The sequence below is a fragment of the Actinoplanes rectilineatus genome (assembly GCF_000962825.1).
Lineage (GTDB): Bacteria > Actinomycetota > Actinomycetes > Mycobacteriales > Micromonosporaceae > Actinoplanes > Actinoplanes rectilineatus.
This window is the reverse complement of sequence record NZ_JZKF01000004.1, coordinates 56,579-114,249: the sequence shown is the minus strand read 5'-3', so window position 1 is coordinate 114,249 and position 57,671 is coordinate 56,579. Positions and strand designations below refer to the sequence as shown.

The following is a 57,671-nucleotide window of genomic DNA, read 5'->3' as shown; positions in this document are numbered from 1 at the left end:
GGAAATCCACCCTGCTGAACCTGATCGCCGGCAGCCAGCACCCCAGCGGCGGCACCGTCACCCTCGACAATCGGCCGGTCACCCAGCTGACCGCGGCCGCGCGCGCCCGCCACGGCATCAGCCGGACCTTTCAGCACCCCGCCGTCATCGGCGAGCTCACCGCAGCCGGCAACCTCGCCCTCGCCGCTCGCACCATCGGCCGCCGTGCACGCGCCGCCGAGCGCCGTCGCCGCGTGCAGACGGCGCTGACCAGCGTGCACCTCGACGCCCACGCGGGCACACCCGCGCGCGCGTTGTCCTACGGCCAGCAACGCCGCCTCGAGCTGGCCATGGCCCTCACGGCACGACCGCGGCTTCTGCTGCTCGACGAACCCTCCGCCGGACTGGACCCCAGCGAGATCGCTCAGCTCACCACGACGTTGCGGGGCCTGCCGCCCGAGATCACCGTGCTGCTGGTCGACCACCACCTACCGCTGGTCTTCGACGTCGCCACCACCATCACCGTGCTCGCCGCCGGCCAGCATCTGGTCACCGGCACCGCCGACGAGATCCGCGCCGACACCCGCGTCGCCGGCGCCTACTTCGCCACCCCCACGGCAAGCACACCGCGCACCCCACGCACCGGCGGCCAAGCCGTGCTATCGGTCAACCAGCTACGCGCCGGCTACCGCGGCGCCCCCGTCCTCACCGGCGTCGACCTCGAGGTAGCCGGGGGCACGGTCCACGCGCTGCTCGGCCGCAACGGCGCCGGTAAGACCACGCTGCTCAACGTGCTCGCCGGCCTGCACCCCGCCCTGCCGGGCAGCACCATCGCACCGGCGCCCGGCCAGCGACAGGCAGGCAGCGACACCCTTGCGCTCGTACCGCAGGGCCGTCGGCTGTGGCCCACCCTCACCGTGGCCGAACACCTGAACCTCGCCGCCGCTACCGGGGCACGCCGCACCGGCCACGGGCACCGTTTCACCCACGACGACATTTGGAGCCTGCTGCCCGCACTGGACGGCAAGCAACACCGCTACCCCGGGCAGATGTCGGGCGGGGAACAACAGATGCTCGCGATGGCGCGGGCACTGCTGCTGCAACCACGGTTACTGCTCCTCGACGAACCCACCGAGGGCCTGGCCCCGCGGATCGTCGACCACCTCGCGCAGATCATCGCCCGCATCGCCGACGACGGGGTCGCCGTACTGCTGGCCGAGCAGAACCAGCAGTTCACCCGCACCGTCGCCGACCGCATCAGCGTCCTGGACGCCGGCCGCATCGCGTTCTCCACCCACGACATGACCGACCCGGACACCCACACCCGCCTCGCCGACTACCTCGGCGTCAGCACCGCAGGGACCACAGCATGAACCCCGTCGATCCGCGCCCCACGCGCAACGGGCTCGAGCCGCCGCTCAACGACACCCGCGCCGACCGATGGCTCAACTCCACCGACCGCACCGGGCCGACGGCGGCCTTGGCTCGTCCCACCGTGGACAATATGCGCCGCGAGTGGCAACACCACGTCGAGCAGCTGCGGCGGCGGACGTGGACCATCGCAGCTGTTGCCGCCATCCTGGTCGCGGTCGCCGTTACCGCCAATGTTGTCCACGGTCGCTTCGCCACCCGCTGCGCGCCATCCATATCGGCTGCGCCGGTGGTGGTGACGCCATGAGCCGCTCTCGCAGCTCCCACTCGACGTCCGCCAGCACTGCCGCGGCGAGGATCCCGGGTGCGGGCACGGCACACAACAGCCGCTGGCCAGTCACCACCGCGACCGACCGGCCGTACACCTCGGCCGCAACCGCCGGCGCACCCGAGCCCGATCCGGACGCGGCGCAGTGGGCCAGCTTCGTCACCGAGCTGCTCGCCATCGGCTTCGACGCCGCAGATCTGGTGAGCATCGCCGCCGACGCGGCAGCCAACCGCGACTATCCACACGACGTCAGGGACCTGATCTCACGACGGGCGTGCCAACTCGCCCAGCATGCCTGCACCCCGACCGCCGCCGCAGCGCTGTCCGCGATGCGTACCCGCGCCGTCGTGCTGGACGACGCCGGCCACCATCAGCAGGCCGCCGATCTCTGGGGTCAGCTCATCACCCGGCACCACACCGCAGGCCAGGCAGGCCCGGCCCTGCAAGCCCGCGTGGCCCACGCCACCTGCCTGCACCGTCAAGGCCGCTGCATCGAAGCCCTCGACCAGATCACCCTCGCCTGGCAGACCGCCACCGACACAACTGACGACGACGCACCGACGGTGGCCACGGTCCTGCAGCTGTACCGGCTGATGCTCGACGCCTGTCACCCCCGCCCCGGAACCGCGCAGGTCAACCCGCCCCAGCTCGCTGGGCAGCCGGACATGCTCGCGGTCCTCACCCCGATCGCCGACGCCGGCGAACATCAGCAGATCTGCGCCTACCAAGCGCCCGCCCGCAGCCGAGCCCGCCAATGACCCCCGACGAGCAGCAGGCCCTGGCCGAATCGATCCCGCTGGCCCGCCAACTGCTGGCCAGCGGAGACCGCGAGGGCGCCGTCGCCCTGCTGGACCTGCATCTGAGCAAATTGCATCCGGAGCTGGCGCCCGACGACCGGGTTTTGCTGGAAGCCGCCGCGCTGCACAGCGCCCTAACCGGCGACCTGCGCTGGCTGCACTACAGCATCCGCGCCGGCCGCAACATGCCGCGGCCACGACCACGGCCGCTGTCGCCACGTCACGGCGAACCCGGCATTACCGGCCATTCACGCGACCTGGTACCCGAGCCGGACCGGCGCCGTCCGCCCGACAACGCTGCCGTCGCGGATACGAACTCGCCGATGCAGGTGCTGAGCGACGCGCAGTCTTTGCACGTCCGGGGCCGCTGCGGCGAAGCCATCCGCACCGCCACCCAAGCGGTGAATCTCTGGCGAAGCCAGTTCCACAGCGCCGAAGAGGCGAACGGCGGGGCGACTCTGCTGATGTGGCTGGTCGCCATGCTGTGTGCCTGCCGCCGCGACGACGACGCTGAGGCCCGCCTGCTCGCCGATGAACTACTCCTTCCCGAACCGGGCACCGCTGAACGCGGCGAGTTCGCCGTCTACGGCATCCGCGTCCTCACCCGGGCCTGCACGACGCACGACGACATCTGCGCGCGGGGGCAGCTTCCGCCGTCGCTTGCCGAGCTCGGCGCTCCCGTTTCTTCTTTTGCCGCTGCACGCCCCTGGCACGAACGCTGCGATCGCTGGTGGCGGCTGCTTCTTACCGGTGCGTCATGACCAGCATCGCTCACCGTCTTCCGCTCCGTCACCAACCTCGAGGCAGCTCATGACCTACCACGAACCTCATATAGACACCACTACGGCGCACCCAGCACGCCGCTACAACTACTGGCTTGGTGGCAAAGACAACTTCGCCGTCGACCGCGCCTCTGCCGACAAGATCGAGGCCCAGTACCCCGCCATCCGCACCGCCGCATTCGAGAACCGCGGCTTTCTCAAGCGGACTGTGCGCCACCTGGCCGGCGACGCCGGGATCCGCCAGTTCCTGGACATCGGCACCGGCCTGCCGACCGCGGACAACACTCATGAAATCGCTCAAGCCGTGGCCGAGCAGTCACGGGTCGTCTACGTCGACAACGATCCCATTGTCCTGACGCATGCGCGAGCGCTGCTGACCAGCAGCCCAGCCGGAGCCACCGCCTACATCGACGGTGACCTACGCGACCCTCAACACATCATCGGCCTGGCCCGGGAGCTGTTGGACTTCACCCAGCCCATCGCGGTCATGCTCGTCGCGGTGCTGCACTTCATCACCGATGACGAGCAGGCGTACGCCGTCGTACGGGAGTTGCTCGGACAGTTGGCGCCCGGCAGCTACCTGGCAGCATCGCACGCCACCGGTGACTTCCTCGACGACGTCATCCGCGAGCAGCTGTCGCAGTACGACTTCATCCTGCGCGACCGGGACCGCTTCGCCGGGTTCTTCACCGGCCTGGAGCTTGTCGAACCGGGAATCAGCCCGATCACTCTGTGGCGGCCCGAAAGCGACACCGTCGTCGAGCCCGAGCTGGCGTCGATATACGGGGCGCTCGCCCGCGTTCCCGGCCCGATACCCGCACGGCATGACCGGTGAGCGCCATGCCGGACCCCTCAACCCCCGCCCACGGGCCGCAGGCCAACCAGCCGGCTCCCGAACCGAACACCGAGCCTGCGCAGCAGACGCCACCGGCCGCGAGCCCTGCGCCAGGCCCCGGCGACACGCCCGACGATGGCGCCTCAGCGTCGCTGCCACCGCAACTGGCAGGACGGGACCCCGCAACCACGCCCGACGACGAACTTCTCATCGACACTGTCCTGCAGTGGATCGCCGACACCCCGCATGCCGGGCCGACAGTGGCGCGATGGGCGCAGTACGCCACTGCGGCCAGCGCCCGGCTGCACCCGAACGGGCACCAGCAACGACAACGCGCCATCCTGGCCGACGCTGCGGTGCGCATCGGCATCCTGCCGTTGGACGGCATCCCCTCCCGGGCGGCATCAGGCGTCGCGGTATGCATTACCGCTGGCGGCCGCGCTCACGCTGACGCCGAATGCATGCTCGACCACCTGTACGCCTACCTTGCGCTGCACACCCACGGGCTGTGTCCGCTGGCGCATCAAGGGCTACGGCAAATCCCGGTGCCCGCTGAGCATGACGACTGGCCGCGGCCGGCTCTGCTGACCACGGTGATCGTCGCCGCCGCCATGGCCGGCGCCTGCGCCCGTGAGGACCTCGCCGACTATCTGCTCGACGCGCACGCCGCCCAGCTGGAACCCCCTGGCTCCCCCGGGCGTGCTCTGTTCGCCACTCTTGCCCTCGACCTCACCGACCAGCTCCGCGAGCCGCACCGCGGCGTATGCACCCAGCCCGGGCGCCGGGCACTGGACCGGCACCGGTTCTCGGCCATGCTGCACGGCGAACCACCCGCCCGCCACCGCAGCCCCGCACCACCCGATGCCCCAGCGCCTGCTGCGAACGTCAGCATCTCGGTAATGAGGAGCGAGGTGCACCTCGACGGTGTCTTGTACGGGCTCCGCGCCCATACCCAAGCCCTGCACACCCGCCGGCGGCTGCACGCCACACCCATCAGCAGCAGCGTGTTCCTGATCTGCGATACCTGCCGGCTTGCGCTGCGCCTGGGCAGCTCCGTCGTGTACGCCGCCCAGCCCAGCACGCTGACGGTCCCGATCATCGCCGCCGGCCTGCCCGCCTGGCAGCACCGCGACATCAGCCGGGCAACGTGGCGGCTGCTCAGCGAACACCCCAACCACGACCTGTGCGTCCTGACCGGCGTGTCACCCGTCTGGCGTAAGTACGCGGCCACGCCCACCGACCTGATCGCCTCACCCGACATCGGCCCACCACCGGACATCGCCCTCGCCGACTACGTCACCGGCTGGCCCGGGCCACCGACGCCCATCGTCTTCGCCGGCGCCACCCCCGCTCCGCGGCAGAAACCCATCTCCGGCGGCGAACTGAACCTGGTGTGTTTGTCCTGCCGCCTCGCTCTGAGCCTGGGCCGCAGCACCGGCCAGCCCGGCGCCGCGGTGACCATCAGCGGTCGTCCAGCGGTTGACGAAGCTGCCGCCACGACCGCCGTGTTCCGGATGCTCACCGAGCACACGGGCCACAACCTGGTCGTTTTCAACGACAACGGGCACTGGGACCACTACGTCGAATCCGGGGAGTGGGGTTTCACCATCGAGCCCGGCGATGACATCTGCCCGCCGCACATCGGCGATATCACCCATCGGCAGTACATCGAGGGGTGGCCCGGAGCCCCCACCCGCCGGCATTACCGCGGCGCTGACCCGCTCGATCCGCCACCACGCAGCGGGCCCTCGGGCTCACCGGCATGACGCCACCGGCACCCCGGTCACAAGACCTGCCACCACCATCTCACCTGGCCCCCGTGGGGCTCCCACCAGCTGAGGAACCATGACACAGCCTGAACCACCCGCAGCACCCGTCCGCCCAGGCGCCCTCACGGCAGATGCCGGCCCGGCACCGGCCGGTGCCCTGCATTCACGCAGCCCCTGGTGGGTGAGCACCGGCGTCCTGATCGCCGTCGGCGCTGTCACCGCGGCCGGTGCTTTGCTGCCCGAACGCGCCATCGACACGGTGCCCCACCTCCGCGGATGGGCCGGCAACGCCGCCCCCAGGCCCAGCTTTTCCCTCCCCACACCCACGGCCAGTACAACTGCAGGCGCTGCGGCGGCGACCGTACCGGCCACGCGACTGCTGCAGATGGCCGACGATCTGAGCGCAACACCCTGGGAGGCTGACCGCGGCCGCTTCGACTACGTTGAGGTCCGCCGCTGGGAAGTCGAACCGACCACCGCAACCACGCCGCAGGCGAGCCGGCCCCCGACCTCCATACGGCACCTCGCCGCCTGGACCGACAACCATGGCAGCGGCCGGTCCTACGCGCTCGACGAAACCCACGGGTGCACGACCGAACGCGACGAAAGGTGGATCCAGCCCGAGGCGGCCCCCTGGGACGGTCCTCTGTCCAGCGACCCCGGCGCAGTACGCCGGCAACTACTCGGCCCACCCCCGAACGACGGCATCGACCTGTTCGGCCAGATCTCGGAGCTGTTCGCCGCCCGGGTCGTGCCGTTACCGACCCGCCGCGGCGTGCTGCGCCTGCTCACCGCCCACCCTCACACCGTCGTTCGTGAAGGCACCTTCGACCCCAGCGGGCGCATCGGGATCACGGTCACCACCGCGGTGACGACTCCGGCACCACCGCCATACGCCTCGTATAGCCGCACGCTGGTCTTCGACCCGGCCACCGGGGACCTGCTCGCCGCAGGCTCCACCGACCCAGACGCCGGCGTAGCTCAGCCGGCCGTCGCACCCTGGCAACGCCCCGGCTTCCGCACCTACACCCAGTACCTGGACCGCCGCCGGACCAACGATCGGTCGACTCCGCGGCCACGTTGCTCCGAGCACATCGAAGAACTACGTCCCGCAGGCAGCTCGAGGATGGCCACGCAGAACCGGAAAGTGACACACGCGGTCGTCTCGGTCCTGGCCGAGAGCACCTCGTATCCCCGAGTTCGCCGATGAGCCCCCGGTTCGGCGCCGACCAGATTTCGTTTCACCTCGGCAAGCAGGCCGTGACCGCACGGTGTGCCCTGCACCCGGACTTCGCCGAGTCCTACCCGTACGGCGACGACCACCTGGTGCCGGCCACCTGGTTCGTCCGCGTTCTGTCCGATCACCTCAACGACCACCCCACCGCCATCCCCGACACCCCGGCGGTCGAACAACCTGCTCCCGACCAAGCTGCGGTTCTGAGCACGGCATCGGCGTTACCGCTTGACGCATTCGGCCGTGAGGTCGCCGCCCGCTGCCGTTGGGCGACGGACATCAACGACGACGATCCTCGCAGCGACTGGCCGATCGCGGTGCGCCTCGCTGTGGCGCTGGTGCTCGGCAACACCGACTACTTAGGCGACATGGGACCCGGGCCCGGCTACACCGCCGACCAGGCAGCGGTGCTGCTCGTGCGCAGCATGACGCACCCTCCGGCGAACCTGCGCGCCTGGATCGAAGCCATCCGCCACGAGATCAAAGCCCCGCGGCCCGACAGCGGACACACGCCGTGGCTGCCGCCCCAACAACTGCGGACCGATCCGTGATCTGACCGGCGACCCTGGCGCGCAGAACGCGATCTGCCACCGCCACCCCCGTCGCCTCGGGCGACTCCAGCTCCCGCTGCCGAAGACGACGGCGGGCACTACCGGCCTGCACCCGTAGGCCGGCCTACCCCTCACCTGAAGAAGGACGCGGCTTTGACGTCACGTACCTGGCTCGGCGGCCTCACCGCCATAGCCATGACCACCGCCTCCCTGCTGACCGTGGCACCGCGGCCGGCATCCGCGGCACTCCCGCCGCAGACCGCCGCGCCGGCTCGGGCGGCAGTCTCAGCGACACCGCCCGACGACGGCGAGGTCTCCCCGTTCATCATCGGTGGCAGCGACGCCACCGAGCCCTACCTCTTTGCGGCCAGGGTATCGACCACATTCCCCGGCATCGGCACCGCGAAGTGCACCGGCACCTTCGTCCGCACCGCGCGCGGACGCATCGGGGTGGTCAGCAACGCCCACTGCTTCGAGCTCCCGGGCGACAACCAGCCCGCCCCGTTCACCAACGTGCAGGTCCAAGCCGGCTCCACCCACCTCGATCAGCTGGTCACCACCAACGCCACCGGGTTGCAACTGCACCCGGAGTGGGACTGGATGACCGGCGCGGACCGGGTCGCCGACGTCGCCGTCATCACCGTGAAGATCCCCGACGGCCTGGCCATCCGGACGGTCCCGATCGCCGACTGGGCCCGCGCCAACCAGAAGGTCCGGCTGCTCGGCTGGGGCAAGACCACCTACGACGCCACCCAACCTCCGCCAGTCCTGCAGCAGCTCGACACCCGCCTCACCCGATCCTCGACGTGTGCGGTAGCCGGGATCACCGCCGGGGAGCTCTGCGTCGCCGCGGCCGCCAATGGCGGCTCGCCCTGCTTCGGTGACTCCGGCGGTCCCGCCCTGAGCGCCCGAGCGGGCGCCTGGGCGCTGCTCGGCAGCGCCAGCCGCGGCACAGACGAATCCACCTGCACCGGCGCAATGGTCTACACCGACGCCACCTACTACGCCAGGTGGATCGAAGGCGCCATCGACGGCAAGCACAAGCCACACCGGCAACGCCCCGTCCCTGCGAGCACGATCAAGCGGCACTGGGCCCTCGCCGGCTGACGCCTACGTGAGAGGGGGCGCGGTGTGCCGGGCTGCCTGCCGCACTGGCACACCGCGCCCGACCGGCAACCAACGACTCATCCCACGGGCGAAGCACCGCACCAGGGTCAGCTGACCGCCGGCACTGGACGCCAGTTCGGCGGCCCGCACTCCTCGGCATGCTCGAGACGGGTTGCCGCCGGACAGGCCATCCCCGGGTCACACCTCTACCCGTGGACGAACGGCGAGTTACTTCCGCCTGGCTACTGCTGTCCCCTGGTAGCTGTGCTCCCGACGGCGACCCGGCCATCTGGGTTTGCGTCGGCGCCCTCACCAGGCGACCTCAACGACCACGAGGAAGGCACTTTCGATGTATTCCCTCCCCAGTCCGGGGACCGATGGCTCGCCGTCGTTGTCCACGCCGGCTACCGCGCCGCGACAAGCCGGCTGCCGGGTGCTGGTCACCGCTGTACCGATCCCCGGCCACGTCATGCCGTTGCTGCCGCTGGCGCACGCGATCGCCGCGGCCGGCGGCCAGGTCACCGTGGCCGTACCGGCGTCGATAGCGCACCTCGTGGGCAAGCTCGCGGTCCTGCCAACCGGGCCCGACATTGACATCCTGCTGACGGAGAACGCCCGGCGCACCGGCGGAGCCGACCTGGGCGACATCTCCGCGCTCGCTCAGTTGTTCACTTCCACCCGCATTGAAACGACGTTCGACGAGGCGTTGCGGCACGCCCACCGCATCCGTCCCGACCTGATCGTCGCGGACGAGTACGACACCATCGGCCCGATGCTGGCCGCCGCGCTGGCCGTGCCATGGATACAGCACGCGATCGGCCTGCCCGTATCGCCGCCCGCGCTGGCGCCGGCCATGCAAGACCTGCTCGTCCCCCAGTACGTGCGGCGCGGGATCGCCAGAATCGAACGTCTGGCGCTGGTCGACCCGTGGCCGCAAGCTCTGCAAGAACCAGGCCATGTACTGCCACCTGACCGGCTGACCATCCGCGCGCAGCCGTATGCCGCACCCATGAACGCCGGCCAGCCCCTGCTGCCCGCACCCGGATCCCATCCGCGCGTGCTGGTCACCCTCGGAACCGTCCTGCTCGACGGCGAATTACTCGATGCCCTCGTCGATGCCGTGGCCGCGCTCGACAACGTCGAAGTCCTCGCGTTGGTGCCACCGGGCGTCACGCACCCGCTCACCGACCCGCGCGGCCACGTGCGGTTTCTGGGCTTCACCCCGATGGCGGACCTTCTGGCCGCGGGAGTTTCGGTCATCGTGGCCGCAGGCGGCGCCGGGACCGTGCTGGCCGCCTTGAGTCACGGCATTCCGATGGTGCTGCTTCCTCGGGGAGCGGAGAAGCCGCAGAACGCCGAGCGGGTCGTCGAAGCCGGCGCCGGCATCGCCATCACCGACCCAGCACAGGCCGGCACCGCCGTACGTGAGCTGATCGCCAACCCGTCGTACCGAGCTGCGGCCGCACAGATCGGCGAGCAGATCAGCCGTGCGCCCGACGCGGGCCAGGTCTGGGCTGCGCTGCGCGAACGGCTCCGCACCTGACTCAAACAAGCCCCGACCGCCCCGCTCTCCGGCATGTGTGGTTCCGCCCAGCGATGCCTTTCACGCCCGCGGCAACTCTCTCCCGCCCCGTCCGGTCATGTCACGAAAGGACCACCGTCGTGCCCATCCTGCTGCCCGCCGTCACCTACAACTACGAAGCCGGCGGCTACGACAGGACAACTCGCCGTCACCACTTCACCGGCCTGCAGAACACTCTTCAACGCGCCCCAAAACCCCCGGCCTTGATCCTGTTCTGCGAGGCCAAGCAGTATCAAGCATCAGGAAACATCGGTCTCTACCAGGCCGCCGAAGCCATCACCGACGTCTTCGGCATCCCTTACGGCGCCCTGCTCGGCCGCGGTGACCGCGGACCGATCCCACCCGCGATCTTCTACGACACCAGCCGCCTCATCCCACGGTCTTTCATCGACCGCAGCGACCCCGACCCGTTCACCGACCAGGTCAACATCTGCCGGTTCGCCGTCCTCGACAGCCGCGACGAGGTCGGCCGCCGCCGGGAGCTGATCGCCGCCGTCGACCACTTCCCGGGCGAATCCCCGGACGCACGCGTCACAGCCGCCAGCCGCCTTCACCGGTGGGCGAAAGACCCGACCCCCGTCATCCTCGGCGGCGACCTCAACGAACAGCCCTCCGGTGATCACTACCCACGCTGGGAGCCCGACCGGTGCACCCCGCTGGTCCGCCGCCGCAAGGCCCGCCAGATCGCCGGACAATGGGTCCACTCCACCGACGCCCTCGACAGCCTCGTCGGCTACTGGAACCCCCACCGCACGGTGCGCGAGGACGGCATCGGCTTCCACCTGATCTCCGAGCTCGCCTGGCAGACCAACGGCCGGACCGCCTCCATCGAGGCAACCGTCGTCGACAAACCCGGCGAAGTCCGTCTCACGATCGACCACCTCCTCGCCAACGACGCGATGCGCCCGCACGTCGCCGCCGAAACCTTCCGTACCTTGCCCGCCGCTGCCGGCGAAGACGAAGCGTCGGATCACATCGCCGTCTACGTCGAACTTAGCCTCTGAACCAATACAGCCCCACAACGCCCATCTGCTGCGACCACCCCACCCCGAAAGGACCGACGCATGTCCACCGAGGTAGAGCAGGCCCGTCCTGCCCGACGGCACCGCTTCACCTACACCGATCAATTCCGCTCTCTGCCCCATAGCGACCGTGAGAAAGAATTGACGCTTCTGAAGAAGCTTTACGAGCAAGACCGGCTGACGATCCGGCAGCTCGCAGCCCTGCTCGAGGCCTCCTACGGCTTCATACAGAAGCGCCTTGCCGACGCCGGCGCAACAACCAGCATCACGAGAAGGAAAAGACCACCCGTGTCGGACGGCGCCGCCGCCACCATCGCCGCCTTGCCCACTCGCCAGGCGCCTTCATGACCCGGGTTATCGGCGTTGATGCCTACGCCCTCGGCTGGGTCGCCGTCGAACTGCACGATGGCGTCTTCACCTGGGCCCTGCTAGCGGCCACGCTCTACGACGGGGATTCACGTTCGCATCCGCCGATCCGGCCGCCGCTCTGAGCGTGGACACGCTGATCTGCCGATGAGAGTGCACTTGGTGGAGGTTATTTCTCAATCCTGAGAAAGGAATATCTTAATATGCTGTTTTTGGATTTTTTTACTGTCCAGGTCCAATAGTGGCAGCTTTACCGCGATTCCCCCTGCCGAGCCTCCTGATCGGAATGCGACCGTCTCATACCTCCATGAAGAGCTAAAGCTCTCCGGCATTTCATCAAGTAAGGCTACGAGCTGCGTCACCAAGGCGGGAATAGTAAAGGTGCTGCCGGTGGCGGCAATGCCGTCTATCGCCACCCGCAGCAACGGAGGGTTCACGGGTGTCACATTATCCAATTTACTCCACACTGCCGCCGTGCCGAAGCTCGTTCTACCGGCAAGGACGTCGTGCACGTCGGCGCCCTCAATTGTCCTGCTAAAAATTTCCGAGATTATGGCGTCTTGGTCGCCGGGGGGCAGGGTGCGGAACTTCTCCAGTTGCGACAGCCCTTCACGCATCCGCCCCTCCAGCCTTGTCACCATTCGAGCACCCTGTGGCGGGATTGGCGCTTTGGCTTGAACATGCATTACTGAGTTCGTACTCGGATCGTAAATGATTAGGTCGAACTCGCCGGCAACTTTTGAGCGTTTCCAGACTTTGTTGCGAGCGATTAGCATTCCCTCAATGCGAGAGAATTCAGCCTCGATGTCATCCAACAAGAGCGCCTCAAGGTCTGCGCTGATCTTTTCGTCGAAGCCCTGGGAATCGTTCTTGAAATAAGCGTAGAGAAAATTGCGCTGGGAAGCCATGTGCAGTAGAACATGTGGACTAAAAATCACAAGGCGACTCGCATTTTCTCCCTTGAGATAATGAAATGGAGGGAAGAACCCGTCGCTTGCCAGCGTGGCCTCACTGTCCAGCGTGAAAAACTCTAGAAGCTTTACCGCCGCCTGCTCGGAAACTCCACTTATTGCAATAAGTAGGCCTTCGAGAAAATTGGCATTGACTAACGGGGAAGTCCACTCAAGCATTTCACCTAGCCACTTTTCCCTATTCCTTGGGCGGCCAGTGTTCGTCGCTCTCCGTGCAGCCTCCGCGGCGGCAGTCAGCCAGCTAAGTGCAACGGCAGCCATGGCTCGGAGGAAGTTTTTTAGATCAGGCAGAGAAACTCCGATAGCGTCCTGCAGGGAGGCGTCATAGAAATATGGCTTTTCGGTCGAGAGGATGCTCTCGTAATAGAGCTTTGTTAAGGGCACGACCTTGCCGTAGGCTTGGTCTTTGTTTGCGAGGATCTTTCCATGGATTCGCTCGAAGCCTGAACCCAGTGGCCCCTTAAACCATAAGGGCAAGGCTAGCTCGGAAAGTAATACGTCACGTTCTTCCGCTTTTTTGAAATCTTCACTTGGGTGCAATAGGGTGAATTGCCGTGCACTGGGTTGTTCCGCCAAGTACCAGCCCTTGTGGAGCTCCGGAAAAAGCTCACATGCGTGACCGTAGAGTAGGAGCTGAGCGACGTCTAAAGTCGCGTTCGCTGAATCGAGTGCCAAGATAGCATTTCGCGCGTTTGTCCCGATTTGTTCGTCGGGGCATCGCACCACGAGACTTAGAACATGAGCCAATCTATTGATCAGTGCCTCACCCGTACTACGTCGTGGTGGCGTTGTTCCGTCAAAGGAACCCTCCATGAATTCATGGAGGACTGTGTAGATTAACGTGAGAACGGATCTGCGCTGGCCATGGAAGAGAGGTAGTGCGGCTACATACGAGTCGAGTTCTGGCTCGTGACGGAGGAGTTCGTCGCGTGCGGACGTCATGTCAAGATTGTCGCATGTCCCTAGTCGCGCAGCAGTCTACTGCTGAGAGACTTCCGTAATGTCAAGACATCCAACTGCCGCAGACAAGGTGCGCTGTCTCAGGTCCGAGGGCAGCAGGCCAGTGTCGCGGACGCCGCTCGACAGTGTCGGCAGGGTCGAGTGCTGGAGCCGGTGGCGCAGTGGCGGGACTGAACGCGTTGTCGGGGTGCGAGATGGTCATGGACGGTAGTCCTCTCGCCTCGCCGTCGCATGTGCGGCCGCTCCGCGGTTGCGCTCGCTTCTCGCCCACGATGAGTCAGTTGTGTAGACCCGCCACCGCTGAGCGTCGTCGGCGCTTTTCGATGCTGGCGGCATCACAAATTCCCGCCCCGCGCCTAGAAAATATCGGCCTCGTCGTCGTGTTCGATATCTAATACACCGAACACCTTTCGCGGGGTTTGTGTCTCCCTGACGAGCCAGTCGTAGGTGCGCACGTCGATCTGATCCTTCTCCCATAACTGAGAACGCATCACGTCGGTCTCTGCACTCAACTGGCCGCGGCCGATGATGACGAGCCCTCTAGCCTGAGGTCGGATACCGAATAAACCAAGTCCTTGTGAGCGCCGAGGCTTGCGGGCATGGTCAAGGTTCTCTTGTAGCCACTCGCGCCAATCCCGAATCTGTTTAAGACCCTTCCGTAGCTGCTTCGACGGCTGCCCATCAGCGATCGTCAAAGGCGCCCGGGGGCTTTCCAGCTCAACAAGCGTCCACCGCAGCCCCAATGAGGTCATTCCCGCGACGAGGAAGTCCGCACGGTACTGGATCCCGAACCACGTCTCAGGCATGACGTAGCCGCCGTGGTGCGACGTCACCAGGTGGCTGAGAATCTGCGGGTGCCGCTCCAAGACCGCCTGGAGCGGCTTCTCGTCGACTGCACCTTCAAGCTCTTCGGACAGCGCCGCGGCGTCGGCGAGAGTCGGCTCGCCGCGCACATAGCACTCGATTAGCTCCCGGAGGTCAGCCGCGCTGATTCTTCGTCCCGGCTCCCGACGTGACGCCGCCGCTTGCGCCGCCTGGTAACGCGCCTTGTCATACGCCGGCCCAGGTGCCGATGCGCGGGCACGCATACGTACCGCATGAGGACGACCTCGATAGCCCCAACCGCCCTTGAAGTTCAGTTGGCCGTCCATGCTGATCGACGAGATCTCCGCTGGAACGTCGCCGACAATCTCGGCGACCTCAACGATGTCGCCGGGGCAAGGCCGCATCTGCTGCAGAGCCCGCGCGGCGCGCAGGGCGTGGAACACCTTGACCCATGCATCGATCATTTCCTGGTCGTCGAGAGGCGTCAGGATGCGACGGCGAAGTGACATGGCGAGGCTCTCGACGTAGTCCACCTGGCCGCGAGTCGGCTGCCGGGGCGAGTCGAGGTGCAGGACGTCACGGAGCCGGCGACGCAGCAGTACCGCTGCCACAGGCCGAGGAAGCCGATCAGCAAGGGGATACCCGACATGCAGGGCGAGGACACGCTGTTCCTCGCTTGCAGGTCCGGCGTAGGCACGTAGCCCCTCGACGACCTCTTTCCACCGTGCATGCGATGCCATCGATGCTCCTGAGTGAAAGGGGCCAGCCCTCACCGTACAAGCACCCGGGAACCAGCTCACCCTCGTCAGTCCGGTTCGACCGGATGGAGGCGATTGGCCAGGACATCCGCTAGCACGCCGACGGCCGATCGCCGAAGAGACGACCTTGCGGAGAGAGTGTGAGAGCGGTCAGTGTTGGACTTTGGCGCCGGGCCGCTGACGCGGCTGCCTCAGGATCCCGGCTGCCATCTCCTGACTGCCGCATGCAGGGTCTCAAGCATGCCGGTGGTGCGCGCGTTCCACGCGTTGACGACATCGAACGTGAACTGCCCGAGAGCTGCCATCCGCGTCTCACCTCCAGCCATGGCCGTCCGGGCCAACGCCAGCAGCGGCCGGCCCACCGGCGTCTGTAGGTATCCGAGCGTGGTGATGTGCCGACGCAGACGCATCCCGTCCGCGAGGGGTGATGCACCGCGCGAGGTGTCGCCTGGGACGTGGCCGAGCCATTCGACGATCGGGGTAATCAGGTCTTGCAGCATCCCGTCGCCGATGGTCAGGTCATCCTCGGCGCATCGCGCAGCTACGGTGGTGCCGGCGAGCCACGCCGCGAAGTAGGTGGCGCCGCAGAAAGCGGCCGCCGCGTCGTCCGACCTGTCGTAGCTGTACCCGGGGTGCTCCGCGATGTGCGCGCGGCCGAGGTCGAGACAACCGTGCACGAGGCGCTGTACCACCGGCTCGGAGTCGTCTGCCAGACCGGTCACGGCCGAGCCGATTATCTGGGCCAGGTACCGGTCGTGGTGCGCCGCAGGCACCAGGTCGCGGGCCAGGCGGACGACCGTGGCGGGACGCGCCCGGCCGATGACGACCGGTACCAATTTCAACTCGTCGATCATGCAAGTTCCTTTCGAGTGGGTCGAGCGACGCGTACCTGCGCCCGTGCCTGCGACCGCCGGCTCCGCTCTGGGCGGAAGGAACAGGCTCGCCCGTTGCCGCGCCGCATTGGTACGGAGGTCGGGGAGGTGCCCGGGTGCCGTTCCCACGTCAGAGCTCGCCGGCTCGGGATTGCCGCAGGCATCACCGGGCACCTCCCGGACGTCCGCGTCTCAGCTGGCCGCCCGGCCGGGCGCAAACATGATCCGTTCGTCGTACACGGTGCCGGCGGCCAGGCAGTGGTGCAGGCCGGACAGCAGCCGCCCGGCGAGGCGCCGCAGCGCCCCGGCGTAGGAGTCACCGGCCGCGCGGCGCCGGTCGTAGAACGCGCGGGCACCCAGCGAGTGGGTGAGTGCGCTGAACGCCCATCGATGGCACGCCATCTTCAAACGGCGGTTGCAGATCCGGCGGTGGGTGACCTGTCGTACCGTTCCACTAGCCCACGTCAACGGGGCAAGCCCCGCGTAGGCGCGCAGCCCTTTCGCAGTGGCGAACCGGTGCGCGTCGTCGCCAAGCTCGGCGAGCAGCCGTGCTCCAGTCAGCAGCCCGCAGCCCGGGAAAGACAGGTACGTGACCGCATGCGGATGCGCCTCGAAAGCGCCGGTCAGGGTGGCGGTGAGTTCGTCGGCACGCCTGCAGGCGTCATCGAAGGCCGCGAGCAGCGTGCGTACCTCGACCGCGGTCGCCGCCTCGATCGCCGCGGGTAGCTGCAGCACCGGCGCGGCGAACAACTCGTGCAGCCGGTAGGCCTCATGCTCGAGCAACCGCAGCCGGGCCCCGGTCAAGATCTTCTCCCACCGATAGACGCTGATGCGCTGCGCGGCGGCCGCGGTCGGCCCAGCTGCCAGGACCGCGCGGGCCTCCGCGCGCCGCAACCCGTGATCGCGGCCGTCCCACGCGCGCGCCGCAACCGGATGCACCTGAACCAACAGCGCCCGCAAGCGGGCCTGCAACTGCTCACGCAGCCGCTGCGCCCGATACTGAGCCAACGCGAGCACCGTTAGCGCCGCCGCGTCCGGGCTCACTGCCGGCAGCTCCCGCAGCAGGCCCCACCGATCACGCAACATCACGGCCAGCAGCTCTGCGTCCGAGCTGTCGGACTTCTTCGCCGCCCGCGACGTACGCCGCCGCTGACCGGCCACCTCGCTCGGCGGAATCTGGAACACCGGCTGGCCCCTGGCACGCAGCGCGTGCACCAGCAGCCCCTGATTGGTTTCGATCGCCACCGGCACCTGCCGCCGACCGTGGGTGTGACTGGCCCGCAACCCGTCCAACACGCGGAACAGCTGCCGCACCCCGTCCGGGGTGGCGCTGATCCGGGCACGGGCCAAGACCTCGCCGCGCCGATCGACGACCGCGACGTCGTTAAGCTGATCCGCCCAGTCGATGCCGCAAAAGAACCGCGGTGAGCTTTGCACTCCGGTATTCCCTTCGCCGATCGGGGTTGTCGGCCAGCGCCACAGCACACCGCAACCCGCACCAGCGCACCGCCGACACGGGTCGGGGAACACAGCACCCGCATTCACGCGGGTATCGCCGGATCGGGAGCGACATCCCGGACTGATGCCGGGACCACGAGCCGCCAATGACCAGATGGTCATTGGCGTCCAGGTGTCTGACGCTGGATCAACCCCGCTCAGGCGGGGACCAAGATGGAACGACCACCACCGTACGACACAGCCTAAAATCACACCACCCCACGGGTATGGTCATCCATACCGAGGCTCGACGACTGGTTCAATTCTTGCGCGCAGCGTGACGGATCTCCTGAGGAACTATCTGCGCCAACCCGCCAGTCAAGCACGCTTCCCGCGTCGATCGGCACTAAGCCCGATCTTCGATTGGGCTCGCTGAGCGGCTCGGCGAGCTGTCCTTGAACGGACGCGTCGCCGCCCCGCCAGAACCTGCCACGCCCCATCTCCCGGCGTTGCGAACCCACTGCGCTGCCGTAGTGCGTTCAACGTAGGCAACCGCGGGCAAGACAGCCAAGTTGGTTCCGAGAGGTCGTGCGGTCGGCACCCCTACGCCTCCGACGGCCCTGTAGATCGCGGCCTTGGCCGAGCGCATCGCGCGAAAGCCGCCGGCGGTGGGCGCCCCCCGGGTCTGGGGACGGAGCACGGTCCCGGCCATTCAGGACCCTGTCAAGCCACACCCCGGCGAACACCCCGCAAGGTTCCCCTCGACGTAACCACGCGGTGCCGAGCAGCGGACGCGCGTGATGGCTGGCGCGGGGTGCCGGGGCGGGCTGGACACGGCCGATGCCTGGCCGGGCCTGGTCGTGCCGTCCCCTCCCGGGCGGCACACACTGCGCCGCCCGGACCATCGCCTTCCATGGAGGTTGCCATGAGCGCCGACGATCACACCTCGAGCGGTCCTGCCGGAGCGCCCGTCGACTCTCGCCGCACGTTACCCGTCGATGCGACGTCGGCTGTGATCATTAGCCGTCATCAGATCGAGTGCTGGGCCGGGCGTGCTCTGACCAACGGCGAGATGGAATGCCTCACTCGGCGCATCGCGGCCTCGCCGATTCCGCAGATCATCGCTCAGATCGTCAGCCAGTTCGGCACCGAACCGACGAACGAAGCCAAGACCTTCAGCCGGCGTCGCTTCATCAATCACAGCAACGACGTCGGCGACTGGTGCCCTTGGTCACTCACCGCTATTGCCGTTACGGCTAGCAGTGACGACCGGTGCCCCGCAGGGTGCGCGAACAGCGCGATCGAAGCCGACAACCCCGATGACGAGGACCCGCCCAACATCACAGACTGCCAGTTGTGTGGCGCGCCTGGAGGCTACCCGTACTGCCAGGGCAACTTCGGTGGCCGCATCTCTTGTGCCGAGGCGGTAGCGCTCGACGACTCCGCCCAGTCGGAACGCTGAATCCGCTGGCGGGCACTGTACCCGGTTTGCGAAGCGCTGAGTTGAACATCGTTCCTGCTTCATACCTTCAACGGCCTGGAATAGGCCGTCAGCTTCGGGCGCGGCATGGCTTCCCTTGCGGTTACCGCATCGCCGCTTCCGCCGAATCCACACGGCGGCTTCGGACACCGATTCTTTAATTCCTTGCCTCGATGCTCGCGAACCTTAACTCACATTCTGAAAGCAACGGTGAACTGATGAAACACTTTCCGAACGTCGTTAAAAGGCACGCGTTCTATATTGACGAAACCATGAAGACCGAACACGGATTCATCCCTTCAATTGTCACTGAGGACGAACCCGGCCACACCCCCATGCGGGGCAACGGGCCGCACGCGTCACCCTGGTACTGGGGCCACGATTTGGCTGCCGCTCGCCGGATCGCGGCAAAGGCTAACGCCGAACTTGGCCTAGATGAAAGCGATGTGCGCGAGATCGTCACGTCGTCATTCCGAGCGTCCGAGATGATCGCAGAAGCCGGGCAAATTATTCGCTCGATTGCCGCTACCGCCGTTTCCTACGAGGTGGCCAGCGGCGACGAGTCGAGCGCCGGCTGGTTCTTGCATCGGGTGACCTTGGCCGACGGCAGCGTCATCGACCAGGGCGACCCGACCCTGGCGATCCTCGACAACGCTGTCGCGCCCTGCCTGTCCCGAATCGCTTGGGGGGCATGGGGCGACCGAGACGCTGACAGCGTGCTGCGCATCGACGCGCGCACCGGTCGCTGGCTGCGGGAACCATGAGCGCTGCGCAGCCGTCGGCCACCGCCCCTGACGATCGCCAGCAACCAGATCGTGTGTCGTCCCCGACCGCCGGAGCCGCGACGTGCGACCAACTGACTCTCTGGCCGGTCGACACATCGGCTTCTCGCGACCGGCGATCGACTCGCGCCGCTCGACTCCTCACGCAGAGCAACCGCCGACTCAAGGACATCGGCGTGTGGACGTGGACGCTGCCTGCGTGGGCCGGGCGGCTTCCGGACGGGCGCACTTACAACACGTGTCCGTCGGCGGGCATCTGTCGACAGGTCTGCTACGCCCTTCACGGTGCCTACCTGTGGCCTGTCGTCCGCGGCCGCCACGAGGCGAACCTGCGCTTTGTGCTCGATGACCTCCCGGGCTGGCAGCGGGCGATGACCGCTGAATTGCAGACGTCGCGGTTTGCAGGCCGGTGGGTCAGGATTCATGACTCGGGCGACTTCTTCTCCGACGATTACCTGCGCGCTTGGACCGACGTTTGTCGGGCTTGCCCGCGAGTCAATTTCTATTGCTATACCAAGGAAGTCGACCGGTTCCGGCGTCTGGTGGAGCCGGATCCGCCCGCCAATCTTCATTGGGTGTACTCCTACGGCGGCGTTCAGGACCACTCGCTGAATCCGGGGGTAGACCGGGTTGCCGACGTTTTCCCCGACGAGGACGCGATCGACCGGGCCGGCTGGTCTTCCCAGCGCGCCTCCGATCTTCTTGCTGTAATGGGCCCGCCGCTGGTGGGGATGGCGGCCAATCGCATTCCGGTGTTTCTGAAGCGGATCGCCGGCCGCAGATTCAGCACGTGGCAGGCCACGGATAACGAAGCCCGTGCCGCACGGCGCACCGCATCCAGCAGGCACCCACGAACGCCGTCATGACGGCAGAGCGCGCGGGTCCGGTAGGCCTGCTGGAGACGGACGGCGGTGCTGGCCGGGCACGGTGGCACGACCCGGGGCGGCCACAAGCCGGTCCGAGAACATCTTGGCCTCCGGCCAAAGATCTTCTCGTTCCCTGATGGCTTGCCGCCCGCCTCTCCGGGCCGGCCCCGGCCGGCAAGGCCAGCACGCGCTCGCCGCCTCGGCGTGGACGGCTGCCGACCGTCCGGGCCGCCACGTCTGACCCCATCACGTTCTGCTGCGGCGGCGCGAGCGGGCGGTCGAATCCGCCTCCCGCGGGGTGATCACCGATGCCCGGAACTAGTCGGGCGGCAGGGCCATCACCTCCTGGCCCCTGTGTCTCTTCCCGACCCATGCGCGGCCCGAGGGTTGCTCTACGTGGGCGGGCCTACCGTGAGGGGCAGTCTCATGCGTAAGACCCTGGTTGCCAGCATTGCCGCAGCTGCGCTGGGCGCGGTCTTCGGCCGACTCGGCGCGACGCCGACCATCCGCGTCCTGCATCGAGAGAATGCCGCACTGGCCGAGCAGGTCCGAAGCGACCGGCTCACCGGCGTACTGAGCCGGGCCGGCCTCGAGCAGGCGTACAGCGCGACCAATGACCGCGAGCGTTTCGTGATCGTCGTAGACCTCGACACCTTCAAGTCCGTGAACGACGAACACGGTCATCCCGCCGGTGACCAGGTGTTAAGTGCGCTCGGCGCGCGCCTGAACGACCTCGCGTCACGGCACCACGGATGGGCGGGAAGGCTCGGTGGCGACGAGTTCGCTGTGATCCTGGCCGACTGCACCGCGGCGGAGGCATTGCAGGCCGCGACGTACGCGGTGGCCGCCATCGTCACCACCAGCCGCACCGGGTCGGTGCAGGTCCGTGGCAGCGCAGGCGTCGCCCACGCGGCGGCCACCACACCGTGGTCCAGCGCATTGACCGACGCCGACATCGCGCTCTACCACGCGAAGCAACACGGCACGGTCACGCTGTTCAAGCCCGGCATGACCTACCCCCAGCGGCCAGCGCCGCGCCGGCGGGCCCGCGACGTACGCACGACGAGCTAGCCGCCGCTTCCTGGCAGGGCCGCAGGACCGTCCTGGTGACGTGCCGACAGCTCAGCCCTACTGCGCAGGCTTCTGGCCCGCAGGGTCGCACCGCGAGGCCACGCCAGCCGATGCCCTGCACGAACCAGCTCTCTTGTGCCACCTCGCAGCACCACCCCGGATGGAGGTCTCCTGATGATGTTCCACGTCACCGTCTACCACAACGCCGCTGACCAATTCATCTCCTTCCGCCATGAACGCCAGCTCCTTGCGGCCTTCGCCTTCTCTCGGGCCCTGCCGCAGAACACCACGGCCGAACAGCTCGCGGAGTGGACGTTTTGCCTGCTCAACATCGATCCGGACACGCTGGTGGACAGCTGCCCGACGCTCGACACCGCCTCTGCCTTCGAGCTCGCTTGCCGCTACCGGCGTCAGGAGCTGCGGTCTCTGTCGGTAGGTGACGTGGTCCGGGTCAGCACAGCTACCGCGGTGTGCTGGCTGGTGTGCGATGGCCTCGGCTGGAGCGCCATTGCGGCGCCGTCGAACGTGCACGCCGTTGCTGACGGCGAGATCAGCACCACCTGTGACAGCGACTAGTAGCGCAACGAATCACAGCCGCAGAGCCGGAGCACCTCTCGACATTCCGTCGCAACACCCCAGCTGCTGAACACGAAATCGACGCCTGCGGCCTCTTTTGGCCGCAGGACATCCGTATGCGTTGAAGAAGGGAACAACTCCATGAGAAATAGCGAAGCCCCCGCGATACCGGAATCCTCAGACGAGGCGGAGCTCATCGCCCGTACCGCCCTGACCATGCTCACCGAGCCCGGCCATCCGACGGTCTGGTCCATGGTCCAGCAGCAGGGCGCACCGACGGTCCTGGACCTCCTGCTCACCGGAGACACCCCGGACGCAGCCCTGCGCGCGGTGGTGAAGGCCCGCGCGGCCCGAAGTGACGTGCGCCGTTCGGCCCAGATCGCGTGGCGCCGTACGCAACGGCTCAGCGCGCGGCTGGTAGTGCCCAGCGACAGCGAGTGGCCGGCACAGGTGAACGACCTGGCCGTAGTCGAACCGGGATCCACCGGCCCGGTCGCTCAGAACACCGCACCGCCGCTATGTCTCTGGGTTCGCGGTGACCGGTCACTGAGCGAAGCGTTCGCGCGGTCCGTCGCAATCGTAGGAGCGCGAGCGGCAAGCCCGTACGGGGTGCAGGTCAGCACCGACTTCGCCTACGAGCTCGCGACCCGGGGGCGGAGCATCGTTTCTGGCGGCGCATTCGGCGTGGATGCGGCCGCGCATCAGGGCGCCTTGGCCGCCGGTGGCCTAACCGTCGCCGTGCTGGCCTGCGGGATCGACCGCCCTTACCCCGCCGGCAACTCCGCACTGTTCGACCGGATCATCGCTGACGGTCTGCTGGTCAGCGAATGGCCACCCGGTGCCGAACCGCTCAGACACCGCTTCAGCATCCGGAACCGCCTCATCGCTGCTGCCGGTGGCACGGTGGTCGTCGAAGCTGCACCGCGCAGCGGAGCCATACAAACGATCAGCCGGGCACTGGAGCTGGGCCGTCCCGCGATGGCCGTTCCCGGTCCCGTGACCTCGGTCATGTCGACAGGCTGTCACGGCATCCTGCGGGCCAACGCTGCTGCCCGCCTCGTGACGTCGGCCAGCGAGGTCATCACGGAGCTGAACCAGGCCGGCCACTGAGCTAACACTCGCAAGCGGCATCGGCACGCCGGGCCAGCCCGAATGTCCAGCCATGCCTCGGGGGTGTCCGGCTCGGCTCCGGCAGCCGGTGGTCGTCGCTGCCCGCAAGCGCTTGTACCAGCCCCGTCCCGGGCCGGCCAGGGCGCTGCACCCGGCCGACCCGCCATCGCGGTCCCAGCCCAATGCGAGGTGGCTGCTGGCGGGCGGGCCGGTCTGGACCCTGGCCTGCCTCGGGCCGTCAGGGCTGGTCCGCGCACGGGGTCAGCGCGACCCCCAGGTGCCCGCTTTGAACCGGTGTACCGCGATCGATGGCTTCTCCAATCGCGGTACACCGGTGAGCCACTTGCCGCAGGTGAAGGGGGTCGCGGTACCTGCCGAGCCCTTCAGGAGTGTGATTGCTGTGCTCGACCCTGCACCGTCAATCGTTCACGGCCCAGCCGACCTACTCACCACCATCCCGTACGTACTGGGATATCACCCCCAGCAGAGCATCGTCGTCGTGCTCATCGCCGACGACGGGCGCCTCGCCTGTGGGCTTAGTGTCGGCCGGCACGCGCCGGACGCGATGATCGTCGCCGAGAGCAGCACCGCCGCGTCCCGCGCGGACGCGAGCCGCGCCTTCGTCGTGGGCTATGGACCGTTGTCAGACCGCGAGCGGCTCACCAAGATCGCGGACTCGCTGCACATGGCGGTCACCGTCCAGGCGTGTCTGCTGGTCGACGACGGCAGGTATTACTGCCTCAACGATGGGTGTCCCTGCACACCCGAGCAGGGCGCCGTCCTCGATCCGGCCGGCAGTGTCATTGCCGCGGAGATGACGCTTCGCGGCCGGGTGGCACTGCCATCGCGGGAGGATTTCGGCTCCTTTATCGAGCCGGACCCCGATGCGCAGGAACGCACCGCGGCCGCCCTGAGCCATGTACCGGGACTACTGCCGGATCCGGTGGCCGTCGTGCACACCAGCCTGGACATCGCGTCCACCGGCGGTCGACTCAGCGATGAGCAGGTGGCGTATCTGGCGGTGGCCCTCCAGAACAACGACGGTCGCAGTGCGGCATGGCTGGCGACCACGGGTGAGACCTGGCAGCACGACCTGTGGCTCGACCTGGTCCGCCGCGTGCCCGAGCACTGCGTGGCGGCGCTAGCGAACCTGGTCGCTTGGAATGCCTGGCGCCGCAGTGAGCCAGCGCTGGCCTGGGCGGCGCTGGCCAGGGCTATGCACGCGCGGCCGGACAACACCATGTCGCAGCTGATCGGCTTCGTGCTCACCGCCGGCATCAGTCCGGCGACGCTGCCCTGGCCACTGCCCGACGGCACCGATCTCGAGGACCTTCTCCGCTAGCGGCCTATTGGCGGTGTCTCAGCGCTCACGGCGCTGAGACACCGGCCCCCTGGCGCGGCCGCCGACACCTCCATCAGCGGACGCCACCGCTGCGTGCTCGAGCTCCGATCTTCGCAATGTGCCCCGCCTCTGGGCGGGCCTTGGCCGCGCCTCAGGCACCACGGCCGAAGCCCGGCTTCTAACTCATTCAAGGAGATTGCTTCGTGGACAACTTCGCACCCGCTACCGTCGCAAATCATCGCTCGACCACCGATGTTCCACAGTCGGTGGACACGCTGGCGTACCCGATCTCGCCGGAATACGTGAAGTCCTGGACACCCGCGCGAGCTCTGTGCGAGCTGATCGCCAACGCCCTCGACGAGGACCCCGCCGCCCGTATCTGGTGGGCGGACGGTGTTCTGACCATCAGCGATGAAGGCCCCGGCATCCCCGAAGAGGGACTCGTACTCGGCTACTCGACGAAAACCGACGCTCAGATCGGCCAGTTCGGCGAGGGCAAGAAACTCGCCTGCCTCGTCCTGGCCCGTAGCCCTGAGGTCGGCCAGGTGCGCTGCGACACCGTCGGCTACGGGTTCACCCCGGCCGTCGAACGCCGCCGACTGCTCGACGGCATCGTGCCGTCACGATCCGCCGACGGCACCGAAGTCCTCGTCTACCGCCTGCACCGCAGTGACCGCACTCGCGGCACGATGTTCACCGTCGCCTGCCCCCAGGACCTCGCCCTCGAGGCTACGAGCCGGTTCAGGCCGCTGAGCGAACCCGACTACCAGCGACCGTCCGGCTACGGCTCGTGCGTACTCGACGGAGCGCCGGGCCGGGTGTGGATCGGCGGTGTGTTGGTCTCGACCGTGCCGGGCTTGCTCGCCTCCTACGACCTGCCCCTGGACGCCAAGGGCCTGCAGAACCGCGACCGCACGGTCATCGAAGCCGGCGCCCTGCGCGACGCGGTCCGCGCCATCCTGGCCGAAAGCGAGGATCACCTGGTCATCGACCGATTCGCCCAGCATGTGCTGGGCGGTGGGAAGCTGCGCGAGCCGGAGCAATACTTCGCCGACATCCGTTTGCCTCTCGCCCGGGCCGCGTGGCGGACGTGGGCGCGCGCCCATCTGCCTGCCCAGTGCTTTTTCACCACCTCGGGCAACGAGGAGGCCAAGCTCGACCTGGTCGACAAGGGCTACACCGAACTCAACGCCTCGGGTCTGCCCCACGAACAGCTGCGGGCGTTCATGGACCGTCTCGGCGTCGAGATCGCCCGGACCCGGCGCGTACGCCACTACGAACGCACCCGGGACACCACGACATGGGTTTCTCTGCGTCAGCTCACCGCCGCCGAACGCACAGTGCTGAACGAGACGCAGCAGCTCGTCCGCCGGGCCATCGGGGCGTTCGCGTTGGATCGGGTCAGGGTGTACTCCGACAGTGAGGAGTCGCCATGCTCCGACGGCTTCTACCACCCGCGCACCGGCGACGTCGCCATCCACCGTGCCGCGCTGGCCGGCCGGCACCGGGCCCGGCTCGTCCTGCTGCACGAGGCGGCACACCGTGTAGCGCACCGCGGCGGCGGCCGGTGGCTGCCCGTCGGTGACTATCAGGACCGCACCCGGGGCTTCGAGGAAATGCTCAGCGACCTCGCCGCGGTGCTGCTGGACTACCTCGCCGCCGGTGCCGCGCTTCCCGAGCTGCCTAACGCGCCGACAGCGACGTCCCGTGCCCTGCGCCTCGCTCCTGCCGATGATCCAGCGGTGCCGGCCGTGCGCCGCGAGCTGGCCCACCTGCTGCTCGACCAGCTGCCCAACGCCCTGACCGCCGGCAGCTTCGCCGATGAGAAGGACCTGGTCGCCTCCACCGGAGTCCACCCGGACTATTGGCGCACGCTGACGCATCCGAAAGTCGTTGGACACCGCCAGCAACGCGGCGGCCGTGCCTGGGACTACGACAAAGTCGCCCTGCTTGCGCAAGCAGCCGGTGTTCATCCGCCGGTCGTGTGGCTCGGCTACCACCTGTGCGAAGGGCCGATCTACGGCCGCGCCCGCCGCCGCGAGCTCCCGATCCCGACCGACGATGTCCGCGGCTGCTCGTGCGGGATGGCTGACTACGGCGCGCCCGGTCACGATGGCGACCCCCTCGCGGGGCAACCGCACCTCGCGGGCCATCAGCGCACCCCCTGGACCAAGAAGATGCGTGAGGCCACGCTACGCGCCTGCGCCGACCTGCAAGCGATCGGCGGCGCCTACGCCGAGCAGATCCCCGGACTACACGCGCTGATCGACGGGCGGACAACCGCGGTCATCGGTGACGACTGCTGGCACGCCCCCGCGCGGACGCTGCTGGCGTTGGAACGCCAGCGCCTGCTGCCCCACGACGTCACACCGGCGTAGCGGTACGAGGTCCACGCACGCGGCTCTTCCTGGTTGCTATGCGTACAGCACCAGTCGTGGCGACACATCACCGCGGCGAGGGGCCAGAACTTCCAACTCATCATCCACAGCAGCGAAAGGAAGAACATGCTGATCAGGCTGGAAGGCGTCCAGGCCCAAGACGATGTCACGGTCCTCGACGCAGCGGAAACATTCGCTATCTCCAAGGATACCGACGAACCCGATCCCGATGGCACGTACTCGATCATCACGACCAACGGCGAGGACGGGATCCAGGTTGCCGGCACCGAAGAGCAACTGCACGGCTGGTTGAACCGCGCTCGCGGACAGCTGAGGCTCAAGACTGGCGGTCCGCGCATCATGAGCATGCTCGACCTGTCCACGGGCCACCTGCCCTACCACGTCTGCGCTCGGTTAGACGACTACGACGGCGTCACCGCCTACAACACCGGCTGCGGCTGGCTGCTAGTCGTGCCCAGCGACCTCGCCGAGCACCGCTACGGGCACCCCGACACCGTGCCGGAGGCGGTGTGGCAGCTCTGGGAGTACGCGCACCGCTTCGGCGCCGAGTATCTCCTGCTCGATCCTGACGCTGACCTCGATGATGCTCTGCCCTCGTGGGACTGGTGACCGGCATGACATCTCCCATCAGCGCTCAGGACTCCCACGGCCACGTCGCCGACGTCGACACCGCGTTGGACTGTTTCGCCGACGCCGGGCTCCTGCGTCAGTGGCGCACCGACGATCCAGCAGGCAGTTACATCGTGACGACCGGCAACGGGGAGATCCGGTTACGCGACTCTGGTCAGGCGCGTGCGTTCATCGCCGGGCTGCGCGCGGTGTTCCACAGCACACAACGCACTACGTTTTTCGATCTGGTAGCGGCAGCCGACGCCATGCAGACCGAGGCGGAACGGTTGTGCGACGAAGCGAACAGATCCGGATTGGAGAACGACGAGTTTTCTGTCCGGGAGGCCGCCGACGAGCTACGCGCGCGGGCCTTGGGTGTCGCTGAGGTCATCCTCGGGGCGCTACAGACGCGGACCGGCGGCGGTGCTGCGGCAGGTGCCGGCGTCTGGGGCGCGGACGACTGTGCGGGAAGGGACTAGGCACGGTCCCGCCCGTGCGCGCCGTCGTCAAGCCACCGGCGAACCATCGCGACAGCGTGGCTCCTGGTCCGAAGCTGCACCGACGTCGCCCATCTGCGGCGCCGGGGCTGGACACCGGCACCCCGCCGGGCGGGCCGGCTCGTGCCGTCCCTCCCGGCAGCCACCGCAACGCGTGGTCGCCGGGACCGCACTCACTACGGAGGCCCTCGTTGTCCGCTATCGAAGACAACGCCCGCGACGTACCCGCGGGCCAGCAGCTCTCGCTCGACCACGTCCCGCCGGGGATCCGACACGCCCTGGCGGGGATGCCCCACAGCGTTTGCTCAGCGCAGTGGTCGGCATGACGGCGCTGACCGTGGCGACGTTGACGCTTGACGCAGGCGGCCCTCGGGAGGCGATCGTCCAGGTGAGCGCGCTGACCGGCGGCCGCACTCTGGTCGCGGTCGGCCCGGACGGCGCCTCGTATCCTGAGCTGCGCGACCGTGTGTACGCGGGTATCACCAACAGTGGCCTGAGCTGGCCAGACCGCAACATCATCATCTCCTTCGCTCCGCTGGGGCTGTGGCCGGTGCATCCCAGTTCTGACCTGGCGGTCGCTGCGGCGGTTCTCGCCGCCGCTGGTCACATTCAGTTCACCGCGCTGAGCGAGGCAATGTTCTTCGGCGAAGTCGGGCTCGACGGAGCAGTACGCCCAGTCCCCGAAACGCTCGCCCTGGTCGCCGCAGCAGCCGAGCGGGAATACCGCACGGTCGTGGTACCGGCAGCCAACGCCCGACAGGCGATGCTGGTACCCGGTGTGCGCGTGATCGGCGTCAACACCCTGTCCGAACTGCTTACCTGGGCCACTGTCGGCACCGAACCGGCTCCACCCGGCCCGGGCCAAGACCACGCGATGGGCACTGCTGGTCAGGCCGAGCCGGACCTGCCGCCGCTCCCGGCGTGGATGCAACCGACACGGTTCGCCCTCGAGGTCGCCGCCGCGGGGCGGCATCACCTCGGGGTCACCGCCGCACCGGAGCTCCCGGTCAGGCTGATCGGCCAGTACCTGCGTTCGCTCGTGCCGGACCTCGACGACCGACATGCCGTTGAGGTCAGCGCGCTGCACGCCGCCGCCGGTTACCCGGTCGACGCACTGATCCGGCGCCCGCCGTTGCAGGTTTCAGGGCCGAAGACGTCGGTGACGAGCATGCTCGGCGGAAAGCGACCAGGCTTGGTCAGTTTGGCGCACCGTGGCGTCCTGCTGCTGCACAACGCCCCCGACTTCGCACCAGAGGTCCTGCATGCGCTGCGTCAACCGCTCGACCGCCGCATCGTGCAGCTCGCTCGCGCACGAGGCACCACCACCGTTGCTGCCGACGTTCAGCTGATCGTGACCTCCAGACCGTGTCCCTGCCCGGCCACCCACAGCACGAGCAGCGGGTGCAGCACACCGGAACGCCGCCGGTACCGCAATCAGCTACGGGCGATCTCCGACCGGCTGGACATTGTCGCCATCATCGAGGCGACAGCCGGTGAAGCCACCGCAGGTGAGTCAACCGCCACGCTCACGGCGCGGGTTGTTGCGGCCCGGGCGGCCGCCGCCGCTCGGTGGGCGCCGGAGGGCTTTTCCACCAATGCCGAAATTACGAAGGACGTCTTGAGGCGACCTTCGTTCCGTATCCCGGCGTCGGCCACAGAGCCTTTGCGGCGGTTGCTCGATGCCGGCCAGCTGAGCGTGCAGGCTTACGGCCGGGTACTGCGGCTTGCGTGGACCGTGAGCGACTTGCGCGGTGCCCGCAGCCCCGACCGGGATGCCGTCGACTCCGCCATCGAGCTCTACAACCCGCGGCGATACACCAGCTGATCCTTCGGACTCCTCCGCACCGAGGAAACCGACTAACCCACATCTCTATCTGCCAAATCAGGGCGCCCATCCATGTGGTGGGCGCCCTGACTGATACCGGGAGCAACGCATGTTCCTCAGAGACCTCTTTCGTGCAGCGCTTGCACGGCGGCGCACCGGAAACTGGGCAGTCCGCCCGGATAGCGCTGGACTGACCGTCTGGGTTGATCTGGCCCGGCTGGACCAGGTCACGGTCGACAACGCCGACACCGATGAGCTGTCGACTCTGTTCGCGCTGATGAACCCTGCCGGTCGTGACTTCGGCACGGATGTCGCCGCCTTCATCGACTACTGCTGCGAGAAGCAGGTCCTGCGCGTCGCGGCACCGGTCACCGCAGTCGGTATCGAGGCGACCGTCAGCGGTGACTACCGCGACGGCGGTTTCTTGGTCATGGTCACCATTGCTGACCAGATCACCGTGGCCTCTGGCCAGCTTCTCCCCGAGGTGTTCCGGGACGCCGGCGATCTGCCACGCAGGGTGCTCGCCGTGGTCGTCGACGTCGCCGACCACGCTTATCGCGAGTTTCTGCGCACCGCGGCCGAGCTCACCGGGCGCGCATCATGACCGTCCGCCAAGATATACGCCGTCCTCAGCTCCGCTGCCCGGTACCTGCCGCCGCCGACGCGCGGCCGCGTCGCGACGACCATGGTTCCGCCATTGTCAGTGCAGGTCGCCGTGACTGAGCATCCGTGCCACCGCCATCGTCCAGGGCAGCACACCACAACCTGCATGGCCGGCTCATGCGGATTCTGCAACGCCGACCTGGACACCACCGCTGCCGGCGAATGCCGCAGCTGCCTGCGGATCGTGTGCGAAGCCTGCGACGCCGGCTACGACGCCGACCTCGGGCCGCTCTGTCGGCCCTGCCACGACCCCGGCAACGCGCCGGTTCCCGCGCCGTCGGCGGTCGGTCCCCGCGAGCAGCACCGACGCTGTGTGTTCGACCTCGACCTTTCTTGTGGGCACGTCGTCACTTACGCCGTGACTGGCTGGTATCCCGTCTCGGTGGCGTGTTGTGACCGCCTCGGCGGCACGATGCTGCACGGGACGTACGTCGCCTTCAGCTCTGACGTCGACCATGTCCGGCTGCGCTCAGAGCGCTACATCGACGTTCCCGCCGGTACCGCACGTCGCCCGAGTCGCGTGCTGCGGCGCCACCTGCGGACCGACGATCCATCACCACCATGGTTTCCGGGCCACCGCGCGAGCACCGGTCGATACCCGGCCCGGGTCGGCGCTACCTGGACTCTCGGTATCAGCGCCGCGCCCGTCCTGAGGTAGCGGCCTCCGTGGGAGCTGCAGGTGGGCGTTGTTGCGGATGTGGTACCAGCAGCTGACTCAGTCCTGCCCGACACAACCGACACTCGTGCCGTCTGTGAGACCCGACCTCCGGGTTGGTTACCGGTTCCTCGACGGTCCACGAATCCCAATCGGGCAACGGCGAGGGCGGCGGTGCTGGCCGGGGCACGGTGGCCGACCCGGCACCGGGCGCAAGGCGGTCCGAGAACATCTTGGCCTTCGGCCAAAGATCTCCTCGCCCTGGCCGCCTTGCCGCTCCGGCCGGCCGGGCACGGCCCCGGCACCGCGGGCCAGCACACGCTCGCCCCCTGGCCGGCCACGGCCTGCGACGAGCGTGCCCGCCGGCCGTCACCGTCACCGGTGGCGGCCTTGCACGGAAAGGCCGTACTCATGGCTCAGCCGACGCTCGCCGTGGCGCCGAATCGCCACATCGGCATGAACAGCCTGATCGCCCAACTCAGAGATCAACATGCTCGGTCGGTGGACGTCTACGCCAGCGCTGACACCATGCACGCCGACGGCGGCAAGCTGATCATCGCCCGCACCGCACCGGTCCTGACGTTGGCGGGTGTGGACCTGACCGCGGGGAGCTTCGCTCTGTCCGACGTCGCGCTGGGCGGCGTCGCCAAGAAGCTCGCCATCCCCGGAACCTATTTGCGCCGGCTGGCCGCCGAGAACGTGCCGCTGCTGGACATCAACGTCAACAGCTGGCTGGATCGCGACGACCGCCGCTTCCTGGTGCGCTGCCTGCGCCGGACCCCGGACAGTGCTGACGGCACCGCACGGGCGTTTCTGTCCGATAAGTATCTGCGGATCAACAACCTCGACGTGCTGATGGCAGCGATCGAGGGCATCGAGAAGGCCGGCGTCGCGGTGCAGATCGCCTCCTGCGACCTGACCGACCGGCGCATGTACGTGCGGTTCGTCTCCCCCGACGTACAGGTCATGGCACCGGAACTGCTGCGCAACTACCGCAGCCCGTTCGACGGGCGCCGCGGCAGCGACCTGCCGGTCATCTCCGGCGGATTCCTACTGCAGAACTCCGAAACCGGGGAAGGCCGGTACTCGTTGGCCCCGTGGCTACGCATCGAAGTCTGCCGCAACGGCCAGACCGTTGAACGCGGCGCGGTCGGGCGCACCCACATCGGTGCCCGCATCACCGACGAGGACGGCATCGTCGACCCCTCGGCCGAGACGATGCGCAAGCTACTCGACCTGATCACCGCCCAGACCATCGACACGATCCGCGCCTACCTCAACGTCGACTTCGTCGCCCGCGCGGTCGCCGACCTGGAACGCGCCGCCGGCGTCACGGTCCGCAAGCCGGAGGCCACCATCAAAGTCGTCTCCCAGCAGCTGAACTACACCAAAGACCAGCAGGATGCGATCCTCGCGCACTTCATCGCCGGAGCAGACCTGAGCGCCGGCGGGGTCATGCAGGCCGTCACGTCCGTGGCACGCAGCATCCAGGACGCGGATATGGCCTACCGGATGGAGACCACGGCATCGAAGGCGCTGCACCTGGCCGCCGCAGCCGCCTGAGGTAACCCCGTCAGCTTCTCCTCATCCGCCGTTGCAGGGCGCCCACCGTTTCGGTGGGCGCCCTGTCCGGCATTTCCGGAGGTCATCCCATGCCGCCCCAACGGCACCACACCCCGTCTGCGTCCACTGCCACGCGAATACCCCCAAGCCATACCGGCCCCGAGCACCACCGCACCGCTGAGGCGCGCGCTTCGCGGTTCGCGTGCGGCACCTGCGGCAGCCCACTCGACCGTTACGCCGAGCTGCCCTCCGGCACCGTGTCCTTCGAGCATCCGATCTGGAAGGACGCAGACCACCCGCCCGTGCCGGTGGCGGCCGACGCCGTCGAGGCCACCTACGTCTGCGACTTCTGCACCGACCCTCAAATCCTGTTCGTCTACGCGACGACCCAGCGGGTCCTGGTGCAGGTAGAAACTCCGGGCGGCTCGCTGGTGCGTGACTACGGCACCCGCTGGGCGGCGTGCGTCGAGTGCGCCGCCCTGGTCGAAGCCCGCAACCTCGCCGGCCTGCTGGAGCGGATCCTGAGCCACGGCATGGACTTCGCCGCCGAGGTGGTGGCCCACCTGTCCGCCATGCTGCGACAGGTCCTCGCCACGCTGCGGCCCGGCCGCGCCCTGAGCGTCGATGGGCGCTGGGGGCCGCACCCGTTGCCGGCCACGACGTTGCCGAAAGTGCGTGACCGGCTGGCCGCACTGATCGCCGGTGATGTCGCGTTGCCCTTCGGGCTCGGCCACGACGCGATGCGCACACCGCTAACGGCAAGTCTGACGATCGCCCGGCTGTACTGGGTCGACGACGAGTTCACCGTCCTGACGCGCAACGCCGCCCAGGTCCTGCCGCGGCTGGGGTTCGTACCCGGTGATCTGCCGGCCGCGCACGGCTTCGTCGCGTGGGCCCAGCCGGTCGACGCCCGCCGGCGGTGCGTGGCCGCGTCGTGGAGCAGCCACGGCGACGCGGTGCAACTCGTCGGCTACCGCAGCATCGGTGACGGCCTCGCACCGGCGCCGTTACAGCAGCTGCGCACAGAGGTCGGCTGGTTGATCCCTGTCTTCGCGGTCACGCTGCGCCCCGGGCAGCCCGTCACCGCCGCCCATCCTGCGGCGGCGCTGGTGACGACGTGGCGACTCATCCGCCAGCGCCTCGCCGAGTCAACCCCGGCGAAGGTCGACACGTCGATTCGCCGGGCCTACCAGCGCGCGCGGCGGCCGGAGCCTGAGGTTGCGCTGGTACGGATCCGCGGCACCCGATCGGCCTCTGCGCCAGCCCAGCACGGCAACGCCGGTACAGGGAGCGAGCGTGAGCGCGATTTCCGCTGGTGGGTGACGCCGCACTGGCGCCATCAGCCCTACGGACCGGACCGGTCACTGCGGGACTGGATCGTGGTCCGACCGCACCTGCGAGGCCCGCAGAACAAGCCGATCAGGGCCACCACCACCGTGCGGGTGCTCGGCACGCTCCCGCCACGGCCTGACCCCACCGCGTAGGCGCCGACCGGAGCCCCGTGACGCCGGTCCGGTGAAGGCTCGCCGGCCTCCCCGCCGGGCGGGGAGAGGTGCACAACCGCAGCCGACTGGCCGGTCACGGCCCGCACCGGGCGTAACTGCATCAGTGCGACGCCGAAGGCCAGCAGATCAACGCCGCCCCCCAGCAGCGCTGACGACCCGGCGCATCCCTGCCATCCCCTTCGTTTCACGAAAGGAGCCCTTCGATCATGACCGACCCGCTGCCCGACACGACCTACCGCAGCCCGCAGGACCTGCTCGGCGCCGTGCCCTATCTGCTGGGCTACCACCCGGTCGATGAGGTCGTCGCGGTCTATCTCGGCGCCGATCACCGCATCCTCGCCGTGGCTGCCGAACCCATCCGGTTTTCCGCCGAGACGCTCAGCGAGCACCTGATGCTGCGGGCCCCGGCCGAACCGTGCGCGCAGGTCGCTTTGATCGGCTACGGCCCACCCCCGATGCGACCCACCCTGACCACGATGGGCCGCATCATCGACCTTTTCCTGCCCTTGCACACCCTGCTTTGGGTCACCGGTTCCCGATGCGTGTGCCTGCTCGACAGCTGCTCGTGTAAGGCCAGCCGCGGCATCGACATCGACTCTGCCACCAGCCCGGTCGCCGCCCAGCTCACCGTCGACGGCATCGTGGCCTTGCCCTCACGGCAGGCCCTGAACACCCTGGTCGCTCCTGACCTGGTGTCGCAGGCAGAGACGGAAACCGCACTGGCGGCCCTGCCGGCAGATGTCGCCGGACTGCTCGACGACGTCTTGGGCAGCGCAAAGAAGGGCCAGCGCCTCACCGCCGAGCAGCTGGCGCCACTGGCGCTCACCTTGACCCACCGCGACACCCTCGAGACGGCATGGGGCGCCGTGTGCGCGTGCATGTGGCAACGCGATCTATGGCTGGATGTGACCCGCCGCGTCCCGGACCGCTACGTCGCCGGACCCGCGACACTGGCCGCCTGGTGCGCCTGGCGCCGCGACGAACACGCGCTAGCCACCGTGGCATGCAAACGTGCCGTCCACCAGGGACCCGGTGACCGGTTAACCCGGCTGGTAGCCAGCGTCGTACGTGCCCATGTGCCCGCGCACCGCCTACGTCGACCGACCACGCATTGACCCCTGCTGTGGCCCCGGCGCTGGCTATGCGGACCGGCGACCGGCCTGCCCGCGCGATGGGCGCCAAGCCCAGAACGACATGCCTTGAAGAGCTGGAAGTTCGTCAGCTTGTCGGCTGCGGGTCGGGTGCCGGCGTGGGCTGGCCCCTGATCCTGGCCGCCCGCGGCGCGCCCCCGCAAGCCCACCCCTACCAGCCATCACCCCGGCGATGTGACCGCCGGGGTGGGCCCTGCGGGTTCACGCCGATCGGCCGGCCCGTGGCGGATCAGGCCAGCCCCGCTCGGGCGCCCGCCCGAGCGCAGCACTCATCACTGCTCCATGGAGGTATTTGCATCGTGACCACCATCGCCAACGACACTGAGGTCTTCCACGACGACGACGTCGCCGCGTTCGACGAGTCCGACTCCGACGCCGGCACCGAGCTGATCGCGATCGAGCCCGCGCTGATCGGTGAGATCGTCGACGGGCCAGTGCACCTCAACACCGGCCAGGACGGCCAGCAGCTGCCGTTTCGTGCCGGACTACTCGACGCCCGCTTCGTTCATGAGCCGCAGGGCTTCAAGCGCAGGCAGATGGGTGACATGGACGACCTGATCGCCTCCGTGCGGCTGTTCGGTGTCCGTGCCCCGCTGGTCGTCCGCTCGATCGGGTTCTTCTCGCCCGTCGACGCCAGCGGCAAGCTGATCGAGGACGCTGAGCCCATCGAGCACTTCGCAGTCGTGAAGGGCGAGCGGCGCCGCCAGGCAGCGATCGAGGCCGAACGCTTCGAGCTGCCGTGCTTCATCGCCGATACCGACGACGACATCCAGCTCATCTTGCAGTTCCTGGAACTCAACGACCACCACAAGGACCTCGAGGGTATCGAACAGGCCGACGCCTACCAGATGCTGCTTGACTTCGGCCTCAGCGAACAGCAGATCGCCGACGCCCGCCGCACCGACGTCAACCAGGTCCGTACCGCCATCAAGGCCCGGGCCCTGCCGGCCACCGCGCAGCGCGCACTCAACGCCGGCACCCTCACCCTGGACCAGGCGCTCGCCTTGGAAGAGTTCGGTGACGACCCGGACGCCCAGAACAAGCTGCTGGACAAGCTGAGCGACGAGTACGCCTTCAGGCACGAGCTGTCTCGGCTGCGCGACAAGCGCGCCTACGCCCGCAACAAGGAGATCGCCAAGGCGCACCTGGTGCTGGAAAGCGTCGACGTCACGCCGAAGCCACGCGGCTTCGGCTACGACGGCCCGGCGGTACGCGCGGATGTGCTCCTGGATGCCGACGGTCAGCCGGTCGACGTCGAGGCGGTCAAGACCCAGCCCGGTTTTCACGCCTTCGTGGAGAAGGACGGCGGCCAAGCTCGCACCGTCGTGTACTGCGACGACCCGGCGCAGCGTGGCTACACCCGCCGCCAGGAGGTCTCGGCGGCGCACCGCGGGCTGAGCCCCGAACAGATCGCCGCCAAGGAACTGGCCGAACAGCAGGCCAAGGAACGCCTCGAACGCCTCACGCTGGCTGCGACGGTACGCCGCGAGTTCATCGTCGAGAAGTTCGGCACGGCCAAGGGCGCACGCGCCCTGTTCCTGCTGGCACTGCGGGCGGCCACCCTCGGCAAGATGATGAGTCGCTCCGCCGACCTGGACGAGCTGTACCGCGCGCTCGGTGGTTCCGACAACAAAACCCTCGCCGACGCCGGCGAGGACCGGCTACGCCGCAGCCTGGTCGCCAAGTACATCTGCACGCTGGAATACAACCTGAACGGCACCACCAATCCGCACCGGATGTGGATCGACAAGACGGAGGCTGTCGCCTGGTACGACGAGCTGCGCCAGCGCAAGTACCCGCTGACCGACGACGAACAGGAGCTCTACCTGAGCTGGACGGCCACGGCCACGGCCGCCACCGACGACGAAGTCGACGAGGATCAAGACGACGACGAGGACGACGTCACAACTCCTGACATCGCGCTGATCACCGACGCGGAGGGAATGCCCCTCTCCGCGGAGCAGCAGGAGCTCGACGACGCAGCCGCGACACACGAGGACGCGCAGGAGATGCCTGTCTCCACGGAGCAGGAGGAGCCCGACGACGTGATCGCGACACACGAGGACGCGCAGGAGACGTCCGTCTCCACGGAGCAGGAGGACGGCGTCGATGTGCTCGCGGCGAACGGTGCGGACGCCGTGGTGATCGAGGCACCGTTCGACCGCAACGAGGTGTCCACCGATGACACCGACCAGCGGCGTGATCTCGACGAGTTCTCCGACGCAGCCTGACCCACACGCCGCGCTGCATTCCTCGCCGAACGGCTGAGGGATACAGCGCGGCGTCCGCCCGGGGCCGCGTCTTGGCCCATCAAGCGGGCCACCACCCTGGCCGTCATCGGCTGACCCATTGCTGGCCGTCAAGCATCCCGCCGATTGTTAGACGCTTCGCGCCGGCATTCCCCGCAAGCCCCGACTATCAGCCCTGCCGTGCGCGACTCTCCCAGTTACCCGGCACTCAACGCCGCTGATGTCCTTCGCAGGGCTGACCAGCACCTGCTCATCGCGCGATGTCCTGCACAGCGCCGAGCCCCATCGCGGTGACCCGCTCGCAAACACTCTGCCAATCACCGTCCTTACACACCACCGGTCGGCGTGCAAAGACGATCCCTTTTACCGGAGTTGCGCCATGAACCCTTGGTTCACCCCTACCTCGCCGCCGACGGCGACACCCGCTGTTCGGCGTCCGCTGACAAGCACCGAGCTTGACACGATCTGTGAACAGATCCACGGTGATGCTCCCGGCCCGCATAAGTTGGTCGACGCCGTCGTCACGGCAGTGTTCGACGCTCTGCTGACCGGCCGGGGGCGGACATACCGCGACCATCACGACGACGCACTGTTCAACCGCGACAACTACGCGATTCCGGTCAGTCAGTGGACCGCGATCGTCACCACGGTCACCGATCGCGCCTACACGTGGGGCGCAGCCACCTCCACCGGCATGGACCTCGCCGCGCTGCTGCCGGCCAGCTACGACGACCCCGCCGTACCCACCCCGATACTCAAGCCCCGCGGGAACCGACCCCACTTGGTGCGGCTGGACATCAGCCGCGACGCCACCACCACCGTCGCCTCCTGCCAACAGCACCTGATCGAGCTCGCCGACGCGTACGGCACCGACAGCGACCACTACCGCGACGCCGCAGCCAGCTGGTCGCTGCAGCTCACCAACCTCATCAACGTTCCACCCGGCGTGCACCGGGTGCTGCACCCCGACGGACCGCTCTCGCTGTATGTCAGCACCGACGACGCCGACCACTACGGCATCGTCTTCGAGCCCATCGCACGGTATTGCACCGTCGCAGACTGCCACGCGGTGGCCGTAGCAGACGGCCCGTGGCAGACCAGCTGTCCTGATGCCACCGTTCTCGATCACGAGCACCAACCCAGCTACCCCATCGACGGACCGCAGCCAGGTCGGTGGACAACCCGGCCCTGACCGCCCGCCTGCCGGCCGCCGCCGGCCGGGTCGCCGCACCTCTCCCCGCCGCTGGCACCGACAACAGAGGCTAGCTGACCGGCGGGGCACACGACCGTGCTGTTGCCGCCGATGCGATACCGCGCACCGCGGTGCCGTGTTCCGCGACCGCGGAACACGGCACCGCGCGTCACGGTGACCGCCGCCGGTGACCGTGGCCAACCCGACCTCCACCACTTTCCTCCAACGCCGACTGTCAGACCGACCGGCCGATACCAACGGTCGGCCTGCTCATCTGCGCGGTCGTGCAGCACCGCCGTCACCCTAGGAGCCGTTGTGCCTCACCCCCCTCGTCTCGCACACAGACCTGGCATCTGTGATCCGCGTTCGGCGCCAGCGCCGAGGTCGGGTCACCGTTGTCCCGCCGCGCCTTACGGCAACGTCGTGTCCTACGTGCGCCTCGCCGACCGGTCCCAGCGACCTGCGCGTCCGGCGCCGCGCCTGCTGGTCGCAGGCCGCCAACCACCCGACCGCGGCAGCATCCCGAGACGGACGCTGCAGGTGTATCCCGCGGCCCGGCCGTGCCAGCGTTGTGCAGGTGAACGGTGAGCGCCTCCAGGCCGGCCGATCCAATCGACAGCGGCGATCTGCAACCGCCGGTCACGACGGCAGACTTGGTGGCCGCGGCGATCGGTTACGCCGCGGCGGGTATCGCGGTCCTGCCGCTACACACCCCCGGCGCTGACGGTGTGTGCAGTTGCCGAGCCGGCACGGCCTGCGGTTCACCCGGCAAGCATCCCCGCGTGCGTCGTGGCCTGCACGATGCCTCCCGGCAGCCGGAAGCTATCCGGGCGTGGTGGTCGCGGTGGCCGGATGCGAACATCGGCCTGGTCACCGGGACGGTGCTGGACGTCTGCGACATCGACACCAACAGCGGCCTGCGCGTGGTTCTCGACCTGCTCAACCTGGTCCGACCGCCCGGGCCGCTGATCCGTACAGGGTCCGGGTGGCACCTGTGGTACGCCGCCAGCGACCTGGCCAGCCGGGTGGCGATCGCACCGGGGGTGGATTGGCGGGGTCGCGGCGGCTTGGTCGTCGCCCCGCCCTCGCTGCACTACACCGGAACCCGGTACACGTTCCAGCAGTCCTGGCAGCACGCGGACCTGCCGGTCTGCCCACCGCAGCTGCGTGCCCTGGTACTTCCTGCACCACCGCCACCGCTCAGCCCACCGGCAGCCCCGATCGCGGACCTGGACCGCTACGTGCAAGCAGCGCTCGAGGGCGAAGCCGAACGCGTGCGCCGTGCGCCCCGGCCGGTCATCAGCGACGGCCGACGTCTCAGCGGCGGGGGCCGCAACGACGCGCTGAACCGGGCCGCTTTCCGGCTCGGGCAACTGGCCGCGAACACTCCCATGGACGAGACGACCGTGCGCCGCGAACTCACCGAAGCCGCTCTCAGCACGGGGCTGGGACGCGCTGAGGTCCAGCGCACGCTGTCGTCCGGGTGGCGAGCCGGGCTACGTCATCCCCGACGTCTCGGTGACCGGCAGAGTGCCGCCGGACGTCATGTCCGGAGGGCACCGGCGCACACCTGGCCGGGACCACACATCTGACGCCTTCCTGCCCGGCCGTCACCACCGCAAGCAGCCAGTTCGGCCCGGCCCACGATGCGATGACGTTCACCCCCAATGCGGGCGGGCCAGACGACCTGCCGTTCGGCCGTCCTGTCCGAGCTCTGCGGTGGGGACTGCGCGCTGGCGCAGTGGCGGCCCGGAGGGCATGCAAGGACGGCTGTCCCACGGCGACGGCGGGCAGCGGTCGTGGCATCCCGGCTGGGCCGGTCCGTGGACGTTCGCTGGTTCCGCTGCTGAGGGACCCGAAGGTCAGCCCACCCAGGCCAGGGGTGCAAGCCCCGGCAGAACATCTTGGCCCACACCGTCTCGCGCTGCTCGACGCCAAGATCTTCTGACTCGATCGGGGCTTGCACCCCTGCGCCCATGTGCGGGCTCTGACCGGCCCCGTCAGCGCGGCCCCGCGGCGCCCGGATCACCCGATCCGAGTCGTGGCACAGGCCGCACCGCATCACCTGAACGGGAGTCAGCACATGTCGCAGTTCACCCTCATCTTCGAGGGCAACCTCGCCGCCAAGCCCGAACTCGAGGTCACCGCCAGCGGACAGGCGTTGTGCCGGCTGCGGGTCGCCCACAACCGCCGCCGCAAGGCCGAGGGTCAGTGGGTCGACAAGACCCCCATGTGGGCGCAGGTCACCGTCTGGGGCGAGCTCGCCGAACGGTGCGCCGAGCTGGGCAAGGGCGACACCGTGGTGGTCAACGCCCGCGACGACCTGGACGTGTGGCCCTTCATCCGGCAGGACGGCACCCCCGGCGGCGTCCTGGAGGTCACGGCGGAGAACGTGTCGTTGTCGATGCGGTTCGCCGGTGCCCAGCCAGTTCCTGACGACCGGCCGGCGGGCAACGCCTGGGATCCCACCGCTGATGCCACCGCCGCGGATTCCGAGCGGGAGCTGCAGCCGGCCTGACCGGCTTCTGGGGCCGGCCACCCGGCCGGCCCCAGTCTCCCACTGACACGTCCGAATCATCTCGGGGAGCTTTTGTTATGAGCCAGGAACCGTCGAAGCAGATCTTCACCAGTCTCATCCAAGGCACCGTTCGTGGCCGCAGCGAGCAGGGGCACACCAACAGCAGCGGGCGGGCCTTCGTCAAGTTCCGCATCGTGCACCGCACCGGCTACCGCGACAAGGGCAAGTGGGTTACCACTCAACCAATGGAGTTCGAGGTGACCTGCTGGGACGAACAGCAGATGCTGCTCGCCCGCTCCCTGCGCCCCGGCACCGACGTCCTCGTCACGGTCAAGAAGATGACTCCGTACCTCGACCAGAGCGACGAGCCGGTCATCAACATCACGCCGGCCAACATCACGCCCCTGCCCAGCAGCAACGCACCCACCCCGAGCGCACCCCGCCGGCAGCGCAGTGGCGACCTGGTCGTCAGCCCGTATGGCGAGAAGATCGCCGCGGACGCCTGGCCGGACACCGTCACCGACCCGCAGCTCCTTCATCACCGCTAAGCACATCCACGCCAAGGCCGGCCCGCGTATGCGGGCCGGCCTTTCGTCGTTCAAAAGGTTTGCCCAGATGACCTCGAACCTGAAATCCGCCCTGCGTCGAAGCCTTGGCCGCGTATCTCTCTACGGCTGGGCCCGCCGATCGCGCGTCACCGCCTCGCGCCGGCTCACGCCGGCCCGTGTACAAGTGGTGACCTGTTGCCGCGGCTGGTATTTCGAGCACAGCGCCGAGTGCCGCACGCCGCACCTGGCACGGCCGTGCAGCGACTGCTACGCCGAGCCTGGCAGTGCGCACATCTACCTGAGTTGTTCCTGGTTCGATGTCGAACCGGTCGTCGGCCCGGATGAGACGGAGTTCTGGCCCGATGCGGCACGCTGGCCGGGCCACCCCATCGCCGAGTAGCCCGCCCTTCGTCATTGACGATCGGCCTGTTCGGCTTCGCCGCTCACCGGAGAACCCTTCAGGGCGGCACGCTCGGCCATGTCACCCGGTCCGCCCTGGTGCTCGGTGTCGTAGGCGGCAGGCCCCACGGCATCTGGGCATCGCCACCATCGACTCACCGGATGAGAGTTCGCGCCGCCCACGACACCGCGGATGAGGGTGAAGCTGGTGCCGGACCCGGGGGCAGCGCGATGTAGCCGCCCTGGTGCTCACCGGGTGTATCAGCTCGGCGAACCGACCGGCGCAGCCGGCCCGGCGAACGCGGTGGCGACACCCGGCCGCCGCGTTCGCCAGTCCTCAGTGATGACCGACCCGGGCAGCGGTCAGGCAAGCCGGCAAAACATCTTGGAAGCGCAGCACCAACCTTCCCTCGCTCCTCCCGTGCTGCGCTTCCAAGATCTTTTGACCTGAGAGCTGGCTTGCCAGCCGCCGCCGTGCCGTTCCCCCCAATGGCCTGTCAGCGCGGCAACCCCGGTGCCAACCGGCAGACGCCGCACCCTCCGCTATCCGGAAGGCAGCGCCATGAACGACAACACCGAGGTCACCACCACCGAGCCGACCACCACCGCCACCGACCGCCGGTCGCTGCGCAAGACCGCCCACCACCTGACCCACCCGGTGGTGCACGTCGCCGGCCTCCTCGCCGCTCACGTCGCCGCGCTGGCGGTGCTGGAGAAGACGCCGCTGCTCGCCCTGCTCTCGCTGCACTGATCTCCCGCGGGTCCTGGTGGGGGTACCGCATCGGCGGCATCCCCACCAGGACCTACACGCATGTACGCAGCGCATCAGCAGCGACAGATCTCCGCACGAGAACGCGGCACCCCCACACCGCGTTACCGGCATCACCACCAGACCGCCGTCATGCAGAACCAACAAGAAAGAAATCGATGGACAACGCCATATCCGTAACCGGCCCCTACCTCTCATCGCCCGCCGTGCGGCACTGCGACACCGGTGGACACCGGCTCGAACCCGGCCAGCCGTGGTGGCTGATCACCGACCCCCACCGCGGCTGGCACCACAACAAAGGCGCCTCGTGCTCATCGCACCTTCCCGCCCCGGGCACCGCCGTGGACGAGGGCCACCTCTACCGCATCGGCGATCTTTTCGTCGCCGACCGCACCAGCTGGCCGCAAGGTTCGCACCTTTGGCTGGACTCCGACGGTGACACCCGGCTGGCCCTCTTCCTGACCGACCCGAGCCGACGTGAGATCGCCGCCGTCGAGTCCGGCACACCACGCTTTGCCTGGACCGAGCAAGACGTCAACGGGTTCCTGTTGTTCAAGTACGGCGACTCGCCGTGGAACAACGCACCGTTCAACCCGCACCGGCTCAACGACCCATTCACTGCTCAACCGATACCGCGCGGCACTCATAGCCGGACATTCACGTTCCTGGTGCACGCCGACACCGGGCGCATAGCCGCGATGCGGATGTTCACCTGGCCGGCCTACTTCCTCAACCACGTCGTCGACTCCGTGCACCGGCTCGCGGCCCGTCCGTACCGCGAAGCCGAAGCACAAACGGCGTTGCAGGACTTCTACCACCGCTACCCCGACGGCCCGTCGCTGTACCGCCTGGTCCGCACTCTGCCACCGCACGCGACATGCACAGGCGGGCAAAGCGATGACCGCCCTCACTGACTCACGACACCACCGGTCACTGACCGAGGATCCTCGACCCCGGCGGGCAGGCAATTCCGGCTGCTCGACCCGCTACCCCTCGCCAAGCAACAGGAGCCTCAACGGCTGCACGGCGCGCGCACCCTCCGCGAGCAAACCCCGGAGGCGTCTGGAGCCGCTCGCTGAGGGACCCGAGGTCAGCCCACCCAGGGCGGGGGTGCAAGCCCCGGCAGAACATCTTGGCCCACACCGTCTCGCGCTGCTCGACGCCAAGATCTTCTGACTCGATCGGGGCTTGCACCCCTCAGCCCACGTGCGGGCTCTGACCGGCCCCGTCAGCGCGGCACCCCCAGCGCCGGGATCACTCGATCCCGCAGGGCGGGCCGCATCAGCTACAGCCTGATGGAGGCACCCAGCATGACTGAGAACGTCATCGACCAGACCACCTCGGCCACCCCGGCCGAGCAGACCTCCGCCGGTGACGGCCGGCCGGCCGCGCCGGAGGGCTCGGTCTACCTGTCCGACGTCCTGGCCAGCATCCGCCGACACGCCAGTAACCACGGCTGGTGCTCGACCGCCGAGAACGTCACCATGCAGGCCTTGAACGACGGGCTGTCCTTCAAGCCGGTCCGCTCCACGTCCGACGACGGATGCAACGATCCGTCCTGCGAGCTCTGCAGCCCCCCGGACGCCGTCGACGAACGGTTCACCCCGGCCGAGGGCGTCGACCCGTTGGTCACGAAGGCCCGTCTGAAGAAGGCGATCAGGAAAGCCTGCGAGCTTGGTTACGACTGGGAGGAGTACCGCCGCCTCTACCGCGAGCTCATCGACACCTACGCGCTGGATCAGGTACTGCTTCCCTTCACCACCTACACGGTCACCCTTACCGTCACCGACGAGCAGCTGAACGGCCAGACCGCTGACGAGGACGCCGTGGCGGATGCCCTGCGCGCCGGGGCCACGGCCGGCTTCACCGTCACGACCGAATCCACCGAGCGAGCCACTCGCACTCTGCGGCGGTAGTCATCACCAGCTGCCCGGCCGGTTCATACCCGGCCGGGCAACGCACCGATGACCTACCACCACCCCGGCGCCGAATCCGCAGGCCACCACGTCTGGTGCGCCACGCCCGCTGAGACGTGTCTCGCGGTCACCGAGCCGCGCTACCCCAGAACGAAAGGATCACTGATGAGCGCCTGGATCGTCAGCGACGACCACCTCGACCTGCTCCTGACCGCCGCCCTCGCGTGGAAAATCACCCCGCCAGGCGAGGCAGACAAGACCGGTCGGATGCTGTGGAGACAGAACCTCGCCAGCGTCGCCTACCGCTACCCACACGACCGCGACGGCAACCGACCCGGCCCGATCAACTTCCGTGAGCGGCACGTCGACACCTACCGTTTCCGGCCCTACCCCGGCCAGGTCGACCCGGAAGTCGTCGCCGCAGCCGCGGACTCGCTCGCCTGCCAATCCTGCGAACACCCCGGCTGGTCTACCAGCACCGCATGCCGGTGGACCACACGTCTACGAGAGCAGGCCACCGCTCGAGTCGCGGCCTACCTCAAAGAGCACGGGCCGGTGGACCCCCAGCGTCAGACCCGCGGCGAGCAAGGATGGTACGTCGTGGTCGACCAGGACGGGCGGGAGCACATCCGGTGCGGCGACGGCTGGAGCGTGCCCGACCGCGGCGTCTTCACCCGCGCCGTCGAGCTGCGCACCCTCGCCGCGGCCAAGCCATGACCGAGACGACGTCGCCCGCCGCTGACGAACACGGTCAGCGTTCTGCCCACATGAGCCTGACCGTTCGCGGCGAACCGCCAACGACATCACGCGCGGCACCGCACCCGGCAGGCACTCTGCACATCGTGCAGTTCTCCGGCGGCATCGGCAGCTGGGCCACCGCCATGCGCGTCGCCGAAGAGCACGGCACCGACAATCTCATCCTGCTCGCCGCCGACACCAAAGCCGAAGACCCCGACCTATGGCGCTTCGTCGCCGACGCCGGCGCCCACCTCGGCGTCGACCCGGTGATCGTCGCTGATGGCCGCACCCCGTGGCAGGTTTTCGCCGATCAGCGCTTCGTGGGAAATTCCCGCATCGCTCCATGCTCGGTGCACCTGAAGCAGAAACCCTGTCGGCGGTGGCTGACCGAGAACGCCGACCCCGACCACACCGTGCTTCATGTAGGGATCGACTGGAGCGAGCAGCGCCGGGTACCTGCCATCGCGCGGGGCTGGTCCCCGTGGACCGTTCGCTTCCCGATGTGTGAGCCTCCCTATCTGAGCAAAGACGAGATGCTCGAGTGGGCGACGGCCGTCGGGTTGAAGCCGCCACGGCTGTACGAGCAGGGTTTCAACCACAACAACTGTTTCGGTGTCTGCGTACGCGCCGGACAACGCCAATGGCTGCACCTGCTCGAGGTGGCGCCCGAGCGGTACCTAGCAGCCGAGGCCGAGGAAGAGAAACTTCGTACCAAGCTCGGCGACGTGGCGATTCTCAAGGAGCAACGCGCTGGCGCCAGGTACCCGCTGTCTCTGCGGGAATTGCGCCGGCGTGTACAACGGAGTTCCGCGATTCCGTGAGCAGCACGCGCAGCGCCGTACCGGCTGCTTCCCGCGACCACTTTGCTGCCAACGGCGCCCGGCCCGGATAGCGCCATCAGCGGTGCGCTCGATACGAAGTCGCAGCGACCAGAGACACGCCACGGTGACCGTCGCGGGCGTACGCCGAGGCGAAAAATGCGCGCCTCCCCTGGGGTGACGGATACGTGGCGCCGTCGGGGCCACGCCGCCGCCCTGCCGGCCCTGATGTGGTAACCGGCCCGGCCGATGGCGGCCAAGCCGGCAAAACATCTTGGACCGGCTTGCTCCGCCGCACCGGTCGCCTCGGTGGGCCGGCTGGCTTCGCTGCGCCGGCCCACCGAGGCTTCCAAGATCTTTGGGCCTGGATGGCTTGTCCACCGGCAGGCCGCTCCGGTTCTCCACGGTCCTGTCAGCGCAGCAGCTCCGGCACACACCGGAGGCAGCCGCACCGGTTCACCACCAGGGGAGGCACACCATGTTCCACGACCTCGACTTCACCGACCGCCGCACGCGCCGCGACGCCGGCCCCAACCACTCTCACCGGCGTGCCCGCCCCGTCCTGACCGGGGAGAAAGACTTTTACGACCCGGCCAGCCCCGCCGACCTTCGCGAGTACCGCGTCGTGATGGGCTACGGGCGACGCTGAGATGCGCTGGTGCGGAGAACCCGAGTTCTCCGCACCACCGGCCGGGCTTGGTGCGCCAGCCCTGGCTTACCCCGGCCGGCCCTAGCGGGCCGGTAAGCCGGAGCGGCCTTCGGCCGCGCTGTCAAAGCCTCTTTTCTGGCCGTAGCGTGCGCCACGATTGTAGGTTGCGGACGGCGTCCACCAAACCCGCTGTGGGCTCCTAAAACATTATGCAAACCCCGCATAATCTTTTACTCGAAACCCCCACACCAAATTTGGCTCCCGCCGTCCGCAACCCGGCGAGCAAGCTCGCCCCCTCCGGCCAAAAAAGCGGCAACAACCCCTGTCGTCACGTTGCTGACCTGCGCAAACTCACGCTCCCACGCGCTAACTCTTACCAGGGAAAAGACGAAATAACGGCTACATAAGAACGTTAGACATTGATAGGCAACGCTTCATGCGGTACCATTAAATCGTTAGGGAGGCCAAGCCCTAACAAACGTCGACAACACAAATCAAAAGGGAAGGCTATCACCATGAGCCGTCACGAACTCGCGCCGCTGGACAGCGAGATCTCCTGCGTCGTCGTCGGATGGGAGAAGGACCTAGGGTCCTACTTCTTCCAGATGTACCGCACCGACAATGACTGCCCGTTCGACACCCCGGACGACGAGCTTGGTTGCGACTTCGCCCAGGTCACAGCACCCGCGACCATCATCGACGAAGTCCGCAAATACGCGAACATCCCCGCCGACCTCGACGCGCGACTCACCGCCGACAAGGCACACGAGGGAACCCGCGAGTTTCCCGCCGCCGTTTCGCTCATGAACGCCATCACACCCGAGATCAATTGGGACGAAATCCCGATCCCGTTCTAATCGATGTGCCCGCCCGGGGACGCTCCACGCGTCCCCGGGCAATCATCACCCAACGCGTACCCGACCGTCCCGCGTGTGCCGACTGCGTCGACGCGCATCGAGCACGCCGCCGCAGGCTGCCGCACCCGCCGCTCACGGCCGCGCGCCCCGGCCTGGGCCACCGCACAGCTTAAGCGGGCATGTAAAAGGCCGGCGGCCCCTCACGGGGAACACCTCCGAAGAGATGCAACGGCCAAGTCCGCCGGCCAACGTCGACCAACACACCGGCATAAGCCGGAAGAAGGCCACGTCCAGTCTAACCCGCCCGAGCACGCCACCTCAACGCCACTAACGCGAAGACGGAGCCCACCATGCCCAGCGATACCGCTTACATGGCTACGCTCGACATCGACGAGTTCGCTGCACTCGCCGCCGAGATCGAACCCTTCACCGCCCCGGGTAAAAGCCACGACCCCACGACAGCCCAGCAGATCGAGGCGGCCTGCGAACGCTACGGCCTAGTCTTCACCGACGCATCCACACAGGAGCTGCTATGCCGCTGATCAACGACGACAAGTGGGGACACCGCATCGCCCGAACCGGCCCGATCATCGCCGTCGTAGGAGCCGGGCTGGCCCTCACCGCCGCCGCCCTGCTCGTACTCGCCCTCATCTTCCTACGCTAGACGGCACCCCTGCCGACCCTTCCGGACCCACCGCCACCGGCAACGCCCCTAACGATCCCTCGCCACCCACCGGCCTAGTCACCTCAGCCGAATCAGCCCCTGACCCGGGCCGTCCGCTCCCACGGGGACGGCCCCGGCGCCGCGCTAGCGGAGCACCGTCGGTCAGATCACCCACCCGCGCGCTGACGTCGTCGGCCGATGCTCGCTGCTGGCCCAGCCGCACCCGTGCCGGTGTCTCCCCCGTCAACACCGCTGCAATATCCGGTGCCATCAGCGATGCCAGCACCGCCAACGCGACATCCGCGCCGCGCTCCGCATCCGCCACCACCTCATCGAGTCGCGCGAGCTCCGCCGCGCGTCGCTCCTGTGCGCGGCGGACCGCCGCACCGGCATCCGTCGCCGCTTGAAGCGCAGCACGTTCCGCCTCATGCCGCCGCTGCAACGCCTCAATAGCTTTGTTCGTTCCCTTGCTAGCCATAGCAACGACGCTACCTATTTCACAGGCCAACCTTCCACACCTAGCAATCGTTGAATGTTAGTTGTAAATGGTCCCTCAATCGTTCAACATTGCTCAGACCATCTCCCATCAGCACAAATATCAAGCCACTCTTAACCCATTCTCAGAGCTAGCACACCCCCTGGCATTCCAATGTCGCAAAGGCGCCTGGCGGGTGCCTACTGTCGGCGGCATGCTCTCGGTAACCCGCATTTCGCCAGGGGCCGGGATCGCCTACCTCACCCAGCAGGTAGCCACCGGCCGACACGACTTCCGGCCCGCCGGAGCCAGCGCCGCGGTGGCCTACCACGCCGACCCACGCGCGCACGGCGAGGCGCCCGGGTGGTGGGCCGGCCAAAGTTCGGCGTTGTTCGGCGTGCACGGACAGGTCACCGAGAAGCAGTTGCAGAACCTCATCGGCGAGGGCAGCCACCCAGACACCGGCGAACAGCTCGGCCGCCTGTGGCGCAAATTCGAGGCCCTCGACGACGACGCCCGCCAAGCCACCGTCGAAAAAGCGTGGAAAGCCCTGCCCGAAGATGCCACCTACGAGCAGATCGCCCAGGTGTGGCTGCGGATCTGGACCGCCCCGGAACGACACCCGGTCGCCGGGTTCGACGTCACCGTTTCCCCGGTCAAGAGCGTCAGCCTGCTGTGGGCATTCGGCAACGACCAGGTCAAACGCGACGTGATGGCGTCGCACCACGACGGTGTACGCGCCGCCCTGGAGCACCTGCGCACGCACGGGGCGTTCACCCGGCTGGGCACCAACGGCATCGTGCAAGTCGACACCGACGGGCTCGCCGCCGCGGTCTTCGACCACCGCATGTCCCGGGAGAAAGACCCGCAGCTGCACTCCCACATCATCGTCAGCTCGAAGGTCCGCGTCGTCCGCGACGGCCGCGAGACGTGGCTCGCGCTCGACAGCAAAGCCTTCTACCAGGCCACCATCGGCGCCCGGATCGCCTACGAACGCGCCGTCGAACACCAACTCGGCCGGCGCCTTGGGGTCCGGTTCGCCGCCCGCGCCGGCTCGCCGATCCGAGAGATCGTTGGGTTCGACCCGCGCGCGATCCTGCACTACTCGAAACGGCGCGGCGCCGTGGAGGCGGAGCTCGACGGCCGCCACAGCGACCCCAGCACCGGCCGCGAGTGGATCCCCACCGGCCGGTGGCGGCGCTCCGCGCAGGACGCCACCCTGCGCACCCGTCGCCCCAAGGACGGCCCCGAATCCACCCTCGAAGCCGTCACCCGGTGGCAACGCGAGGACCGGCAAGCGGGTTTCAACACCGCCGCTGAGGTACGTAGCATCGCCGCAGGCCGCACCGTCGACCCGGTTGACCAGCAAGCACGACAGGTCATCCGCCTCGCGCAACGCCATCACACCGGCCAGCGCGTACGGCTTCAGGACTTGGACGCCGCCGCGGTCCAGCTTGGTCTGGAGCGCGACGAGCAGCGGTCCGCGGTTGTCACCGCGGCGGTCCGGCGTTTGCCGCACCTGGCCGTCGAACGCGCCGTCGACGAACTCAGCGCCGAACGGGCCGTGTTCAGCGTCGACCACCTTGAACTAGCGATTGGCCGTCAGCTGCACGTCAGCCCGACCACGGACCGCCGCTCGGACTGGCGGCAAGTGCAGCGCTACGCCGCCCAGGCCGTCCAGACCCGGGCCGGCGGGCTACGGGTGCTGACCCCGCCCGCGTTGCTCGAGTGGGGCGAAACCCTGGTCCGCGGCTCCGACCGGCAGAGCATTTACAGCCGCCACCGGGACCTCAAGCTGTCCACTGAACCGGTCCTGGCAGCGGAAAAGGAACTCATCGCCTACTCCACCGGCCGCGGCGCCGCCGCGGCACCCTGGGCGCTACTTGACGCGGTCGCTGACCGGCTCGACCTGTCGGAGGAGAAACGCGCCGCGCTGCACTTCGCCGTCGGTGACGACCGACGGGTCACCGGCATCGTCGGCCCGGCCGGCACCGGCAAGACCTACCTGCAACGCGCTGTCGGTGTCGCTGCACGCCAAGCCGGCATACCCGTGCTCGGACTGACGGTCGGGCAGAACGCCGCGTTCGTCCTCGCCGACGCCACCCGCGACGGCGACCAGCCCGGCATCCGCACCGAGAACATCGCCATGTGGCTGCACGCCCAAATGATGCCACCCGAAGGCACCACGCCGGCCGATTGGGCGTTCCAGCCGGGCCAGTGGGTCATCATCGACGAAGCCTCGCAAGCCTCCACCCTCGACCTGGTCCGCCTCAGCCAGCTTCTCCAGCCCGTCGGCGGGAAGCTCATTCTGGTCGGTGACCCCGAACAAATCTCCGCGATCGGGCCTGGCGGCATGTTCCGCTACCTCGCCTCCCTCGGGACGACCACGCAGCTGCGCGAGGTCCGCCGCTTCACGGAACCGTGGGAAGGCCCGGCCTCACTGCGGTTGCGCGAGGGCGACACCACTGTGCTCGCTGAGTACGACCGCCGCGGCCGGGTCATCGCCGGACACCGCGCCGACCTCATCTCCCACGTCCTCGACGGGTGGGCCGCCGACGTCCTGCAGGGCCGGACCAGCCTCATCCTGGTCGAAACTCAGGCTGAAGCGGCCGACATTGCTACCCAGGCCCGGCGCCTGCTCATCCGGGCCGGGATCGTGCAACCTGGCCCGGCCGTCGCCCTCGCCGACGGCACCCACGCCGGCGTCGGCGACCTGATCGTCACCCGCCGCAACAACCGCACCCTGCTCGCCGGCGACACGTTCGTCGCCAACCGCACCCAATGGCGCATCCTCAAACTCGGCCCCGACGGCGCTCTCCTCGTCGAGAACACCACGGACCACGCCACCACCGCACTGCCCGGCGACTACGTCGCCGACCACGTCCAGCTCGCCTACGCCGCCACGGTCGACTCCGCGCAAGGCCGCACCGTTGACGTCGCCCGCGCCATCATCGACGCTGCGACCACCCGCGCCCGACTCTACGTCATGGCCACCCGCGGCCGGCTCCTCAACCAACTCGCCGTTGTCACCGCCGACGAACCCCCCGAAGCGCACCCACCCGCACCGGCCACCGCCGGGATCACCGTGCTCGCCGAGATCCTGCGCGGAGACGGCACCGACCGCTCCGGCACCGAAACCGAACAAACCCTGTGGGCCGACGCCGACACCCTGCGGCACTGGGGACCCATCTACGACGACCTCACCGCCCGCACCAGCACCGACCAATACACCGCCATCGTCCGGCGCGTGGCCGGACCCGCCGTCGCCGACAACCTCGCCGCCGACCCGGCCATGTCCGTGCTCGCCTACCGGCTGCAGACCCTCGCCGCTGCCGGATACGACCCCGAATATGTCCTCGCTACAGCAGCAGCCGAGCGAGAACTTCACAGCGCCCGCGACGTCGCAGCCGTACTCGGCTACCGCATCCACGAAAAATACGGCGACGTCGTACCCGACCCATCCATCGCCCTCAGCCCAACCCAAGCCGGCACCTACACCCAGCGAATAACCGCTGCCAGCAGCGACATCGGCGACAAGCTCCGGCAAGTCGCCGCCATCTGCGACACCCGCATCGACGCCCTCGCCCAACAAGCCGCCGCCGAACAACCCGCCTGGGCCACGGCGCTAGGACCACTGCCCGACGACGAACCGGGCCGGCGGCAGTGGGCCAGCCGCGCCGCCGTCATCGCCGCCTACCGCGACCGCTACACCATCACCAGCGACGACCCCATCGGACCGGAGCCCTCGACCCGCGACGTCGGCCGGTGGGGCGCCTGGCAACGCGCGCAGACCGTGCTCGGGGTCGCCACACTCTCCGGGCAGATCAGCACCGCCACAGATGGCCAGCTCCGCGCGCTCATCGCAGCCCAGCGCGAGGCCGATCAGACCGCTCCCACATACGTGGCCGGGCAACTCCGTGTGGCCCACACTCAGCTCGTCGGCGCAGAAAATCACCTACGCGATGCCCGCGTTGACCTGGCCACCGCCCAGACCGCCGCCACGTCCGCCGCCCGCCACGCCGACACCATGAAGCCGCGATGGTGGCACGCCGGCCCCCTGCAGACCCGGGCTGCGATCCGCCACCAGCACGCCAAAACCGATGCACTCCGCGCCGACACCACCGTCGACGAGCTGCAGGACCGGCTCGCCTCCGCGCGCGGGCGCATCGACACCGCCCGCGACCGCGTTCACGACCTCGAAGGCCAGCACCAGACATGGGCCGGCTGGTACACCGAGGCGCTACCCACCCGATACGCCGGACTCGCCGCCGCCGCCGAAACCGCACGCCGCGCACAAAACCTCGCCGACGACGCCAACAGCCTCACCGACACCGTCCGCGCCACTGCGGCCCGCGTCCGCGCCGTTGACGCCACCCGCCCGCAACCACACGCGCGGCCCGTCCCCGACGAACTCACCGCGCACGCCGAGGCAGCACGGCAACGCGTCCTCGAGGACCCCGAGCTCGACCCACCGTTCGACCGCTCCGAGCCGGAGGCAGACCATGTCTGAAACCCGCATGCGTGACCGCACGATCTGCTGGATCACGGTACTTGTCTGCCGGCGGAACGGGATCCGGCCATGACCGCACACCCGGTCGCGTTCGTCGACGAAGCGTTCATCCGCCTGCACCAGCACCCCGGCGCGTACCTGTTCGCTGCCGTCCTCGTCGACGCCGAAGACCTACCTGACGTCATCGCCGCCGCCCGCCAAGCCGCCGACCCCCACGGGGAATTCCACGCCAGCGACCTCTACCGCCGCGGCCACATCCAACCCATCGAAGACATGCTCGACACCACCGAAGCCCACGCAGGCTGGACCCTCATGATCGCCCAAGCGCCCATGGGCGAGCACCAGGAAGCCGCCCGGCAAGCAGCGCTGACCCAGCTGCTGCGCCAGCTCAACGACCAGAAGGTCCGCGACGTCGTGCTCGACACCCGCGCCAGCCCACGCGAACAACTCGACACCCAGCTCCAAGGCCGCAAGGTCAACCCGAGCGACCTGCCCGACATCACCACTTACCGACGGCTCGTCCGCGGACAGCACATCAACGCCCGGATGCGGCTGCAACACGTCGACGACCGCCACCAACCCGCACTCTGGCTGCCCGACGTGACCGCCTGGGCCTTCCAACGCGCGCTTGTCTTTGACGAACCGCAGTGGTGGAGCAGGGTCGCGAGCGTCGCCACCATTCACGACGCCGCGACGGGTAGGGAACTCTCCCTGACAAACGACAGGACCGCTCCACCCACAGGCGAACGCGGTCCCCAAATCCAGAGCCAAAGTGCTCAGAACTCGTTGTCGTCGGCATCATTCTATACGCTCAATGGCGGCACCACGAACCGCACCCAAGGGCCCGGCCACCTCTACAGCGCCCTGCTCGACCAGGCAGTGGAGGCGCGTTCCGCGTCTACCGCAGTCGCGGTTCAGGCCAGCATCGCCGCGCTCTCGGCGAACGTCGACCGACTGACAACCGCCATCTCCGCGACCACCCAGAACCGTGCGCTGCCGGATCATTCTCACCCGAGCGACGCAGATGCCGGGAGCATCGACGCTGGGAGCCAAGCCGAGGCGCCAACCGCCTACCGAGAGCCGAGCGAGCCGGAGCTCGGTTAACGACATCGTCCACCTTCAAGACGCAGGACGCGACGACCACCCCCTTGTGCTTGGCCGGCGATGGTCCGCGGACGTCGGAGCCGAAAGCGGCACCCTTGATGTTGCTGCCAGTGTTCGGCTACCCCCGGGGCATCAGCGCCGCGCGGGTGTTGTCGGCGTTCCCGGTGAGCAGGGTGAAGTCGTAGTCCTCGTCGTCCGGCGTGATCGCGTAGCCGGTGAAGGAGCCGGTGAGGGAGGGCGGATTCGCCGTCGTGGTGTGGCGTGTCAGGTAGTTCCAGGCGTTGTCGACCAGGCGGACACAGGCGATGCCGTGCAATTCGGCGAATTCGAGGGCGCCGCGCTGAAATCCGGCGGCGGACACCACGACGCCCTTCTGCGCGCCGATGGACTGGAGTTTGGTGTGCAGGACTTGCACGTCGGAGCGTTTGACGCGCGTCTTGTGCCGCTTGCACTCGAAGAGGATGAGGAAGTCCATGCCCGCCAGCTGAAAACGGGCCGTGACATCCATGATGTAGACGCCGTCGGGGGCCTTGATCGACTCGAGGTGCTGGACCTGCCAACCGGCGATATCCAAGTTCATCGACTTGGCGATCGCGGCGACCGCTTCCTCGTACGCCTTCGGGGTGATGTCGAAGGCCGGCCAGTGGTCTTCCTCATCGTCGATGGTTTCCCCGGCCGGGGCGTCGTTGCTCATGATGGGGTGCTCGCTCTCGGTCGGATCCTAGTCAGTAGCTACGGGCATTAAGTCGGCGAAATCGGTGTCGTCATCGCCGTCACGAGCTTCCCGCGCGGCCTTGCGTAGTCGGCGGAGTTTGCTCTGGTTGCCGTTGAGGCAGGCCAGCAGCGTCTCGTCCTCGGCGTCGAGCACGGCTTCTGGGTCGGTGAGCGAGGCTGCGGCAAGGCGCAGATAGTCGGGCCGGTCGAGGGCGGCGCCGGCGTGTTGGGCCAGCGGTACGAGTGCGGGCGGGATGCCGAATTCGAGCTGGACGGGCAGGAGCCGGGCGAGTTCGTCGAGATTTACGCCGGGGTGCAGGCAGCGGGCGATGTCGATGACGGTGCCGACGACACTCTGCGTGCGGTCGGCGGCTGCACGCGCAACACCGGCGGCGTCCTTGCGCGGCATGTGCACCATGAGCTGCCGCTCGATCTGGCCGACCGGGACACCGGACATCCACCACATGCAGGCCACCGCGCGTTTGGCTCGTTCTGCGGCCGTCTTGCGTTCGTGTCCGGGCATCGCTTCCAGCACCGGCCGGGCCAGCCCGTGGCGCTGCAACTCGCCGAGATAGGTGCCCTGCTCCCGCTGCCATCCCTTCCCGTTGACCGAAGGACGGGCGCTGGTGACCTCCTCGGTCAGTTGCGCGGCGGCGATGATGGTGACGCGGTTGAGAGCGCCGGGCGGCACAGCTCGTAGCGCGCGGGCGACCCGGACGGCGGATGCGACCTTCAAGCCGCTCTGCGAGACGTAGGTCCCGAGCTCGGTCAGCTCAATCCCCGACGTGCCGGAGGAGAGCAGGCCGGCCCCGGCCAGCTCGGCGAGCACGGCAGAGACAGTAGCCGCGGGAAACGGGTCTGCCGCACCGGAGAGCCGTTGCTGGTGAGCCGCGAAGCTGTTGGACAGAAACGCGATGACGTCGGTTTCGCTCAGGCCCGTCGAGCCTTCGCGGCGGGCGGCGACGGCGACCACGCGCAGCAATAGCGTTGCGATGTCTTGTTGCGGATCGAGTAGCTGAGACCGCAGGTCCTCGGGGTTTCCTTGAACGTAGTCGCGCCAGCGGCGTTCGGTGTCGACGCCGGGCCTGACGATTAGCACGGCGCGGCCCCCGTCGGTCAGCCCCAGTCGCCCGGCCCGGCCGGCGATGTTTTTGTACTCGGCGACCGTGTAGGGGGCGGTCGAGGTCGGCCCGGTCGGGTGGTCCAACTCGACGATGATCACGGTCTCGGCGGGCAGGTTGACGCCTTGGGCGAGCGTCGTGGTGGAGACCAGGACGCGGAGGCCGCTGTCCGGGGCTCGGAACTCGTCCTCGATGGCGATCTTCTCATCGCGGGCGAGGTCGGAGATGTGGAAGGCGACGCCACCGGCCAGGCAGTGCCGCAGATCCGTCAGCACCGCGCTCGGGTCCCCTCCAGCCACCGCATCCATGGCCGTGTTCGCCGGCGGCAGCCCGAGGGAGCGCGCGAGGTAGTTCGCGCAGCCGCGAGCCTTGCCCTTCATGTTGCGGAAGATGATGACCTGCTGGCCTTCGCCCACCAGCTTGCGCACCAGCGGAATGATCACGTCCTGGCTGCTGCGCATCCACCCGACCGGGGCGATGGCCTGCTCGGAGGCGTTCTCACCGTCGGCGTCGATGTACTGGTAGACGCCGTCGGGGCCGAGGACTCCTTCGAGCAGCGGTACGGGCCGCTCGGTACGCGCGATGACATTGGCGTCGAGCCAGCTGTCCAGACCGCCGAGGTCTCCGAGCACGGCGGACAGCGCGACGACCTGCGGCGTGACGCCTTCGGGCCGGCGGGCTTTGAGCACGGTCAGCAAGAATTCGAGGTAGGCGCCGCGGCCCGGGTCGACGATCGTCTGGACCTCGTCGATGACGATCACCGACAGCAGCTTGAGCAGGTGCGGGTTGC

At 68.2% G+C, this 57,671-nt stretch carries 52 protein-coding genes (2 of these 52 running past the window's edge); 46 read left to right on the top strand and 6 right to left on the bottom strand.

Features of this window, described 5'->3' with window-relative positions; genetic code table 11:
• The 13 genes from WH85_RS53655 to WH85_RS49960 form a co-directional block, all read left to right on the top strand.
• Nucleotides 1–1,352, top strand: partial view of an ATP-binding cassette domain-containing protein gene (locus tag WH85_RS53655; RefSeq protein ID WP_045740309.1) — the 3' portion only. Its footprint begins 127 nt before the window's first position; 1,352 of the gene's 1,479 nt are visible here — the last part of the coding sequence; its start codon lies beyond the left edge, outside the window; its stop codon occupies nucleotides 1,350–1,352.
• Nucleotides 1,349–1,657: a hypothetical protein gene (locus tag WH85_RS49965; protein ID WP_157410752.1), complete on the top strand. Its 309-nt coding sequence runs from the start codon at nucleotides 1,349–1,351 to the stop codon at nucleotides 1,655–1,657. The genes WH85_RS53655 and WH85_RS49965 overlap by 4 nt, the downstream gene beginning before the upstream one ends.
• Nucleotides 1,654–2,436 (top strand): hypothetical protein, encoded by a 783-nt coding sequence (locus WH85_RS04150; RefSeq protein ID WP_045740308.1) that lies wholly within the window; start codon nucleotides 1,654–1,656, stop codon nucleotides 2,434–2,436. The genes WH85_RS49965 and WH85_RS04150 overlap by 4 nt, the downstream gene beginning before the upstream one ends.
• Nucleotides 2,433–3,236: a hypothetical protein gene (locus WH85_RS04145; RefSeq protein ID WP_045740307.1), complete on the top strand. Its 804-nt coding sequence runs from the start codon at nucleotides 2,433–2,435 to the stop codon at nucleotides 3,234–3,236. Before WH85_RS04150 ends, WH85_RS04145 begins: the two co-directional genes overlap by 4 nt.
• Nucleotides 3,237–3,285: 49 nt before the next feature.
• Complete coding sequence (locus tag WH85_RS04140; RefSeq protein WP_045740306.1) at nucleotides 3,286–4,092, top strand: SAM-dependent methyltransferase; 807 nt, start codon at nucleotides 3,286–3,288, stop codon at nucleotides 4,090–4,092.
• 5 nt (nucleotides 4,093–4,097) lie between these two features.
• Entirely contained in the window at nucleotides 4,098–5,858 is a 1,761-nt protein-coding gene (locus WH85_RS04135; protein ID WP_157410751.1) for a hypothetical protein, read from the top strand.
• Between the two features lie 184 nt (nucleotides 5,859–6,042).
• A complete protein-coding gene (locus tag WH85_RS04130) occupies nucleotides 6,043–7,071 on the top strand; it encodes a hypothetical protein (RefSeq protein ID WP_157410750.1) in 1,029 nt (342 codons plus the stop codon).
• Complete coding sequence (locus tag WH85_RS04125) at nucleotides 7,068–7,646, top strand: hypothetical protein (RefSeq protein WP_045740303.1); 579 nt, start codon at nucleotides 7,068–7,070, stop codon at nucleotides 7,644–7,646. Before WH85_RS04130 ends, WH85_RS04125 begins: the two co-directional genes overlap by 4 nt.
• A gap of 153 nt (nucleotides 7,647–7,799) precedes the next feature.
• Nucleotides 7,800–8,753 carry a S1 family peptidase gene (locus WH85_RS04120; protein ID WP_157410749.1) on the top strand — a complete coding sequence of 318 codons (954 nt, stop codon included), beginning with the start codon at nucleotides 7,800–7,802 and terminating at the stop codon, nucleotides 8,751–8,753.
• 433 nt (nucleotides 8,754–9,186) lie between these two features.
• A complete protein-coding gene (locus tag WH85_RS04115) occupies nucleotides 9,187–10,296 on the top strand; it encodes a glycosyltransferase (protein WP_169792410.1) in 1,110 nt (369 codons plus the stop codon).
• A 119-nt stretch (nucleotides 10,297–10,415) separates the two neighbouring features.
• A complete protein-coding gene (locus WH85_RS04110) occupies nucleotides 10,416–11,339 on the top strand; it encodes an endonuclease/exonuclease/phosphatase family protein (protein ID WP_045740300.1) in 924 nt (307 codons plus the stop codon).
• Nucleotides 11,340–11,399: 60 nt separating this feature from the next.
• Complete coding sequence (locus tag WH85_RS04105) at nucleotides 11,400–11,705, top strand: helix-turn-helix domain-containing protein (RefSeq protein WP_045740299.1); 306 nt, start codon at nucleotides 11,400–11,402, stop codon at nucleotides 11,703–11,705.
• Nucleotides 11,702–11,848, top strand: a complete 147-nt coding sequence (locus tag WH85_RS49960; RefSeq protein WP_245673810.1) for a hypothetical protein — start codon at nucleotides 11,702–11,704, stop codon at nucleotides 11,846–11,848. Before WH85_RS04105 ends, WH85_RS49960 begins: the two co-directional genes overlap by 4 nt.
• Before the next feature lie 51 nt (nucleotides 11,849–11,899).
• On the opposite strand, the gene WH85_RS49955 is transcribed toward WH85_RS49960, so the two are convergent.
• From WH85_RS49955 to WH85_RS04090, 4 genes are all read right to left on the bottom strand, one after another.
• The gene (locus WH85_RS49955; protein ID WP_157410748.1) at nucleotides 11,900–13,270 is read right to left on the bottom strand and encodes a hypothetical protein; all 1,371 of its coding nucleotides are present in this window, start codon (nucleotides 13,268–13,270) and stop codon (nucleotides 11,900–11,902) included.
• Nucleotides 13,271–14,010: 740 nt separating this feature from the next.
• A complete protein-coding gene (locus tag WH85_RS04100; protein ID WP_045740298.1) occupies nucleotides 14,011–15,219 on the bottom strand; it encodes a Shedu anti-phage system protein SduA domain-containing protein in 1,209 nt (402 codons plus the stop codon).
• Nucleotides 15,220–15,428: 209 nt separating this feature from the next.
• A complete protein-coding gene (locus tag WH85_RS04095) occupies nucleotides 15,429–16,091 on the bottom strand; it encodes a hypothetical protein (RefSeq protein WP_045740297.1) in 663 nt (220 codons plus the stop codon).
• Nucleotides 16,092–16,301: 210 nt separating this feature from the next.
• Nucleotides 16,302–17,594: an IS110 family transposase gene (locus tag WH85_RS04090; protein ID WP_169792409.1), complete on the bottom strand. Its 1,293-nt coding sequence runs from the start codon at nucleotides 17,592–17,594 to the stop codon at nucleotides 16,302–16,304.
• Nucleotides 17,595–18,471: 877 nt separating this feature from the next.
• Here WH85_RS04090 and WH85_RS04085 point away from each other — a divergent pair.
• The 33 genes from WH85_RS04085 (at nucleotide 18,472) to WH85_RS03935 (ending at nucleotide 55,046) form a co-directional block, all read left to right on the top strand.
• A complete protein-coding gene (locus WH85_RS04085; RefSeq protein WP_157410747.1) occupies nucleotides 18,472–19,008 on the top strand; it encodes a hypothetical protein in 537 nt (178 codons plus the stop codon).
• Nucleotides 19,009–19,199: 191 nt separating this feature from the next.
• Nucleotides 19,200–19,790 carry a hypothetical protein gene (locus tag WH85_RS49950; protein WP_157410746.1) on the top strand — a complete coding sequence of 197 codons (591 nt, stop codon included), beginning with the start codon at nucleotides 19,200–19,202 and terminating at the stop codon, nucleotides 19,788–19,790.
• A gap of 92 nt (nucleotides 19,791–19,882) precedes the next feature.
• Entirely contained in the window at nucleotides 19,883–20,674 is a 792-nt protein-coding gene (locus WH85_RS04075; protein WP_045740409.1) for a GP88 family protein, read from the top strand.
• 426 nt (nucleotides 20,675–21,100) lie between these two features.
• Nucleotides 21,101–21,745, top strand: coding sequence for a GGDEF domain-containing protein (locus tag WH85_RS04070; RefSeq protein ID WP_052720134.1), 645 nt, complete (start codon nucleotides 21,101–21,103; stop codon nucleotides 21,743–21,745).
• A gap of 174 nt (nucleotides 21,746–21,919) precedes the next feature.
• Nucleotides 21,920–22,321 carry a hypothetical protein gene (locus WH85_RS04065; RefSeq protein ID WP_045740293.1) on the top strand — a complete coding sequence of 134 codons (402 nt, stop codon included), beginning with the start codon at nucleotides 21,920–21,922 and terminating at the stop codon, nucleotides 22,319–22,321.
• 216 nt (nucleotides 22,322–22,537) lie between these two features.
• Nucleotides 22,538–23,431, top strand: a complete 894-nt coding sequence (dprA, locus tag WH85_RS04060; protein ID WP_052720133.1) for a DNA-processing protein DprA — start codon at nucleotides 22,538–22,540, stop codon at nucleotides 23,429–23,431.
• 52 nt (nucleotides 23,432–23,483) lie between these two features.
• Entirely contained in the window at nucleotides 23,484–24,773 is a 1,290-nt protein-coding gene (locus WH85_RS04055) for a DUF4192 domain-containing protein (RefSeq protein ID WP_083448772.1), read from the top strand.
• 203 nt (nucleotides 24,774–24,976) lie between these two features.
• Nucleotides 24,977–27,151: an ATP-binding protein gene (locus WH85_RS04050; RefSeq protein WP_157410745.1), complete on the top strand. Its 2,175-nt coding sequence runs from the start codon at nucleotides 24,977–24,979 to the stop codon at nucleotides 27,149–27,151.
• A gap of 126 nt (nucleotides 27,152–27,277) precedes the next feature.
• Nucleotides 27,278–27,781, top strand: coding sequence for a DUF5983 family protein (locus tag WH85_RS04045; protein WP_045740290.1), 504 nt, complete (start codon nucleotides 27,278–27,280; stop codon nucleotides 27,779–27,781).
• Nucleotides 27,782–27,786: 5 nt separating this feature from the next.
• A complete protein-coding gene (locus WH85_RS04040) occupies nucleotides 27,787–28,260 on the top strand; it encodes a hypothetical protein (RefSeq protein WP_157410744.1) in 474 nt (157 codons plus the stop codon).
• Between the two features lie 340 nt (nucleotides 28,261–28,600).
• A complete protein-coding gene (locus WH85_RS04035; RefSeq protein WP_045740406.1) occupies nucleotides 28,601–30,103 on the top strand; it encodes an ATP-binding protein in 1,503 nt (500 codons plus the stop codon).
• Nucleotides 30,104–30,212: 109 nt separating this feature from the next.
• On the top strand, nucleotides 30,213–30,707 hold the full coding sequence (locus WH85_RS04030) for a hypothetical protein (protein WP_045740288.1): 495 nt from the start codon (nucleotides 30,213–30,215) through the stop codon (nucleotides 30,705–30,707).
• Nucleotides 30,708–30,872: 165 nt separating this feature from the next.
• Nucleotides 30,873–31,424, top strand: a complete 552-nt coding sequence (locus tag WH85_RS49945) for a hypothetical protein (protein ID WP_157410743.1) — start codon at nucleotides 30,873–30,875, stop codon at nucleotides 31,422–31,424.
• 498 nt (nucleotides 31,425–31,922) lie between these two features.
• Entirely contained in the window at nucleotides 31,923–32,984 is a 1,062-nt protein-coding gene (locus WH85_RS04025; RefSeq protein WP_211275273.1) for a DUF932 domain-containing protein, read from the top strand.
• Between the two features lie 53 nt (nucleotides 32,985–33,037).
• The gene (locus WH85_RS04020; protein WP_157410742.1) at nucleotides 33,038–34,468 is read left to right on the top strand and encodes a hypothetical protein; all 1,431 of its coding nucleotides are present in this window, start codon (nucleotides 33,038–33,040) and stop codon (nucleotides 34,466–34,468) included.
• A 227-nt stretch (nucleotides 34,469–34,695) separates the two neighbouring features.
• Complete coding sequence (locus WH85_RS04015; protein ID WP_045740286.1) at nucleotides 34,696–35,604, top strand: DUF4192 domain-containing protein; 909 nt, start codon at nucleotides 34,696–34,698, stop codon at nucleotides 35,602–35,604.
• A 335-nt stretch (nucleotides 35,605–35,939) separates the two neighbouring features.
• Nucleotides 35,940–37,871 (top strand): ParB/RepB/Spo0J family partition protein, encoded by a 1,932-nt coding sequence (locus WH85_RS04010; RefSeq protein ID WP_045740285.1) that lies wholly within the window; start codon nucleotides 35,940–35,942, stop codon nucleotides 37,869–37,871.
• Between the two features lie 238 nt (nucleotides 37,872–38,109).
• On the top strand, nucleotides 38,110–39,081 hold the full coding sequence (locus tag WH85_RS04005; protein ID WP_157410740.1) for a hypothetical protein: 972 nt from the start codon (nucleotides 38,110–38,112) through the stop codon (nucleotides 39,079–39,081).
• 584 nt (nucleotides 39,082–39,665) lie between these two features.
• Nucleotides 39,666–40,673: a bifunctional DNA primase/polymerase gene (locus WH85_RS04000; protein WP_425394612.1), complete on the top strand. Its 1,008-nt coding sequence runs from the start codon at nucleotides 39,666–39,668 to the stop codon at nucleotides 40,671–40,673.
• A gap of 491 nt (nucleotides 40,674–41,164) precedes the next feature.
• Nucleotides 41,165–41,599, top strand: a complete 435-nt coding sequence (locus WH85_RS46640; protein WP_157410739.1) for a single-stranded DNA-binding protein — start codon at nucleotides 41,165–41,167, stop codon at nucleotides 41,597–41,599.
• A gap of 77 nt (nucleotides 41,600–41,676) precedes the next feature.
• Nucleotides 41,677–42,147 carry a single-stranded DNA-binding protein gene (locus WH85_RS03990; RefSeq protein WP_045740283.1) on the top strand — a complete coding sequence of 157 codons (471 nt, stop codon included), beginning with the start codon at nucleotides 41,677–41,679 and terminating at the stop codon, nucleotides 42,145–42,147.
• 67 nt (nucleotides 42,148–42,214) lie between these two features.
• Complete coding sequence (locus WH85_RS49940) at nucleotides 42,215–42,547, top strand: hypothetical protein (protein ID WP_157410738.1); 333 nt, start codon at nucleotides 42,215–42,217, stop codon at nucleotides 42,545–42,547.
• Nucleotides 42,548–43,108: 561 nt separating this feature from the next.
• A complete protein-coding gene (locus tag WH85_RS03980) occupies nucleotides 43,109–43,297 on the top strand; it encodes a hypothetical protein (RefSeq protein ID WP_045740281.1) in 189 nt (62 codons plus the stop codon).
• A gap of 359 nt (nucleotides 43,298–43,656) precedes the next feature.
• A complete protein-coding gene (locus WH85_RS03975) occupies nucleotides 43,657–44,229 on the top strand; it encodes a hypothetical protein (RefSeq protein ID WP_157410737.1) in 573 nt (190 codons plus the stop codon).
• Nucleotides 44,230–44,625: 396 nt separating this feature from the next.
• A complete protein-coding gene (locus WH85_RS03970; protein ID WP_157410736.1) occupies nucleotides 44,626–45,231 on the top strand; it encodes a hypothetical protein in 606 nt (201 codons plus the stop codon).
• Between the two features lie 165 nt (nucleotides 45,232–45,396).
• The gene (locus WH85_RS03965; protein WP_045740278.1) at nucleotides 45,397–45,948 is read left to right on the top strand and encodes a hypothetical protein; all 552 of its coding nucleotides are present in this window, start codon (nucleotides 45,397–45,399) and stop codon (nucleotides 45,946–45,948) included.
• On the top strand, nucleotides 45,945–46,790 hold the full coding sequence (locus WH85_RS03960) for a hypothetical protein (protein WP_211275272.1): 846 nt from the start codon (nucleotides 45,945–45,947) through the stop codon (nucleotides 46,788–46,790). Before WH85_RS03965 ends, WH85_RS03960 begins: the two co-directional genes overlap by 4 nt.
• A 475-nt stretch (nucleotides 46,791–47,265) precedes the next feature.
• Nucleotides 47,266–47,436, top strand: a complete 171-nt coding sequence (locus tag WH85_RS49935) for a hypothetical protein (protein WP_157410735.1) — start codon at nucleotides 47,266–47,268, stop codon at nucleotides 47,434–47,436.
• 515 nt (nucleotides 47,437–47,951) lie between these two features.
• On the top strand, nucleotides 47,952–48,293 hold the full coding sequence (locus tag WH85_RS03950) for a hypothetical protein (protein WP_045740276.1): 342 nt from the start codon (nucleotides 47,952–47,954) through the stop codon (nucleotides 48,291–48,293).
• Between the two features lie 350 nt (nucleotides 48,294–48,643).
• Nucleotides 48,644–48,835 carry a hypothetical protein gene (locus WH85_RS03945; RefSeq protein ID WP_045740275.1) on the top strand — a complete coding sequence of 64 codons (192 nt, stop codon included), beginning with the start codon at nucleotides 48,644–48,646 and terminating at the stop codon, nucleotides 48,833–48,835.
• Complete coding sequence (locus WH85_RS53650; protein ID WP_281179037.1) at nucleotides 48,826–48,957, top strand: hypothetical protein; 132 nt, start codon at nucleotides 48,826–48,828, stop codon at nucleotides 48,955–48,957. The genes WH85_RS03945 and WH85_RS53650 overlap by 10 nt, the downstream gene beginning before the upstream one ends.
• A 689-nt stretch (nucleotides 48,958–49,646) precedes the next feature.
• Nucleotides 49,647–53,942, top strand: a complete 4,296-nt coding sequence (mobF, locus tag WH85_RS03940) for a MobF family relaxase (RefSeq protein ID WP_045740274.1) — start codon at nucleotides 49,647–49,649, stop codon at nucleotides 53,940–53,942.
• Nucleotides 53,943–54,011: 69 nt separating this feature from the next.
• The gene (locus WH85_RS03935) at nucleotides 54,012–55,046 is read left to right on the top strand and encodes a hypothetical protein (protein WP_045740273.1); all 1,035 of its coding nucleotides are present in this window, start codon (nucleotides 54,012–54,014) and stop codon (nucleotides 55,044–55,046) included.
• Between the two features lie 118 nt (nucleotides 55,047–55,164).
• On the opposite strand, the gene WH85_RS03930 is transcribed toward WH85_RS03935, so the two are convergent.
• A complete protein-coding gene (locus tag WH85_RS03930; RefSeq protein WP_052720129.1) occupies nucleotides 55,165–55,740 on the bottom strand; it encodes a restriction endonuclease in 576 nt (191 codons plus the stop codon).
• Nucleotides 55,741–55,767: 27 nt separating this feature from the next.
• Nucleotides 55,768–57,671: the 3' portion of a DEAD/DEAH box helicase gene (locus tag WH85_RS03925; RefSeq protein WP_045740272.1), read on the bottom strand. The gene runs 1,249 nt beyond the window's last position; the window shows 1,904 of its 3,153 coding nt (coding positions 1,250–3,153); the start codon falls outside the window, past its right edge — the gene reads right to left on this strand; the stop codon is at nucleotides 55,768–55,770.

Excerpts from the sequence above, each read along its gene's own strand:
- dprA (WP_052720133.1), top strand. The coding sequence starts at position 22,538 with ATGCTCACCGAGCCCGGCCATCCGACGGTCTGGTCCATGGTCCAGCAG.
- WH85_RS04145 (WP_045740307.1), top strand. The coding sequence starts at position 2,433 with ATGACCCCCGACGAGCAGCAGGCCCTGGCCGAATCGATCCCGCTGGCC.
- WH85_RS03980 (WP_045740281.1), top strand. The coding sequence starts at position 43,109 with ATGAACGACAACACCGAGGTCACCACCACCGAGCCGACCACCACCGCC.
- WH85_RS04085 (WP_157410747.1), top strand. The coding sequence starts at position 18,472 with ATGAGCGCCGACGATCACACCTCGAGCGGTCCTGCCGGAGCGCCCGTC.
- WH85_RS46640 (WP_157410739.1), top strand. The coding sequence starts at position 41,165 with ATGTCGCAGTTCACCCTCATCTTCGAGGGCAACCTCGCCGCCAAGCCC.
- WH85_RS03970 (WP_157410736.1), top strand. The coding sequence starts at position 44,626 with ATGACTGAGAACGTCATCGACCAGACCACCTCGGCCACCCCGGCCGAG.
- mobF (WP_045740274.1), top strand. The coding sequence starts at position 49,647 with ATGCTCTCGGTAACCCGCATTTCGCCAGGGGCCGGGATCGCCTACCTC.
- WH85_RS03945 (WP_045740275.1), top strand. The coding sequence starts at position 48,644 with ATGCCCAGCGATACCGCTTACATGGCTACGCTCGACATCGACGAGTTC.
- WH85_RS03960 (WP_211275272.1), top strand. The coding sequence starts at position 45,945 with ATGACCGAGACGACGTCGCCCGCCGCTGACGAACACGGTCAGCGTTCT.
- WH85_RS04070 (WP_052720134.1), top strand. The coding sequence starts at position 21,101 with ATGCGTAAGACCCTGGTTGCCAGCATTGCCGCAGCTGCGCTGGGCGCG.
- WH85_RS04095 (WP_045740297.1), bottom strand. The coding sequence starts at position 16,091 with ATGATCGACGAGTTGAAATTGGTACCGGTCGTCATCGGCCGGGCGCGT.
- WH85_RS04065 (WP_045740293.1), top strand. The coding sequence starts at position 21,920 with ATGATGTTCCACGTCACCGTCTACCACAACGCCGCTGACCAATTCATC.
- WH85_RS04015 (WP_045740286.1), top strand. The coding sequence starts at position 34,696 with ATGACCGACCCGCTGCCCGACACGACCTACCGCAGCCCGCAGGACCTG.
- WH85_RS04105 (WP_045740299.1), top strand. The coding sequence starts at position 11,400 with ATGTCCACCGAGGTAGAGCAGGCCCGTCCTGCCCGACGGCACCGCTTC.
- WH85_RS49940 (WP_157410738.1), top strand. The coding sequence starts at position 42,215 with ATGACCTCGAACCTGAAATCCGCCCTGCGTCGAAGCCTTGGCCGCGTA.
- WH85_RS03965 (WP_045740278.1), top strand. The coding sequence starts at position 45,397 with ATGAGCGCCTGGATCGTCAGCGACGACCACCTCGACCTGCTCCTGACC.
- WH85_RS03935 (WP_045740273.1), top strand. The coding sequence starts at position 54,012 with ATGACCGCACACCCGGTCGCGTTCGTCGACGAAGCGTTCATCCGCCTG.
- WH85_RS04125 (WP_045740303.1), top strand. The coding sequence starts at position 7,068 with ATGAGCCCCCGGTTCGGCGCCGACCAGATTTCGTTTCACCTCGGCAAG.
- WH85_RS53650 (WP_281179037.1), top strand. The coding sequence starts at position 48,826 with ATGCCGCTGATCAACGACGACAAGTGGGGACACCGCATCGCCCGAACC.
- WH85_RS04100 (WP_045740298.1), bottom strand. The coding sequence starts at position 15,219 with ATGGCATCGCATGCACGGTGGAAAGAGGTCGTCGAGGGGCTACGTGCC.
- WH85_RS04035 (WP_045740406.1), top strand. The coding sequence starts at position 28,601 with ATGACGGCGCTGACCGTGGCGACGTTGACGCTTGACGCAGGCGGCCCT.
- WH85_RS04040 (WP_157410744.1), top strand. The coding sequence starts at position 27,787 with ATGACATCTCCCATCAGCGCTCAGGACTCCCACGGCCACGTCGCCGAC.
- WH85_RS03950 (WP_045740276.1), top strand. The coding sequence starts at position 47,952 with ATGAGCCGTCACGAACTCGCGCCGCTGGACAGCGAGATCTCCTGCGTC.
- WH85_RS04135 (WP_157410751.1), top strand. The coding sequence starts at position 4,098 with ATGCCGGACCCCTCAACCCCCGCCCACGGGCCGCAGGCCAACCAGCCG.
- WH85_RS04030 (WP_045740288.1), top strand. The coding sequence starts at position 30,213 with ATGTTCCTCAGAGACCTCTTTCGTGCAGCGCTTGCACGGCGGCGCACC.
- WH85_RS49950 (WP_157410746.1), top strand. The coding sequence starts at position 19,200 with ATGCTCGCGAACCTTAACTCACATTCTGAAAGCAACGGTGAACTGATG.
- WH85_RS49935 (WP_157410735.1), top strand. The coding sequence starts at position 47,266 with ATGTTCCACGACCTCGACTTCACCGACCGCCGCACGCGCCGCGACGCC.
- WH85_RS04045 (WP_045740290.1), top strand. The coding sequence starts at position 27,278 with ATGCTGATCAGGCTGGAAGGCGTCCAGGCCCAAGACGATGTCACGGTC.
- WH85_RS03930 (WP_052720129.1), bottom strand. The coding sequence starts at position 55,740 with ATGAGCAACGACGCCCCGGCCGGGGAAACCATCGACGATGAGGAAGAC.
- WH85_RS04055 (WP_083448772.1), top strand. The coding sequence starts at position 23,484 with ATGCCTCGGGGGTGTCCGGCTCGGCTCCGGCAGCCGGTGGTCGTCGCT.
- WH85_RS04005 (WP_157410740.1), top strand. The coding sequence starts at position 38,110 with ATGTCCTTCGCAGGGCTGACCAGCACCTGCTCATCGCGCGATGTCCTG.
- WH85_RS49960 (WP_245673810.1), top strand. The coding sequence starts at position 11,702 with ATGACCCGGGTTATCGGCGTTGATGCCTACGCCCTCGGCTGGGTCGCC.
- WH85_RS49945 (WP_157410743.1), top strand. The coding sequence starts at position 30,873 with ATGGCCGGCTCATGCGGATTCTGCAACGCCGACCTGGACACCACCGCT.
- WH85_RS03990 (WP_045740283.1), top strand. The coding sequence starts at position 41,677 with ATGAGCCAGGAACCGTCGAAGCAGATCTTCACCAGTCTCATCCAAGGC.
- WH85_RS49965 (WP_157410752.1), top strand. The coding sequence starts at position 1,349 with ATGAACCCCGTCGATCCGCGCCCCACGCGCAACGGGCTCGAGCCGCCG.
- WH85_RS04140 (WP_045740306.1), top strand. The coding sequence starts at position 3,286 with ATGACCTACCACGAACCTCATATAGACACCACTACGGCGCACCCAGCA.
- WH85_RS04150 (WP_045740308.1), top strand. The coding sequence starts at position 1,654 with ATGAGCCGCTCTCGCAGCTCCCACTCGACGTCCGCCAGCACTGCCGCG.